Genomic DNA, 57671 nt, shown 5'->3' with positions numbered 1-57671 from the left:
TTAAATATTGAAATATTATGAGCAAGAAAGCCCTTTTAATGATCCTCGACGGCTGGGGACTAGGCGACCAAAAGAAAGACGACGTAATCTTCAACACTCCCACTCCTTACTGGGATTATCTAGTGAATAATTATCCTCATTCTCAACTTCAGGCAAGCGGTGAAAATGTAGGTCTGCCCGACGGACAGATGGGTAACTCCGAAGTAGGTCACTTAAATATTGGTGCCGGACGTGTCGTTTACCAGGATTTGGTAAAAATCAATCGTGCCTGTGCTGATAATAGTATCTTGAAGAATCCGGAGATTGTTTCTGCTTTCTCTTATGCAAAAGAAAACGGAAAGAACGTTCACTTCATGGGATTAACTTCCAATGGTGGCGTGCACAGTTCCATGATTCACTTGTTTAAGCTTTGTGATATCGCTAAGGAATATAATATCGAAAACACTTTCATCCACTGCTTTATGGATGGTCGTGATACTGACCCGAAGAGTGGTAAAGGTTTTATTGAAGAACTTTCTGCATATTGCGAAAAGTCAGCAGGTAAGATTGCTTCAATCATTGGTCGTTACTATGCTATGGATCGTGATAAACGTTGGGAACGTGTGAAAGAAGCATATGACTTGTTGGTAAACGGTGAGGGCAAGAAAGCGACTGATATGGTTCAAGCTATGCAGGAATCTTATGATGAAGGTGTTACGGACGAATTCATCAAGCCGATTGTAAATGCTAATGTTGATGGGACAATTAAAGAAGGTGATGTAGTAATCTTCTTCAATTACCGTAATGACCGTGCAAAAGAATTGACAGTTGTATTGACTCAGCAGGATATGCCGGAAGTAGGTATGCATACTATTCCGGGTCTGCAATATTATTGTATGACTCCGTATGATGCCTCTTTCAAAGGTGTTCATATCTTGTTTGATAAGGAGAATGTAGCTAATACCTTGGGCGAATATCTTGCTTCTAAAGGATTGAGTCAGTTACATATTGCCGAAACAGAAAAGTATGCTCATGTAACATTTTTCTTCAACGGAGGACGTGAAACTCCATTCGATAAAGAAGACCGTATCCTCGTTCCGTCTCCAAAAGTTGCTACTTATGACTTGAAACCGGAAATGAGTGCTTACGAAGTGAAAGATAAATTGGTCGCTGCTATCAATGAAAACAAATATGATTTTATCGTAGTGAACTTTGCTAATGGCGACATGGTAGGGCATACCGGAATCTACGAAGCTATTGAAAAGGCAGTGGTTGCAGTAGACGCTTGCGTAAAAGATGTAATTGAAGCTGCTAAGGCTCAGGATTATGAAGCGATTATCATTGCTGACCATGGTAATGCAGACCGTGCTTTGAACGAAGATGGTACTCCGAACACTGCTCACTCTCTGAATCCTGTTCCTTGTGTTTATATAACAGAAAACAAAGCTGCGAAAGTAGAGGACGGTCGTTTAGCAGATGTTGCTCCGACTATCTTGAAGATTATGGGTCTGGAGAATCCGGCTGATATGGACGGAAATATCTTGATTAAGTAACTTGCTGATACATAGCGAGACTATTGTCTCGTTTCACAGACTTTATCCCTGCTACAATTTTGTAACAGGGATAATTTGTTTTTAGAGGCTTTTAAATTAGCACCGTTTAATGGTGGTCTATTCCGTCAAAATAGATTTCAGTAATAGCTGTGTCATCGTATTTTTCTCCCGGATATACTTCTACTATTTCAAATTTCAGCACTATATCTGACATTTTGCTTAGATTTTCATCTGTACGATTGCTATGGCCTATTGGCTCTACAGCGAAAATTTGTTGGTCTTTGCTATCTTGTAGATTCAGTATAGCGTATGGCTTCCCATCTACGTACATTTTTAGTCTTTTAACCCGTGAATTTTCCCGCCATGCTTTGTCCGATTTGACATATCCATTAATGATAATGACATCTGTAATGCGTGGATTTTCAGGAGGGAAGCGATATACAAGATATTCTCCGGCACCATATCCCGGAACTCCTTCAATCCAGGCTGTCCGGTAACTGAGATCATGAGCATTCTGAGCGCGGTAAGACAGGCCGTGTTGAGGTTTTAATTCAGAAGAGGCTGAAAGTTCGCCTAAACCACAGGCACAATAGAAGCTGCAACTTACTCCGATAATATCCCAGTAGTTTTCTTTGCCATCAATAAGTTCTGAGCTTTTGAGTGCCTGGAGAAATTTCTTTTCTCCTTCATTGCTTAGATTGATTGTTTCTCCTATTTTGGGAAATAATTCTTTCAAATTTTGTCCCCAACAATTACAGGAAGTAATCAGGAAAATGAATAGTAATACTCTCATAGATATAAGTTTTTGAGGTTTGATAAATACAAATATAAGTTTTTAAAAATCTCTTTTATTACTTTTTCGTATTTTTGTAAACTCAAACTAAAAAAGATATGATTCAGATAGGTGATGTAGTAGTGAGCTTGGATGTAATTCGCGAAAAGTTTCTTTGCAATTTGGATGCTTGCAAGGGGGAATGTTGTATTGAAGGGGATGCCGGTGCACCAGTAACACTTGAAGAAGTAGAAAAATTAGAGGAAGTGTTACCCATCATTTGGGATAAACTTGCTCCGGAGGCTTGTGCGATGATTGAAAAACAAGGAGTTGCTTATATAGATGAGGAGGGAGATCTGGTAACTTCTATTGTTAATGGCAAAGACTGTGTTTTCACTTGCTATGACGAAAAAGGATGTTGCTACTGTGCTATCGAGAAAGCTTTTCGTGAAGGAAAGACAGACTTCTATAAACCGGTTTCTTGTCATCTTTATCCCATTCGGATTGGTGATTATGGCCCATATAAAGCTGTTAATTACAACCGTTGGGATGTTTGTAAAGCTGCCGTTTTGTTAGGAAAGAAGGAAAATGTTGCTATCTATCAGTTCCTGAAGGAACCCTTGATCCGTAAGTTTGGGACAGAGTGGTATCAGGAACTTGAAGTAGTTGTAGAAGAATTGAAGAAGCAACATCTCATTTAACCGTCAGATCGTTTCTTAGGGGTTGTTTTCACATACATATCCTTCAGATTTATTGTGATGCTTCCATACGAATAGAATAAATCCATTCCGAACCAACCGTCTTCATTGGTAATAAAAAAAGGTAAATCACTATCAATGTATGCGTAAATTTCCGGAATACAACCCTCGACAGGACCAACAGATATGCAGAAACCCGGTAGCTTGTATATGTCTTTTCGCATGATACCACCAAAACCTGCAACTCTTATCGTATCTTGTTTGCCTGTTTGCTGTATCATTTCTTTGTGATTATTAAAATACTTCCCTGTTAAAGAACTACCGCCAGCTCCACAATCGAAATGCATCGATAAATTTTCAGTTCCACTTGTTACCTCTATCGTCCATAAGTATTCATTATTGAACCTCAAATTGGAATATTTGAGTGGGTTGGGAGTAGCTCTTTGAGGGATTTTGATTTGTAGTGAATCAAAATTAATTTCGACTTCCTCCAACCTGGCTAACAGATCTGCTCCTATGAGACTTCTCAAACTGTTCATGAAAGAGTCTGCTGCTGCATTATTAGTCTTCATATTCAGTACGAGGAAAGGTACTTTGTGAAATGTCATTTCGCCAATACTAAAAGTGTCGGCTATTGCCAGTTGTCCATAGCCCGTTTTTAGACCGCTTACTTTTATGCTATCTCTGATGATTCTCATCTTACATCTTTTTGCCATTTCCGGGCTGACTACACTATGTCCGGCTCCTGTATCCAATTGGAACTGCTGTGGATTTCCGTTTATACAACCATTGAGGTGAATCGCTTTTTGTCCATATTTCCCCACACTATCCACTGTGATGGGGATTATAATATCTTTTTCCGGGCGTTGTACTTGTAGTATATCTCCTTCATTTGCTAAAGTTTGGTATGACTTTAGCATATCAGTATATTCCAATTGTGTTTTTTCGTCTAAATGACCTTCCAACTGTTTCATGATACTAGAAAGTACAGCCGCCGCCGAGCCATTTTGCCCCATTCGGGCATAGCTGGTATGTATAAAATAGCCACAACTTAATTGGCTATGGTAATCTAGCATTTGTCCATGTTTATTCATCATATTACCCAGTTTCTCGGGAGCATCAGGCTCATTGAAATAATAGCTGAGAAGGCTGCTTGCGAAATCATGAATAAAGGGGGATAGGGAATCTTTATAAATGGCATACTCTCGCTGCAGTTCGAACCATTTAGCTTGGCTGATAAGGTTTCCTATTCTTTCATCGGGCTGTTGGGCACATAGGAATATTGTTGTATTTATTAGTAATACAATGACAAATAATCTTTTTTTCATTTTCGTGATTGATTACGTTTGGCTTTGTTTATAACCACTAGTAAAAATATCATAGCTATGATTAGACATATCGGTATTATCCAAACTCTCGGATGGATAATAATCAGAAAAATGCAGGTTGTTATGATACAAGATGCTAATACTGTCAGGAATAATCTCACCTTTGCAATTAAGGGATTAATATTTTTCATAGGCGTTCTTCGTTTGTTCGTGCCCAATATAGTGAATCAGATTCGGAAAGTGTTTAAATATTAGATTTTATTAAGGGAAAGTGGAGAAAAAATAAAAGAAAAACGCCGGCACAAAGGATTTTCCTTTGTTTGCCGGCGTTTCTTCGTTGTAAGATGTGAGGTTGGTTTATAAAAACGTGTTATTTAAATTATGCATCAATATTTGCATACGTTGCATTCTCTTCAATAAATTCGCGACGAGGTCCTACATCTTCTCCCATTAACATAGAGAATACATAGTCAGCTTCTGCGGCATTATCTATATTTACCTGTTTCAACATACGGTTTTCAGGGTCCATGGTTGTTTCCCATAATTGCTGAGCATTCATCTCACCCAAACCTTTGTATCGTTGTGTATGAACCGCATTTTCCAAACCGTTTCCGTAAGTGTCGATGAACTTCTGGCGTTGTGCATCTGTCCAACAATACTCTTCCACTTTACCTTTCTTGCAAAGATAGAGCGGGGGAGTGGCAATATAAAGATAACCATTCTGAATGATTTGTGGCATATAACGGAAGAAGAACGTCATGATCAGTGTGTCGATGTGAGAACCATCGACATCGGCATCGGTCATGATGATAATCTTGTGGTAGCGTAACTTTCCAATATTGGCTTCTTTGCTATCTTCTTCTGTTCCGATAGTAACACCTAATGCTGTATATATATTGCGAATTTCTTCACTTTCCAATGCTTTATGGTACATCGCTTTTTCTACATTCAGGATTTTACCACGTAACGGAAGGATAGCCTGAAACATACGGTTACGTCCTTGCTTGGCAGTACCACCTGCCGAGTCACCCTCGACAAGGAATAGCTCGCATTTAGTAGCATCTTTATCCGAACAATCGGCAAGCTTACCGGGTAGGCCACCTCCGGACATCGGAGATTTGCGTTGTACCATTTCGCGTGCTTTCCTTGCGGCATGACGTGCAGTAGCAGCCAGAATCACTTTATCTACAATCGTTTTTGCTTCCTTCGGGTGTTCTTCGAGGTAATAAGCCAGAACTTCACCTACCGCCTGGTCTACTGCTCCCATTACTTCGTTGTTTCCCAACTTAGTCTTGGTCTGCCCCTCAAACTGTGGTTCGGCAACTTTCACAGAAATAACAGCTGTTAAGCCTTCACGGAAGTCATCTCCTGCGATTTCAATTTTTACTTTTTCCAGCATTTTGCTGTCTTCTGCATATTTTTTCAGTGTACGAGTCAGTGCACGACGGAAACCTGCAAGGTGTGTACCACCTTCAATGGTATTGATATTATTGACATAGGAGTGTACATTTTCAGAGAATCCGGTGTTGTACATGATCGCTATTTCAATAGGAACTCCTTGCTTTTCTGTATTCAGGTAGATCACGTCGTTGATCAAATGTTCGCGTGAAGATTCAATAAAACGAACGAATTCTCTTAATCCTTCTTCCGAATGGAACTTTTCACTTTTGAAGCTTCCATCTTCATTTAATACCCGGCGGTCGGTCAAGGAAATGCGAAGACCTGCATTTAGATATGCTAACTCGCGTAGGCGCGATGCAAGAATCTTATAGTCGTATACTATTTCAGTAAAGATAGTATCGTCCGGCCAGAACTGCTGACGAGTACCTGTAATGTCGGAAATACCGACTTCTTTTACGGAATAAAGTGGTTTACCTATCTCGTATTCTTGCTGATAGATTTTTCCATTACGGAATACTTGCGTTGTCATGTGAGTAGACAGCGCATTTACACAAGACATACCGACACCGTGTAAACCTCCGGAAACTTTGTACGAACCTTTATCGAATTTACCTCCGGCGTGCAACACAGTCATGGCTACTTCCAATGCCGACTTTTTCTCTTTCTCATGATAATCGACTGGGATACCACGTCCGTTGTCCTGAACTGTGATTGAATTATCTTCGTTGATGATCACTTCGATATGGTCGCAATATCCGGCCAGTGCCTCGTCAATAGAGTTATCAACGATTTCGTATACCAAATGATGAAGTCCCTTGACGCTGATGTCACCGATGTACATCGCAGGGCGTTTTCTTACTGCTTCGAGACCTTCCAATACCTGGATGCTATCCGCAGAATATGATCCGTTATTGGGAGTGATTTGTTCTTCGCTCATAATTGCCTTTCTAAGTTATAATAACAGAGCAAATATAGTGAAAAATGTCGATTTAGCGAAGAATGAAAGGTGAAAAATAAAGAATAAGCGTGTATTCTTTTTTTGTGAGATAAACTTAATAGTCAGAGGCTTAAATCACAAAAGGCCGAACTTAATAGTTCAGCCTGGATGCTATATAGAATTATTTAATTTCTATTTATTAAGCGAGCTTATTGATGTAAAGAGCCAGCTTAGATTTCAGATTATTAGCTTTATTCTTGTGAATAACATTTGTCTTAGCTAATTTATCCAACATCTTTGTAATGCCCGGATACATTGCAACTGCTTCTGTTTTATCTGTAGTTGCACGAAGCTTTCTAACAGCATTTCTCATGGTTTTACCATAATATCTGTTGTGAAGTCTTCTTGTCTCTTCTTGTCTGATTCTTTTCAGTGATGATTTGTGATTTGCCATCTCGACTAATCTATTTTTTAGTTCTTTATTTTTTTTATTTGTAGCCCGTGGGGGAGTCGAACCCCCCTTTCAAGAATGAAAATCTTGCGTCCTAACCGATAGACGAACGGGCCATCCTGTTGTTGCATTTCTGCAGGTTGCTTTCTCGAAGCAGAGATTGTTTCTCGATTGCGGATGCAAAGGTATGAACTTTTTTGAAACTGACAAATTATTGATGTATTTTTTTTCGATAAAATGTCGTTGTTTTGTTTGGTATATAACTATATCTGTTGAAAATCAGTAAGATATCGGTCCTTGCTTTTATATAAAATATTTCTCTCAGTCGGAAATATGTATAATATTGGACTATATCCTTACCTTAATTATTATATTATAGCTCATTTAATTTAGAAATCTTCTATCCATTTTTCTGCTTTATCTATATAAAACAGTTTGTTGTTTTGATAAACTAGTGCCCTCCTGTTGTAAAATGAGGTAGCATCATCTTTCTCGATTCCTTTTGTACATTCATAATCATCGAAAAGATATTTATAGAATTGTGAAGCATAACATAAATCATTGTTGGTTTGATTGGGAAAATGATATGCATACTCTTTCAAATGCCTATATGTTAGTTCAAATAACTTTTCCTCGAGATCAAAGCTTTTTGTGGTGAGTTGATGATCTTCATGCCAATGTATTAGGCGAATAAAAGGTATTTTTCTTGTTCATGCTCTAAACTAGACAAAACTCATAGGAGAATAGGGATAACAAAGATTTTAATATTAACTTTGCTCACACAGTTTTATTTATAACAATGAACGGTTATGCTGCAAAAAACAAGAGGTATAGTTCTGCACACACTAAAATACAATGATACGTCTATTATTGTAGATATATATACGGAGTTATCCGGAAGAGCTTCTTTTTTAGTAGCAGTACCACGCTCCCGAAAGGCAGCGGTTAAGTCCGTACTATTCCAGCCCCTGTCTTTTATCGAATTCGAGGCAGATTATCGTCCGAATGCCACACTTTATCGTATTAAAGAAGCGAAATCTTTCTATCCTTTTTCCTCTATTCCATATGATCCGTATAAATCGTCGATGGCTCTTTTTTTGGCTGAATTTCTTTATCGGGCAATGCGGGAAGAAACCGAGAATCGGCCATTGTTTGCCTATCTGGAACATTCGGTTATCTGGTTAGATGAGTGTAGAGATAGTTTTGCCAATTTCCATTTGGTTTTTTTGATGCGACTTTCCCGTTTTCTGGGGCTTTACCCGAATCTCGAAGATTATCATATTGGCGATTACTTTGATATGTTGAATGCTAGTTTTATTTCTACGCGTCCTCAGTTACATTCTTCTTATATTAATCCGGAAGAGGCGGGACGCCTTCGCCAGTTGATGCGTATGAACTATGACACGATGCATCTTTTCGCCATGAATCGTACAGAGCGTATCCGTTGCCTGACAATCATCAATGATTATTACCGCTTGCATCTATCGGATTTCCCGGTATTGAAATCTTTGGAAGTATTGAAGGAGCTTTTTGATTAATTATGAGTGGAAAGGGGCGCTTTGCTGATAGATAGTGTAATATTGAGAAGCATAGCGGAGTGAAAATAGATGTTCATTTTTAGAAGATAGAATGGTAAATTGGATAGACTGAAGTTTATTGGGCAAATTTAACCGGTTGATTGTAGATAAAGAACCGGTCGATATCTTCTCATTGACCAGTCATTTTAACTACTTCAGTCGTTGAAGTCTTATATATCTTCCGTGCATCTCTTATACATCTTTTGATATTTTGTTATATGAGATTTCAGGATAATCAAGTCAGAACTAAATTTTGCAGAAATAAAAGAGGGCAGTCCGTATTATTTCGGACCGCCCCATATGTTGAATAAAGAAATACGTTTGGAGAAATCTTATCCCAACAGTTCTTTTACCTTTGCAGAGATAGCACGACCTTCAGCGAGTCCGGCTAGTTTCTTGGAAGCAACGCCCATTACTTTACCCATATCCTTTCCACCGGTAGCACCTACTTCTGCTATAATTTCCTTCAATGCAGCTTCCAGTTCTTCGGCAGACATTTGTTTAGGTAAATAAGTTTCCATAACTGCCACTTGTGCCAATTCTGCATCAGCTAAATCCTGACGTCCTTGTCCAATGTAGATATCAGCAGCATCTTTTCCCTGCTTTACCAGTTTCTGGATAATCTTCAAAGCAGCATCATCTGTCAAAGTATCATTAGCTCCCGGAGCGGTTTTTGCTTCTAAGAAGTACTTCTTTATATTTCTTAGAGTTTCCAAGGCTACTTTATCTTTCGCCTTCATTGCGCTTTTAATGTCTTCGCTGACTTTTTCAAATAAATCCATATCTTTATATAATCTAAGTTACTAAAAAGTAATAATTCCGTCACTGTCAGTAGCTTCTTCTGTTGCTACTTCCTCTTCGAGAGCGGCTTTTGTTTTAATCTTGGTAAGCGTCGTCTTATCGCGTTGGTAAGTAGGAGAGTCCTCCACCATAGCAATGATATCGTCATTATCCAGATCTTCGATGTTGAAAAGATAAATATGGCGACGTTTACGGAGACTTTTTGTGCCAATGCCATTGGCACTTTCTCCATATGCTTTGCGGATACGTTCCTTGTTTTTCTCTTTCTCTTCTTCCAAAATCAATTGACGTTCCTCTTCTTCCTGACTCCGAGCTTCGTGCAAGCTATCCATACCAGGAACATCTTCTACACCAAATCCGGTTGCCAATACGGTAATTTTCACTTTGCTTTCCAGCGAGTTGTCCATAGCCACACCCCAGATTACTTCTACACCTTCGCGGAATTTGCTCATGAACTCATGAATCTCGTTCATTTCTTCCATCATCAATTCCGATGTCGGGCAGAAAGAAACATTCAGCATCACCTTTTTAGCATTGAAGATATCATTGTTGTTCAGCAGTGGAGAGTGAAGTGCGTCGTCGATAGCTTTCGTTACGCGATTTTCTCCTTCTCCGAATCCTGTACTCATGATAGCTACTCCACCATCTTTCAGGATAGTCTTTACATCGGCAAAGTCCAGATTGACTGTACCGCGCATTGTGATAATTTCGGCAATGCTCTTTGCTGCGATAGACAAAGTATCATCAGCCTTACCAAATGCGTTCATAAAGGTAAGGTCTGCATATATTTCACGTAAGCGTTCGTTATTGATGACTAGTAGGGCATCTACGTGCTGAGCAATACGTTCTACGCCATCCAATGCTTGAATGATCTTCTTTTCTCCTTCGAAGATGAATGGAATGGTAACAATACCTACGGTCAGAATATCCATTTCTTTAGCGATACGGGCAATCACCGGAGCAGCTCCGGTTCCGGTACCGCCTCCCATTCCGGCTGTGATAAATACCATTTTGGTACCATCGTTCAACAGATCTTTTAAATCGTCAATACTTTCTTCTGCTGCATCACGTGCCCGTTCGGGACGGTTTCCTGCTCCAAGTCCCTGGGTGATGCTACGGCCCAGTTGCAATTTTACCGGAACAGGTGATTCCGCCAATGCCTGATTGTCCGTGTTGCAAAGAACGAAAGTTACGTCATGTATACCTTCCCGGTACATATGGTTTACAGCGTTACCGCCACCGCCACCTACACCGATCACTTTAATGATTTTCGGTGAGTCGGTCGGGAAATCGAATTGTACTATCTCGTCCATATCTTATTGAATTTTGAATTATTTCATATCGTCATCGGAGAAGATTTCCTTGGTCAGTGAATCAATCTTTCGCTGAATCCAACTTGGTCCGGCTTCCCGTTTCCGTTTTTCTTTTTCCTCTTTCTCCTTTAGTTTACGAAGTCTCTCTTTTTCTTTGGCGCCATCTCTGGCAGCCTGTCTGGCTTCTCTTTCTTCTTCGTCCTTCTTTATCTTTGCCAACCGGGCTTGTTCTTGCAGTTCTTTGTCATCTTCGAACATATCCACTGTTTGGTGCACTTCCGGTTCTGCTTTAAGAGTAACTGGAGCTTCGTAGCTTTTTTCCATTAGGCAACAGTTCTGGTTGCCTTCGAACAGTAGCCCGAAAAGCGTATTCTGAGAACCATCTTTTTTCAAAACATTGCTAGATGCGTGAATTGTATTGCGAGGCAATTTTGCTATTCGAATTTTTTCTATCTTACTGCGTCTGCGCAATATCTCATCCAGATTCTTCAGGTTGGCTGCTCCACCGGTTATGATGATACCAGCTAGCAACTTGTCTTCATAGCTGGATATCTGGATTTGATTCCATACATTGGTGATGATTTCTTCGGCACGTGCCTCAATAATACTATTAAGCTTGCTTAACTCCAATGTCCGGCTTTCGTCATCTAGTTTGCAGGTAACGGGCTCTTCGTTTTCCTCTTCTTCATATAGAGCATCTCCGTATGTTCTTTTCAGACGCTCTGCTTCTTCTTCCTCCATTTGCAAGGTACAGATATCACGCGTGATGCTGTTGCCTCCCAATGGCAGTACGGTCAGGAAACGGAGAATATTGTTTTTGTAAACTGAAATAGTCGTTGTATCCGCTCCAAAGTCAATCAAGGCACATCCCGAACGTCGTTCGCTTTCCGTCAGTATGGCGTTAGCTGTTACTAAGGGTGTAATCAGTTGGTCGGCAATCTCGATTTTGGCTTGTTGGAAACAATGTTCCAGGTTTTTGCGTACGGAAGAACGGGCAATGATATTGAGGAAACGTCCTTCAATATGAGTCCCTACCAAGCCAATCGGATTGGCTTGCAAGTTGTTTCCTACTTTATATTCTTGCGGTGCTACGTCTAATATATCCATATCAACTACCGGAATAGCGATATTTTCGTCTCCGATAGCATTAACAAGTTCTTCCGATATGATGGCCTCCTCTTCCAGATCGCGACTCACTACATTACGGACTGTGCGGAGCGATTGACCACCGATACCTACATATACCTTGGCGATTGAGTTATTCAATTCACCTTCCAGTCTGTTTATAATAGAAGTCAGGCTTTGTGCGGTTTTGTCAAGGTTGAAGATGACTCCCTTACGGATAAACGTTGAAGAGTCTTCCTGAGCATATGCCAAAATCTGCATACTTCCGTCACTGTTCTTTTTTCCGGCCACACCGGTTATCTTCGATGAACCGAGTTCGATCGCGGCGATAAATTCTGTTGTTGCCATATCTCTTTATTTATTATTATTCTTGTTTTGTACAAATAATCTGGTTGCTAAACTCCAGACTGATGCGTGAATACTTGTTCCAGCCTACTTGATTGAGTCCTTTCTCATAAAATATCTTCAGGCGTGAAAGTTTATTTTCAAAATCATCCAGTTTGCCAAGATAGACAAGGTGGTCGCCTACACGTGGCACCAGTTCGACGGTACGGTCGGACAACACATTGATTTGCTCTATCTGGGCATCCCAGAACTTATTATTTTGCAAAAATACACCAAACTTATATAAATCCTTCATTGCGAACGACTTTTCTACGCTTCCTGTTACAATTGCGCGGTGAGCGACACATTTAGCTTCCCGTGGCATGATGGTCCCTTTATTGTCGATATAGTAATTTTCACCGTTGCTGCTCATGATCCGAAGGATAGGGATACGTTGTGCAACTTCCACACAGACTTTACCACTGGGGGTCTTGTAGCATTCTGCTTCTGCAATGAGCGGATGTTTACCAAGTTCGCGTTCCAATGATTTGGTGGAGATACGTTCCAATTTCTTTCCGATAGGGTAAATACCCTTGTTTTGAAGTACACCTTTCAGTTCGTCTTTGGTGATAAAGCCGGCATAAGCGGTATCCTTGATCACTAATTCTACGTCCCGGCAAGTTTGATCGGCAGGCTTGCGGTTGAAGGCGGTTGTAGCTATCCCAAGGTAGGCTATAAGCACCAGCATGACAATGAACAGAAGGATTCTCTTTACCATAATTTTATTAATTAAGAATGAAGTATTTTCATTTCTAATAGTTTTTTTATTTCGGGAACATAGTTATCAATGTCTCCGGCGCCTAAGGTGATCAATACTTCAATGTTTTTATCTTTCAGAATGTTCAGTATTTCTTCCTTTTTGCACATACTTTTTTCAATACCCGGACGGAGATTGTCATAAATCAGCTTGCTCGTTACACCGGGAATCGGTTCTTCCCGAGCCGGATAGATATCTATCAGGATAACTTCATCCACTAATGAAAGGCTATCTGCAAAGTCTTTGTAAAAGTCCCGGGTACGAGTATAAAGGTGTGGCTGGAAGATTGCTGTGATCTTCTTGTCTTTATAAAGTTCGTGAATAGACTGTACGCTTTGTTTGATTTCAGCGGGATGATGAGCATAGTCGCTTAGAAATGCAACCTTGTCATTCTTTATTTTGAAATCGAAACGACGGTCTACACCACAGAAACTTGCCATTCCTTGTTTGATCTCTGCATCAGTCACTCCGTTCAAGTGGGCAAGAGCCATTGCCGCTACTCCATTTTCGATGTTGATACTGACGGGAACTCCAAGTTGGATATCGTTGATTCGTGTATCAGGAGCAACAAAATCGATGAAAATTTCTCCGTTTCCAATACGAATATTTTCGGCATGGAAGTCTCCTTCATCCCGTGAATAGGTATAGACACGTACACCTGATTGTACTTTCGGTTGCAGTGAGATTCCTTTGCGGATAATCAGTGCGCCTCCCGGTTGAATCAGGGTGGTATAATGTTCGAAGCTTTCCAGATAGGCTTTTTCTGTTCCGTAGATATCCAGATGGTCAGGATCGGTTGCTGTAATGACTGACATATAAGGAGATAACCAATGGAAGGAACGATCGAACTCGTCTGCCTCGATTACAGTGTAAGGGCTCTTCTGGGAAAGCAACAGATTAGTTCCGTAATTCTTTGATATACCTCCGAGAAAAGCGGTGCATTCAATATGTGATTGATGTAGTAAGTGGGCAGTCATGGTAGAAGTGGTTGTTTTGCCATGTGTGCCTGCTACGCATAGTCCTTTGCTCGAGTGGGTGATAGTGCCTAATACTTGAGCACGTTTCTGTATTTCAAATCCATTGTCCCTGAAATATACCAATTCCTCGTGTTCGTTGGGAACGGCAGGAGTTAATACAACTAGTGTTGTGTTTTTGTCTTTGCATGCTTCCGGAATGAGGTTGATGTTGTCTTCGTAATGTATTTGTGCGCCTTCGGCAATTAGGCTTTCAGTCAGTGGAGTAGGAGTACGGTCATATCCTGCTACAATCTTACCTTTAGAAAGAAAGTATCGTACAAGTGCACTCATGCCAATGCCGCCGGCACCTACGAAATAGACTGATTTTATAGTTTCAATATTCATTTTGTTATTCCTTATTTTTATCCTGTTTTTTGATATAACTCAAAGAGTTTATCTTTACTATTTTTAGACGCGGATGACGCGGATTTAATTGAAAACAGAAAGATCCGCGTTATCCGCGTCTAAAAATCTTATTTTCTTTTTTAAGTATTGCTTTCAGCCAGTTTTATTACTTCCTGAGCGATGATCCTTGCAGAATCAGGCAAAGCGAGTTTTGCAATGTTTTCACTCAATTTTTTCAGCTTCCCATCATCTGTCACAGTTGCTAAAGCTATATCGAGCAATGTATTTTTAGCTTCACTGTCTTTCACATAGATAGCAGCCTGTTTGTCTACCAGTGCTAAGGCATTCTTGGTTTGATGATCCTCTGCAACGTTGGGCGAAGGAACTAAAATGACAGGCTTGTTCAACAAGCAAAATTCGGAGATAGAGCCCGCTCCTGCACGAGATATAACCAGATCGGCAGCGGTATAAGCGGCTGCCATATCTTTGATAAAGTCAGTGACGAACAAATTTGGAAGTTCTCCTATGGCCTTTACAGCTTCTATTACTTGTGGGTGATAATACTTTCCGGTTTGCCAGATGAATTGTACATCACTATTTGCTTTAATAACTGATAATCCGGCTATCAATGTATCATTAATGGTACGTGCTCCTAAACTACCGCCCACAATCAGGATCGTTTTTTTACCCGGTTGCAGATGAAATGAGTGAAGAGCTTCTTCTTTCGAAGGCATATTTTTTGTCAGATTCTGGCGGACAGGATTTCCTGTCATAATGATTTTATCCGCAGGAAAGAATTTTTCCATTCCTTCATAAGCTACGCAAATCTTTCTGGCTTTTTGTGCCAGTAATTTATTGGTTACTCCTGCATATGAGTTTTGTTCTTGAATTAACGTAGGAACTCCCATCATACCTGCTGTCTTTAGTGTGGGACCACTTGCATAGCCTCCTACACCTACCGCTACTTGTGGGCGGAAGTTTTTGATAATGCTGCGTGCTTTCCATTGGCTGCGAGCCAATTTTATAAGTACGGCTACATTCTTCCACAGATGTTTACGATCGAATCCGGCGATTGGAAGTCCGATAATCTCATAACCGGCATCGGGGACCCGTTGCATTTCCATACGTCCCTCGGCACCTACAAAAAGTATTTTTGCATCCGGACGTAATTCTATTATAGCGTTGGCAATGGACACAGCCGGGAAAATATGTCCTCCTGTTCCTCCACCACTAATGATAATTCTAAGTTCTTTTTCCATAACAATCCTTTCTTCTTTCCTGCTCACCGTTCATCCTTTTTATTCATTACTCATTCACCGTCTTTTCTGACTGTCTTGCTCATCTTCAAACTTGGCATCACTATTCAGAATTTGTGCAGTTGGTTCTGTTGCACTCTGTGCCTCTGAATCTGCTGTCCCGGCCGCTATCTGCATCTGAATCTGTGCATCGTGCTCTTTCTGTTCTTCCAGATGAGCGGTATATCGACTGACGCTCAATATCATTCCGATATAAGCGCAGTTAATTAATGTACTTGTTCCTCCCTTACTTATTAGAGGCAAAGGCTGTCCGGTTACAGGAAACAAACCGACGGCAACCATCATGTTTAATATGGCTTGCGATACCAGCAATAAGGCAATTCCCATTACAAGGAAGGCTGGAAAGGTACGTTCGCATTTTTGTGCAATTTTTCCTGCACGCATTAGTAAACAGAGATATAAGAACACAACAAATGCTCCCCCTATCAATCCCATCTCTTCGACAACAATAGCAAAGATAAAGTCGGAGAATGCCTGGCTGAGGAAGTCCCGTTGAATAGAATTTCCCGGTCCTTTGCCTACTACATTGCTCGTAGCGATGGCAATCCGTGCATGTGCTACTTGTGCGTCTTTGTCAATATCGAATTTTGCGGCAGGCACTTCATTCTTATCGAAGAAACCTTTGATACGGTTTTGCCAGGTTTCCAGACGGTGAAGTCCGGGAGTGTCGTGCAAGGTCTTTGCAGGAATGGCAATAACTGTACCTACGCCTAGTCCGGCAACCAGTATAAGACCACCTGCCAACATTAATAATTTTTTTGAAGCAACCCTTCCGATGAACATCATCATGAATACGACACCAAACAATAGCATAGCTGTTGAAAGGTTTTCCGGAGCAATGAATACGAGTACCAGTCCGGTAAGAATCATGATATATTTAAAGGCTTTTGGATTGGCTCCTTCCTCATCTTGTTTTTTGGACAGAATGAATGAGACAGCAATGATGACTGCCATTTTTGCCAGTTCTGAGGGCTGGAATTGCATTCCCATAAAACTCATCCAACGAGCAGCTCCATTGATACGGTCTCCTGTTATGATACCCATCAGTGTGACAAATGCCAATAACACGAGGGAGACCGGATATAGGAAAACTGGAAATACCTGAAACCATTTGTAGGGAACGTTGTGAAGAAATACCACTACTACAGCGCCTACCATCAAAATGATAGAGTGTTGTGTAATCGGTCCCCAATGGTCACCGCTTTTATAGGTAAGCGTTGATGCTGCCGAAAACACCTCGATAATCGAGATGAGGCAGAGACAGAGGAAGATAATCCAGATTACCTTGTCGCCTTTGAATATGTTCCTTAATAAATCCATTTTTTTAATTGGGAATTAAAAATTAAAGGGCAAGGACGTACTCCTTAAATTGGTCGCCACGATCTTCGTAACTCTTGAAGAGGTCGAATGATGCACAACAGGGGCTCAATAATACGGTTTCGCCTTTTTGAGCCAATTTATAGGCAGCTTCTACAGCATCTTTCATTCCTGTCTGTACGTCAGCAACCGGAAGACCGAAACGGTCGAAGAAGTCATGCAGTTTTTCGTTGTGAAGTCCCAGATATACCAGTGCCGAGCATTTTTCGTGTACCAAATCTTCTATTTCTGTATAATCATTGCCTTTGTCTTTTCCTCCGAGAATGAGAACTACTTTGGTAGTCATGCTTTGTAAAGCATACCAGCAAGAATTGACATTTGTTGCTTTAGAGTCATTGATGAAATCGATACCACGTACGCGTGCTACTTTCTCCAAACGATGTTCCACTCCCTTGAAATCGGAAAGTGCCTTCCGAATACTCTCTTTAGTGATACCAGCTAAGTTTGCAGAGATTCCTGCTGCTAAAGAGTTGTATAAGTTATGTTGTCCGGTCAGAGCCAATTCTTCTTGTTCCATGTTGAAGGTGATTGGTTCTGTTATCTTTACTTTATTATCTTCTACATATGCGATAGCTCCTTCTTCTTTCACTGCTGCAAAAGGATATAAGTGAGCTTTCAAACCATGTTTGGCAAGTTCCCGTTTGATGATCGGGTCGTCATTCCAAAAGATGAAAGCATCGTCCGGTGTCTGATTCTGTGTGATACGGAATTTAGCGTCAATGTAATTCTGCATACAGTGGTCATAACGATCCAGATGATCCGGGGTAATATTCATCAATACGGCGATGTTTGCACGGAAATTATACATATTATCTAATTGGAATGAACTCAATTCGATGATGTAATAATCGTGATGATCTTCGGCTACTTGCAAAGCAAGGCTTTTTCCTATATTACCGGCTAAACCTACATTCATTCCTGCACTTTTAAAAATATGGTAAATCAGGGAAGTGGTTGTAGTCTTTCCATTGGATCCGGTAATACAAATCATCTTTGCATTTGTATAGCGTCCGGCAAATTCTATTTCGGAGATAACGGGTGTACCTTGAGCTTTCAACTTCAGAATCATGGGCGCGTCATTCGGTATGCCCGGGCTTTTAATCACCTCGTCAGCATTCAGAATAAGTTTTTCTGTGTGATGTCCTTCTTCCCAGGCAATTTGATGACTATCCAGAAGTTCCTTATAATTGTCCTTAATACTGGACATATCCGAAACAAATGTGTCGAATCCTTTGACCTTGGCAAGTACGGCTGCACCGGCACCGCTTTCACCAGCTCCTAAAATTACAATTCTTGCCTTTTTCTCAGCCTTTTCCGAAGAAGAGGGAGCAAAATTTCCTTTGCTACTGTTTTCTGTATTCATATATATTGAATAAAAGAGTATTAGTTAGTAACTGAATACTCAGTTTTGCTGCAAGTTCTGGTTTGTATTAGTGACAGGCATAAGTACTTGCGGCTTTTACCTCATACTTGTCACTTTTATATGTCTTTTTATTATCTTATCTTCAATGTAATAATTGTGATTGCTGCCAATACGATGGTTACAATCCAGAACCTGACGGTAATCTTTGATTCATGAAAGAGTTGTTCCGGCTTGGTAAATTTCACTGTACAGCCAGGTTCTATCAGGCTCATGGAAGTGCGGAAGTGATCATGAATCGGTGTCCGTTTGAACAATCGTTGTTTCACACCTTTCCGTTTTCCTATTTTGTAGTAGAAACGTTGCAGGATAACCGAAAGATTCTCTACAAGGAATACACCACAAAGAATTGGGATCAGCAGTTCTTTATGGATGATGATAGCGAATACGGCAATGATACCGCCGATGGTCAAACTACCTGTGTCTCCCATAAAAACTTGTGCCGGATAGGCATTGTACCATAGGAAACCAATTAAAGCACCGATGAAGGCACAGATAAAGATTACCAATTCTTCCGATCCGGGAATGTACATGATATTTAAATAACCGGCAAACTCAATATGGGAGGATACGTAGGCTAATATTCCTAATGTGACGCCAATAATTGCCGAATTTCCTGCTGCCATTCCGTCCATTCCATCATTCAGATTGGCTCCGTTGGATACAGCGGTAACGACGAGGATTGTGATGATGACAAACAATACCCATCCGGCAGCTTGTGCATGGTCGCCCATGAATGCAACCAGATCGGCATAGTCGAGGTTGTTGCTCTTGAAGAAAGGAATCGTGGTTTGAGTGGATTTCAGATCATTAGTCCCATGTATCACTTCCATTTCTTGTCCCGGCTTATGTACCTCGATGTTTTCGCGGATCACTACATTCGGGCTCAGGTATAATGTGAGCCCTACAATTAGTCCCAGACCTACCTGGCCGATTATTTTGAATTTACCGTGTAGTCCTTCCTTGTCTTTCTTGAATATCTTGATATAGTCGTCTGCAAAACCGAGTGATCCTAACCATACGGTAGTGATCAACATTAATATCATATATATATTTTGTAGTTTTCCTAATAGCAGACATGGGATAAGAATAGCTATAATAATGATGACTCCTCCCATGCTCGGTACACCTACCTTATTGACTCCGAACGGATCAATTTTAGCATCGCGTTGAGTCTCCGTAATCTGCTTTTTCTTGAGTAGATTAATGAATCTGTCTCCCCATATACTTGAAATAAGTAATGCAAGGATGACTGCCATCAAAGCACGGAATGAAGTGTATCCAAACATTCCTGCTCCGGGGAAATTGAGCTTATGTAGCCATTCAAACAGATAGTATAACATAATATTTGTCAGTTTATCAATGTATCGTTATGCCTGTTCTTGCGAACTATCGACATAATGGTCCATTATTAAAAAATTTCTTTCAGTACCTCCTTATCATCGAAGTGATGTTTCACTCCTTTAATTTCCTGATAATTCTCGTGACCTTTTCCGGCAACGAGGATGACATCTCCTTTCTCTGCAAACATACAAGCTGTACGAATTGCTTCTTTACGATCTGCAATACTAATCGTTTTCTTCATATCGTCAGCATCCAGTCCGGCGAGCATATCATTGATAATATCTTGCGGCTCTTCAAAACGTGGGTTATCTGATGTGATGATAACGCGGTCGCTGGCTTTCGCAGCTTCTTTTGCCATGATTGGTCGTTTTCCTTTATCACGATTACCACCGGCTCCTACTACAGTAATCACTTTCCCTTTGCCTTCAAGAACCCCATGGATTGCATTTAATACATTAACAAGAGCGTCCGGCGTATGTGCATAATCTACAATTGCAGTAAATCCTTTCGTAGAGCGGACAGCATCAAAACGTCCCGCTACAGGGTGCAAAGTGCTGAGGGCTAACAATACATCTTCTTCTTTCTTCCCTAATAATACCGCAGCACCAAATACAGCTAACAGATTGGAAGCATTGAATTTACCTATGAATTGGACTGCTAACTCGTGGTTATTGAAATCAAGGAGCATTCCTTCAAAATGTGATTCGAGTACCCGTCCTTTGAAGTCGCTGAGGCTTCTCAATGAATAGGTATATACTTTAGAACGTGTATTCTGTGTCATTACTAATCCGTTTTTATCGTCCAAATTAGTTAGACTAAATGCTTTTTTGGGAAGATCATCAAAGAACTTTTTCTTGGCTCTCAGGTAATTCTCTACAGTTTTATGATAATCGAGGTGGTCACGAGTCAAATTTGTGAAAATGCCTCCTGCAAATCTTAATCCGCTAATGCGTTTTTGTGCAATGGAATGTGAACTAACTTCCATAAAAGCATATTTGCATCCTTCATCTGCCATCCGTCCCAATAAACGATTTAATGTAATAGGATCAGGAGTTGTATGTTCGGTTGAGATTGGCTTGTCGTCAATATAATTGCAAACCGTAGAGATAAGTCCGACTTTATATCCGAAGTAACGGAATGTATTATATAATAAGGTAGCAATCGTTGTTTTTCCGTTGGTTCCGGTAACGCCTACCAATTCCAGTTTAGAAGTCGGATCTCCATAGAAAGTCGTAGCAATCTTTCCTACTGCATCTTCGCTATCATTTACCTGAATATATGTAATTCCTGTTTTAAGCTGTTCCGGCATATCTTCACAAAGGATTGCTACAGCTCCTTTTTCGATAGCAGTAGGTATGTAGGTATGACCATCGGCTTGTGTACCACGCATAGCCATGAATAAGTGCCCTTTCTCCACTAAACGGGAATCAATATTGATCCCGGTGATTTCAATTTCTGAATCTCCGGTTACTTGTACCGGCTGGATTGCTTTGAGTAATTCCTTTAATAACATAACTCTATTTGGCTTTTCATTTTTAATTCCTCATTTCCAACGTAATTGTCTGCCCCTTTTTAGCAATAGTTCCGTTAGCTATTGACTGGCTTCTCACTTTACCAACACCAATTAGACGGACTTTCAATCCTTTACTTTCAAGTAGATAGACGGCATCTTTCGCTCCCATACCAATAACGCTAGGCACAAAGTTCTGCATATTACTCCGACTTTCCAGAACCACAGCTTGAGGGGCTGGATGAGCACTTCCCCATACTTCCTTACCTGATGTGGTAATTTCACCCTGTGTTTTGATATTCAATTCGTTCAAAACATATTTTGCCGACCGCATTTCTCCTGCTTTAACATCTGGGATTACTACACTATTTGTATCGATGGCATTCGTAAGCGGCAGTCGCAAGTCTTTTGCATAGACTCTTTCTGCTATTTTGCTGAATACACTACCTGCCATTAAACCTCCGGATGCCGGTAATCCGGGTTTCTGTATCGAAACAATCATACTATATTTCGGTGTTTCAGAAGGAAAATATCCGCAAAAACTAACCAGATAATTTGTTGTTCCGGTTTTGTATCCTGCTGTTCCTTGCGAAATTTGAGCTGTTCCTGTCTTTCCAGATACGTGGAACTGCTTGCTTCCTGCCGGTTTAGCAAGTCCTTCACTTACTACTTTCCGCAAAATCACTTGGATTTGTGTTAATGTTTTATCCGAACAAATTCTTGGATTAATAACTTCTGTCGGGAACTCTTGTATCACTTCTCCATCTTTTATGGCTGCTCTTACAAATTTTGGGCGTATTAATACACCATTATTGGCTATAGCATTATAGAATGTCAGGATATTTATGGGCGGTACCTGTGTTTCATAACCGATACTCATCCATGGCAAAGTGGTTTTTGAAAAATAACGTTCTTTCGGTCCGCGAATATTTGGCTTTCCTTCTCCGGAAATTTGTAAATGAAGAGTCTGGTCGATGCTCATTCGTTTCAATCCATCAACAAATTTTTGTGGGTTTTTGTTATAAAAATTGTCGATAATGCTAGATGTTCCGACATTAGAAGACACTCCTAAAATTTCTGTGACAGTTAGCTTCCCGTATCCTCCCCGGTGCCAATTATGGTCTTTCATAACACGTCCGTGCATGGGCTTTTGTCCATTACCGGTATCGACAATGTAGTCAGGAGTGATATAACCGTCTTCTAATGCTACCATGATAGAAGCTGTCTTGAAGGTAGATCCCGGCTCTAACATATCACTAATAGCGTTGTTACGCATTTCGTAATATTCACCATCTTTACCTTGCATCATATTGACGATAGCTTTTACTTCTCCGGTAGTAACCTCCATCAATGCAACTACACCTACACTGGCATTTAGTTCTTTAAGTTTGTCTACTAACGCTTTTTCACAAATGTCCTGCATACCCACATCAATGGTGGTAATCAAGTCACAGCCATCTACCGGAGGTATATCAATAATATTAAGGTATTTATTCATCACCTTCTGGCGATGAGTTCGTCCGTCGCTTCCCCTTAATATTGTGTCGAAAGCGAGTTCAATTCCATTTTTAGCTCCTTGGGCAGTATCGGCAAAGACATCTCCCAAAGTACGGGCTGCCAATGAACCGAATGGCTTCTTGCGTTGGTTAAATGCCAACCCTTTAAACCCTCCTTTGTAAGGGTTCAGACGAAAAACAGGCAGACGTTTTACCTCTTTATATTGTATATATGAGATGCGTTTTGGATAAATCTGATAATTACGGCTTTTTGTCTGACGTCCTTTTTTTAAATGAGCTTTAAATTCAGCCGCACTTTTATCGGGAAATATTCGGTGGAGTCCGTTACAAATAGAATCCAGGCTTGCTTTGAAGATAGAATCACGGCATGCCTGATCTTTCATTTTCTTTTTTTCGTCCTTTTCACCGGACATAAAGTCTATATATATTTTGTATTCAGGCAAAGAACTCGCCATTAGTTTGCCGTCGGAAGAAATAATATTTCCGCGGTTAGGCTTCACTGTCACGTTCTCTTTTACAAAACGGTCGGCTACATCCTGCCAGTATTGCCGGTCGGCAAACATGGTGATGCCTGCCTTGACGACAATTGCTACTCCTATCAATATCATTATCAGGATGACAAAGAAGTAACGGGTCATTATGTTCTTTTTATTAACTGCCACAGTGCTTGTCTTTAAAAAACTTCTTATATTCTATTCTTGTTCATTTAATAAGGTAAGGCGGATTAGTGGAAGTCTGCAATTCACTTTCCTTACTTGATATATAATTCTCAATACGCGATTGCCGGCTCTTCTCCATTAATTCGGAACTGCGAGTCAGCGCATCGTATTTGATATCTATCAGTTCCTTTTTCAACCTGTCTATTTCAATCTGTTGCTGTTGGCTGGCATAGCGGTTGTGAATATAGAAGATAACGAATACCATAATAAGTACCAGTAACTTTGTTTGGCGACGAAAAAAGTTTGTAGCTAAAATGTCTCCACCCAGTATACTTTTAAACGAGGTATGTTTTTTCTTTTTTCCCTCTTCTGTTTTTTTATTTACAGCTTCTTCCATATTGTTTATTTTTTCTCAGCAATACGTAATTTCGCACTTCTTGAACGGGGATTTCTTTCTATTTCCATTTCATCGGGAACAATTACTTTGTTATTGATAAGCCGGAATGGGGTTTGCAAGTTTCCAAAGAAATCAGTTTCTGTTTTTCCTTCTACATTTCCTGTCTTCATTATGTTTTTCACCATACGGTCTTCCAATGAATGATAGGTGATAACAACTAGTCTTCCTCCGGATTTAAGCGCTTCAGTTGCTGCCAATAACATCTCTTTTAACGCTTCCATTTCCTGATTCACTTCAATGCGAAGTGCCTGGAAAACTTTTGCTAGTTCTTTCTTTCCCCGTTCGCGTCCGAAAAGTGGTTTAATAATTTCCAGAAATTCAGCAATTGTTCGGATAGATTTTCCATTTCTTTCTTTGACAATGACGGATGCTAGCTTACGACTATTCTTCAGTTCTCCATATAAATAAAAAAGATTGGCCAAACGCTCTTCTTCGTAAGTATTGACTACGTCAGAAGCCGTAAATCCGTCACGCTTATTCATACGCATATCCAATGCTCCATCAAAACGGAAGGAAAATCCGCGTTCGCTGTCATCAAAATGGTGGGAAGATACGCCAAGGTCCGCTAAAATTGCGTCTACCTGTTCGATATTATGGTAACGGAGGAAGTTATGCAAATAACGAAAGTTGCTACGCACAAAAGTAAAATGTGTGTCATTGACGATATTGCGTTCCGCATCTTCATCTTGATCAAACCCTAATAACTGTCCTCCTTCCCCAAGTCGTGATAGGATTTCACGAGAATGTCCGCCACCACCAAATGTAACGTCTACATACGTTCCATCCGGACGGATATTCATTCCATTAACGCTCTCCTTCAGCAATACAGGTACGTGGTATGTCAGTTCATCTTTCTCCATCTTCTATTTTGTCAATGTTCATAATCTCTTCCAGTGCTGCTCCGAAATCTTCGGGCGACATAAAAGGTTGTTCTGTACGTTCTTTAGCCCAAATTTCTATTTTGTTATCAATGCCTATAAAACGTATGTCTCCACGGATATCACAGATTTGCAAATATCGTTTGGGAATAAGTATTCGTCCGTTGTTATCCGGAGTAACTACTTCGACATCGCTAACAAATTGTCTGAAAATTAATTGGTGTTTACTATTCCATTTGTTTAGTCTGCTTCGAAGCTCGTTCAGTTCCTCGTTCCATACACTTTCGGGATATAAAGCCAAACAGTCCTGGAATACGTCTTTACGCATAATAAGCCTCTCTTCAGAAGTAGCTTGTAGCTGTTTTCTGAAAGTAGCGGGTATAAATACTCTTCCTTTGGCATCCGCCCTGGCTTCAATATTCCCTAAAAAACGTATCATTCACCTTATTATAATAAGCGACTGTAAAAGTATGAATTTCCCCACAATTCCCCACATCTTTCCACGAAAATCTTTTTGAGAAGTTTTCAACAGATTGTTAAATGCTTATTTGACTAAAAACAACGAAGCTTCTGAAGTGCTTTGTTGGTAGGAGTTGAAGGATTTTTTGTAGCAGATGGATATTTTAAATGTAAGTAGAAAAACTTTTTTTTTAATGCAGAGGAGGTTTGCCGGACACCCGGGTGTTGAGCATACCGACACCCGGGTGTCGGACATATCAACACCCGGGTGTCAGTATGTATAACACCCGGGTGTCGTACAAGTAATGAATGCAGTCCAATAAAAAAAGGAGAGTAGCCAATAAAAAGGAGGCAAGAAGGAAAATATTATCCTTTTGCCTCCGGAGGTCATTAACACAACTAAAAATCTGTACTACAAAATCTAAGATCTGAAATTGACAAGTTATAGTTAAGGTTTAGCGAAAGTCTTTTAGTTCATCCTGCAATTTCTGGCGTGTAAAGAAGATACGACTTTTTACAGTGCCTAGTGGGAGGTTTAGCTTTTCTGCAATTTCACGATACTTGAATCCAGAAACATGCATGGCAAATGGTACTCTATATTCTTTGGGTAGTGAGTTTACTACTCTGTGCATCTCTTTCAAATCGTAGGCTCTCTCTGTACTTTCGAAGCCGGCACCTTGTGGCAGGCTTAAATGGTAAAGATTATCGGTCTGGTCAATGAAGGTTTGGTCGCGGACCACTTTACGATAGTTATTGATAAAGATATTACGCATTATAGTATACATCCATCCTTTAAAGTTGGTGTCGGGCATATATTTATCCTCATTATCTAATGCTTTTAGTGAGGTTTCCTGCAACAAATCGTTTGCTTCTTCACGGTCGGTTGTTAATTTGTATGCGAAGCGGAGTAATTCATCTTGTACTCCAATTAAATCTTTTCTGAAGCTTAAACTTTTCATATGCGTTGCTTTTTAAAAGTGAGTATTTTTTCGTTTTTTCGATGTTGCAAGTTTATGGGATTCCAATAAAACTTACAGGGGTAAATTCAACATTCTTAGGGGGTGAATCTATCATCTGATAGATTTTAGGTTATATTTGATAGTTTTTGGGTGGTCTTTTTTTAGCTTCTGAAGCTGAATTCTACATTTTCTATCAAATTATTGCGATTAATAAAAAAGAACCGTTAATTTTGTGCCATCATTTTTATTTGAAAAGAATGACTGATGACTCTTTGTTTTTAATTGATGTCGATAAGATACTCCGGACGAAAGCTCCGAAGCAGTATAAGTACATTCCTAAGTTCGTAATCTCCTATTTAAAGAGAATCGTTCATCAGGAGGAATTAAATGTATTCCTTAATGAGTCGAAGGATAAATTAGGAGTAGATTTTCTCGAGGCATCTCTTGATTTTCTCGATGCTAAGGTGGAGGTAAAAGGTGCTGAAAACCTTCCTGAAGAAGGTTTATATACTTTTGTGTGTAATCACCCATTGGGAGGGCAGGATGGTGTAGCACTTGGCTACGTATTAGGAAGTCATTACAATGGAAAGGTGAAATATCTGGTCAATGATTTATTGATGAACTTGCGTGGTTTGGCACCGCTTTGTATACCTATAAATAAGACAGGAAAGCAGGCTAAAGACTTTCCAAAGATGGTTGAAGCCGGGTTTCAATCAGATGATCAGCTTATCATGTTTCCTGCCGGACTTTGTTCACGTCGTCAGAATGGTGTTATTCGTGATTTGGAGTGGAAAAAAACGTTTGTTGTAAAGAGTGTACAAGCAAAACGTGATGTGGTGCCTGTTCATTTTGAAGGTCGGAATTCTGATTTTTTTTACAATCTGGCAAATGCTTGTAAAATATTGGGAATTAAGTTTAATATCGCTATGCTGTATTTGGCGGATGAGATGTTTAAGAATCGTCATAAAACCTTCACGATAACAATTGGTAAGCCGATTCCTTGGCAAACATTTGATAAATCGAAGACCCCTGCGCAATGGGCTGAGTATGTGAAGGACATCGTATATAAATTGTAACTTATAGAATAACTATAGCAAAGAATATGGAAGAGATTATAAAACCGGTAAGCAAAGAACTACTAAAAGCGGAGCTCACAGAAGAAAGACGCTTGCGCATGACCAATAAAAGTAATAATCAAATTTATATTATTACTTATCAGGATGCACCAAATGTGATGAAGGAAATCGGACGCTTGCGCGAGATTGCTTTTCGTGCAGCAGGTGGAGGTACCGGTATGTCGATGGATATTGACGAATATGATACGATGGAACATCCATATAAGCAGTTGATTGTATGGAACCCTGAAGCAGAAGAGATTCTGGGAGGATATCGGTATCTGCTTGGAACTGATGTTCGCTTTGATGAAAAGGGTGCTCCGATTCTGGCTACTTCTCATATGTTCCATTTCTCTGATGCATTTATAAAAGATTATCTACCCCAGACAATTGAACTGGGTCGCTCTTTCGTAACATTAGAATACCAGTCTACCCGTGCAGGAAGTAAAGGCTTGTTTGCATTAGATAATTTGTGGGATGGATTGGGAGCTTTAACGGTGGTAATGCCCAATGTGAAATATTTCTTTGGTAAAGTGACTATGTATCCTAGCTACCACCGTCGTGGGCGTGATATGATTCTTCATTTTCTTCAGAAGCATTTTGGAGATAAGAATCATCTGGTTTTTCCGATGGAACCGTTGAAAATGGAAACTTCGGAAGAAGAATTGAGAGCATTATTCTGCAAGAAAATGTTCAAAGAAGATTATAAAATTCTGAATTGTGAAATTCGTAAATTAGGATATAATATTCCGCCGTTGGTGAATGCTTATATGAGCTTGAGTCCGACGATGCGTATGTTTGGCACAGCAGTTAATTATGAATTTGGTGATGTGGAAGAAACTGGTATTCTGATTGCTGTTGATGAAATATTAGAAGAAAAACGAATCCGACACATCCAGACCTTTATTGAAAGTAATCCAGATGCGTTGAAGGCTCCTTCTGAAACTGAAGAGGTGTTTACGCCCAAGGTCGTTACACCGCAGGCAGGCTGTTGCCGTTAATCTTGCGGTAAAGGTCGAGAGCAAAGACATCGGTCATTCCGGAAATATAATCAAGTACTGCCTGTACTCTTTCGTAGAGTCCAGGCGCTTTTATATTGTATTGACCGGAAACTCGGTTAATCAGTAATTGTGAATATGCTTTTTCCGGTGAAGTCACTGCATCTATCATAAGTTCGAGTAAGGTACTGATAACGCGAAAACCTGCCAACTCGATATCCAGTACATCTTTTGAACGATAAATTTTCTTTAAAGAAACATCTGAGCAATGCTTGTAGGCTATTGCCGGGCATTCGGAAATGTGTTTGATAAGTGTTCCTTCGAATTTACCTTCCAGAATTTCATTTTCGTGATCAAGGAATGCACGAGTACACTCGCGTATTAATAATCCGATAACCGAAGAACGCAAATAAGCAATTTGCTCATTGGTATCACTGACGATATGAAACGTTTTTCGGATATGTTCTTTACGGTTTTCACTAAAATAAGACATTAAGAGGTCTTTAGTCTCTTCAGTAGTCAGGATTTTTAATTTATGGGCGTCTTCTATATCCATCATTTGGTAACAAATGTCGTCGGCTGCTTCTACCAAATAAACTAAAGGATGGCGTGCGTACTTCAATGGATGATCGTTGAGCTGGGTAAGACCTAACTCCATGGCTATCTTTTGAAAACTCATCTCTTCGCTTACGAAAAAACCAAACTTAGATTTTTTACCTGCAAGGCTCGATGAAAAGGGGTATTTTACAATAGAAGCAAGTGTTGTATAGGTCATTGCAAAGCCTCCTTTCCGACGTCCTTCAAATTGGTGAGTCAGCAGACGGAACGCATTGGCATTTCCTTCGAAATGTGTTAAATCTTCCCATTCCATCGAAGAAAGTAGCTCTCCATTTGATTGTATGTTTTGTAATGCTTGGCCTTTACCTTCTGAGAAAAAAGTTGAAATAGCTCGCTCACCGGAATGACCGAATGGAGGATTGCCGAGGTCGTGTGCAAGACAGGCTGCAGATACAATAGACCCAATTTCGGGAAGATAAGAATTCTGGAGTTCCGGTTGGCGTACAAGAATGGCTTTAGCTACATCGTTGCCTAAAGAACGCCCTACGCAAGATACCTCCAGGCTATGTGTAAGCCGGTTATGTACGAAAATACTCCCAGGTAATGGAAAAACTTGTGTCTTATTTTGTAATCGGCGGAAGGGAGCGGAAAAAATCAGGCGATCATAATCTCGTTGGAATTCCGATCGATTTTCCTGCCGTTCAGAGTGAAATTCTTCCATGCCGAAGCGTTTTGCTGATATTAACTGATTCCAATTCATCATAAATAAATGTTTAACCTGCCAACGTACTAAATCATCTGCCAATTTTTGTGTGAATTTATAGTGTAACCCATTAAAGGATTGGCGTATTTGCACTTTGGCACAATATTTAACTGCAAACTTAACTCTTTTTCAGTACAAAATGTGTATTTTCGCCTATTAAATAGTAAATGTGATTTTATGAACGTTCAAATTATTAATAAATCGAAGCATTCGCTTCCTACCTATGCCACTGAGTTATCCGCAGGAATGGATATTCGCGCTAATCTTTCTGAACCTATGACTTTGGCGCCATTACAGCGGTGTTTAATACCTACCGGTTTGTATGTCGCTCTACCACAGGGGTTTGAGGCGCAAATTCGTCCACGTAGCGGTTTGGCTATTAAGAAGGGAATTACAGTTCTCAATTCTCCGGGTACAATTGATGCTGACTATCGGGGAGAAATTTGTATAATTTTGGTCAATCTTTCTTCGGAATCTTTTGTCATTGAGGATGGAGAACGTATTGCCCAGATGGTGATTGCAAAGCACGAACAAGCCGAATGGCAAGAAGTGGAGGTGTTGGATGAAACAGAACGTGGAGCCGGAGGCTTCGGACATACAGGGAAAAAATGAGATGAAAACAAAGTTAATAATATTTTTATTGTTTAGTACTTTATTGCCTACCTTTTGCATGGCTTCTCAAGTAGCAGGTGTTATAGCAGGAAGTACTGCTTTAGTATCAGAGGCTGCTATTGGTACAAATGCGCTTGTGAAGAAGGTGAAGAAAAATAAAAAGAAACAAGTAAAAGTAAAGGATGCTTCAGCATTGCAACTGTCGGAAGAGGAACAGCGGAAATATGATTATTTCTTTCTTGAGGCTGTCCGGTTGAAAGAGAAAAAAGACTATGCGGCAGCTTTTGGATTGTTACAGCATTGCTTGGATATTAATCCGAATTCGGCTTCTGCACTTTATGAAATTTCTCAATATTATATGTTTCTCCGTCAGTTGCCTCAAGGACAGGCTGCTTTGGAGAAAGCAGTAGCCAATGCACCTGATAATTTCTGGTATAGTCAGGGACTGGTCTCTTTGTATCAGCAACAGGATCAATTGGATAAAGCAGTTGTGTTGCTTGAACAGATGGTAACTCGCTTTCCCGGGAAGCAGGACCCATTGTTTAATCTTCTGGATATTTATGGACGGCAGGAGAAGTATGACGACGTAATTGCTACTTTGAATCGTCTGGAAAAGCGGTTGGGAAAGAGCGAACAACTGTCCATGGAGAAATTTCGTATTTATCTTCAGATGAAGGATGATAAGAAAGCTTTTCAGGAGATTGAAAGTTTGGTACAGGAGTATCCGATGGATACACGTTATCAAGTGATATTGGGAGATGTGTATCTCCAAAATGGTAAGAAACAGGAAGCTTATGATGCTTACCAGAAAGTTTTGGCAGTAGAGCCGGATAATCCAATGGCTCTTTTTTCGATGGCTTCTTATTATCAACAGAATGATCAGAAGGAGCTTTACCAACAGCAGTTGGATACCTTGTTATTGAATAAGAAGGTATCTTCTGATATCAAATTGAACGTAATGCGTCAGGTGATTGTAACAAATGAACAAGCTGGCAAAGATAGTACTCAAGTGATTAATTTGTTTGAAAGAGTGATGAGGCAGGATGTGGATGATCCTCAGATTCCAATGCTTTATGCTCAATATCTGTTATCTAAAAATATGGAAGATGCTTCTGTGCCGGTATTGGAGCAGGTAGTTGATCTGGATCCTATGAATAAGGCTGCCCGTCTGATGTTAATTAGCTCGGCTGTAAAAAAAGAGGATTATAAACAAATTATCAAAATATGTGAGCCCGGTATTGAGACTACTCCGGATGCATTGGAATTTTATTATTATCTTGCTATCGCTTATAATCAAGCTGAACAGACAGACAGTGTGGTGAGTATTTGTAAGAAAGCACTGGATCATATAACTCCTGATACTAAGAAGGAGGTTGTATCTGATTTCTATTCGATTATGGGAGATATGTATCACACTAAGAAGCAAATGGCAGAGGCTTATGCCGCTTATGATTCAGCATTGGTTTACAATCCTTCGAATATAGGTGCTTTGAATAATTATGCATACTATTTATCATTGGAACGCCGTGATCTTGACAAGGCGGAAGAAATGAGCTACAAGACAGTGAAGGCTGAACCGAACAATGCTACTTATCTAGATACATATGCATGGATTTTATTTGAAAAGGGGAATTACGCTGAGGCTCGTATCTATATAGATAATGCGATGAAGAGTGATGGAGAAAAGAGTAGCGAAGTGGTGGAGCATTGCGGGGATATTTATTACATGACTGGTGATGTAGAAGGCGCATTGAAGTATTGGAAGAAATCACTGGAAATGGGGAATGACTCGAAAACGCTGAAACAAAAAATAGAAAAGAAAAAGTATATTGCTGAATGAGAAGACTTGCTTATCTGTTGTTGATAGTTGTCATGTTTGCAGGCTGTAAGAGTAGCAAACATATGGTGGTTGTAGAGAAAGAAAAGGTAGTAGCTGTTCCGTCTTTTAGCTATTTGGCATCCAAGCTCCAACTGACTATACCGGGAAAAGATGGTAGTATGTCTGTGGGAGGTCTCATGAAGATGAAAAGTAGCGAACGGGTGCAGATTTCTTTGCTAATGCCTATTTTGCGCACAGAGATAGCACGTATTGAGATTACTCCCGGTGAAGTGTTGCTGGTGGATAGGATGAATAAGCGATATGTGCGTGTAACCAAAGATGAATTGAAGGATATATTGCCTAAGGGTGCAGATTTTTCGCGTCTAGAGAAAGTTTTGACTGATGCATCTTTGCCTGGTGGAAAGACAGAACTGACCGGGAAAGAGTTAGGAATTCCTTCATTGGAAAAGGCTAAAATCCAGTTATATGAATTTTCTACTAAGGAATTTTCGATAATTCCAACGGAACTTACTTCTAAATATACGCAGGTTCCTTTGGAAGAATTAGTAAAAATGTTGATAGTTCTGTTATGATGAAACGTATCTTTATGGTTCTGATAAATTGCCTTTGGCTGGCAATTCCTCTTTCCGCTCAGTCGAATAAATTGATCCGTGAGTTGGAAGAAAAGCGCGGTGCTCTGCAGAGGCAGATAGCCGATACGGAATCTTTATTGAAGGATACAAAAAAAGATGTAGGAAGCCAGTTAAATGTTTTGGCTGCCCTTACCGGGCAAATTGAAGAGAGGAAGCGTTATATTCTTGCTATTAATAATGATATGGAAGCTATTGAACGCGAACTGTCTTCTTTGGGGCGTCAGTTAAATACTCTTCAAAGGGATTTGAAAGATAAGAAGAAAAAATATGAAGCTTCCGTGCAGTATTTGTATAAGAATAAGTCAGTAGAAGAGAAACTGATGTTTATTTTCTCTGCAAAGAATCTGAGCCAAACGTATCGTCGTATGCGTTATGTTCGTGAGTATGCGACTTATCAGCGTTTGCAGGGAAAGGAAATATTAAAGAAGCAAGAACAGATACGAAAAAAGAAAATAGAGCGGCAACGGGTGAAAACTGCAAAAGAGAGTTTGTTGAAGGATCGTGAAGACGAAAAGGCAAAACTGCAAGATCAGGAAAAAGAAAAACGTACGCTGGTTGCTAGTTTGCAGAAAAAACAGAGAGGGTTGCAGAATGAGATTGGTAAGAAAAGAAAAGAAGCTAATCAGTTGAATGCGCGTATTGATCGATTGATTAATGAAGAAATAGAGCGGGCACGTAAAAGAGCCGAAGAAGAGGCACGTCGTGATGTTACCATTCGCAAAAAAAGTGATACTAATGACAAAGAAGATGCAGGAACGGTAGCTGCTACAAAATCAAAACCAGTGGATGCTTATAAAATGAGTAAAGAAGACCGTGAGTTATCCAGTAATTTTGCTGCTAATCGAGGGAAACTTCCAATGCCGGTTACCGGTCCTTATATCATTGCCAGTCATTATGGACAATATGCAGTAGAAGGACTTCGTAATGTTCAATTGGATAATAAAGGAATTGATATTCAAGGTAAACCGGGGGCACAGGCGCGTGCTATCTTTGATGGTAAGGTAGCTGCTGTGTTTCAATTGAACGGATTATTTAATGTGCTCATTCGTCACGGAAATTATATTTCTGTTTATTGTAATCTTTCTTCTGCTTCTGTAAAATCGGGTGATACGGTTAAAACCAAGCAAGAGATTGGACAGATATTCTCTGATGCAACTAATAACGGGCGTGCAGTATTGCATTTCCAGTTACGTAGAGAGAAAGAGAAGTTGAACCCGGAGCCTTGGTTAAACCGATAACTTAATTAATAAAACACATATGTAAAATGAAATTAACTAGAATCCTAATAATTCTCTTGGCTTTCGCGCTGGAACCATTATCGGCAACTCCTTACTTTTCATTTAAGAAGTATCAGGTTGAGGATGGTTTGTCTCATAATACGGTATGGTGTGCTATTCAAGATAGTTATGGTTTTATCTGGTTAGGTACCAGCGATGGTCTGAATCGTTATGACGGTCTGGGAAATAAAGTGTATCGGAATGCACTGAATGAAGATTATTCTTTAGAAAGCAACTTTGTGGAAACTCTTTTTGAAGATGGGCAGAGAATTTGGGTTGGTACTAATTCCGGACTTTATATCTATGACCGCGAGACAGATCGTTTCTCGAGATTTAATAGTGCTACTAGCTACGGGGTATGCGTAAGCAGTGAAGTCAAGAAAGTAGTAAAGGCTAAGGATGGGAAGATTTGGATTGGTACTTTGGGTCAGGGAATTTTTATCTATGATCCTGAAAAAGAAGTGTTGATTCAGAATAGTTCTCAAACATCTTTTCTTTGGGACATTTGTGTAGGAAACGACGGATTGATTTATACGGCTTCTTTACAGGAGGGATTACTTTGCTTCGATGAAGGAGGTAAGTTTTTGCAGGCTTATGAGGTTTCGCCTTTAATGGATGCACCGGATAGTCATAAAATTAATTGTGTGCAGAATGTGGATGGAGAAATCTGGGTTGGTGCGGATGTTAATCTTCTATATCATTTGAATAAGCAAACCGGACTCTTGGAACATTATACAACTTCTTTAAACTTTGGGGCGATTCGTTGCCTATTGAAATATTCGGAACAAGAATTATTGGTGGGGACGGATAATGGATTATATCTTTTCAATCGTATAACGAAAACATTCTGCAGAGGGGATAACCCGTTTGATGCCCGAAGTTTAAGCGACCAGACAATCAATGCGATGATGTGGGACGCGGAGGGTGCTCTTTGGATCATGACTAATTTAGGCGGAGTGAACTATATGCCTAAAGAGACTAAACGTTTTGATTATTATTCGCCCGCTACATTGCCGGATGTATTGAGTGCTGGGAAAGTGGTAGGCCCTTTTTGTGAGAATAAAGAGGGAAATATCTGGATCGGAACTCGGAATGGCTTATGTTTTTTCGATGCTGTGACAGGTGAATTATCTGAATATCTCATTGGAGGGGATAAAAACCTGAAATTAGATATTCGTTCTCTGTTGCTGGATGATAATAAGTTATGGGTGGGTACTTATGCGGGAGGTTTGTATGTTATTGATTTGCGTACGGGAGCAGTGAGAAATTATATCCATTCCCGTGGAGTGCCTAATACAATCTGTAGCAATGATGTTTTATGTGTATATAAAGACAGGCGAGGGGGGATATTTGTAGGGACGAGCTGGGGACTATGTCGTTATTCTCCGGAAAGTGATGATTTTTTGACTATTACAACCATTGGCTCGATGATATCTGTTGTTGATATATATGAAGATATGTATAATAACCTTTGGATCGCGACTTCCAATAATGGTGTATTTCTAAATAATACGATCAAAAATAGTTGGAGACATTTCCAGCATAAGCGTGAAGATCCGACTACAATTTCCAGTAACTCTGTCATCTGCTTGTTTGAAGACTTAAGAGGTACGATGTGGTTTGGAACGAATGGAGGAGGACTTTGTTCTTTCAACTCGAAAGGAGAAAGCTTTACTAATTTCGATCCTCAAAATAAAATATTGCCCAATAATGTAATTTATTCCATTGAACAGGATCAGTCGGGTAATTTTTGGATATCTTCTAATGTTGGGCTGATTAAGATTAATCCTGTCATTAAAGATAGTTACCGGCAATTTACTGTTAATGATGGTTTGCAAGGTAATCAGTTTACAGCCCAATCATCTTTGAAAACATCTAATGGTAAAATATATTTTGGAGGTATAAATGGCTTTAATGTCTTTGTCCCGGAACAGTTCCAAGATAATTCTTATATTCCTCCCGTATATGTTACGGATATACGTTTACCTTATCAGACTGATGAGAAGACTGTTAAACAAGTACTTCAGCTTGATAAACCAATGTACATGGCCCGCAAAATAGAATTACCTTTTAAGTATAATAGCTTTACGATCCGTTTTGTAGCTTTGAGTTATGAAGACCCGCATAAGAATCGTTATTCTTATATATTAAAAGGTGTTGATAAGGAGTGGATCATGAATTCGGAAAGCCATGTGGCATCTTATACAAATTTGCCTCCCGGAGAATATGAATTTTTGGTTCGTGGTTCTAACAACGATTACAAATGGAGTGATAAAACGACGACTTTGTGGATTGTAATTACTCCGCCTTGGTGGCGAAGTACAGTAGCTTATATTGTGTATATCCTTCTGTTGCTCGGACTAACTTATCTGATTGCCTGGCGTTGGAACTGGTATGTAAAACGCAAGTATAAACGCCGTATGGAAGATTATCAGGTTAAACAAGAGAAAGAGGTTTATAAATCGAAGATTAACTTCTTTATTAATCTGGTACATGAGATACGTACTCCGCTTAGTTTAATTCGGCTTCCTTTGGAGAAGTTACAGGAAACTAAGAGAGAAGGGAAAGACGTTAAGTATCTTTCGGTGATTGATAAAAATGTAAATTATTTATTGGGCATTACTAATCAATTGCTCGATTTCCAGAAAATGGAAAGTGGAGTTTTACAATTGAATCAGAAACGATGTACGATAAATGAATTGGTAGAAGATATATATAGTCAGTTTACCAGTCCGGCAGAACTGAAAGGGATTGAATTAAAGTTGGTATTACCGAATGAAAAATTAGTATTATTGATTGACCAGGAAAAAATCAGTAAGATTCTGGTCAATTTAATGGGAAATGCTTTGAAATATGCCCGGAAAAATGTAGAACTAAAATTATTAGTCACAGATACCAATATAGAAGTTGCTGTGAGTGATGATGGACCGGGAGTTCCGGACGAACAAAAAATAAAGGTTTTTGAAGCATTTTATCAATTGCCGGGAGATAAAGTTGCTTCTTCTATAGGAACAGGTATTGGATTAGCTTTTGCAAAATCTTTAGCGGAGGCTCATCATGGTAATTTATGGGTGGAAGATATTGTTGGTGGAGGCTCCTCTTTTGTATTGTCTCTTCCATTGGAAAAAGTAAACGCAGAACCTGAAACTGAGATAATAGAGCCTCAACCTGAAGAGAATGATGATGCGACTGCTTTGGAATTCTCAGGAAAGAACTTCACAGTTTTGCTGGTAGAGGATAATATGGACCTGCTGAATATGACTCGTGAGTCATTGAACGCTTGGTTCCGTGTGCTGAAAGCTGCTAATGGACTTGAGGCACTGGAAGTGCTTTCACGAGAAAGTGTAGATGTGATTGTAAGTGACGTGATGATGCCGGAAATGGATGGATTGGAGTTGTGCAGCAGGGTAAAAAATGATATTGAATATTCGCATATTCCAGTTCTTTTATTAACAGCGAAAACGACTCTCGAGTCTAAAGTTGAAGGTCTTGAATCTGGAGCGGATGTATATATTGAGAAGCCTTTTTCTATTAAACAGCTTCATATGCAGATTGAAAACCTTCTTAAGTTAAGACAGTCTTTCTATAAGCTTATGAATAGTTTATCAGGTGGAGGTACGGAGTCTATTGTTATGACAGATCTTGCGATGTCTCAGAAAGATTGTGAGTTTATAGCTAAGATACAAGGAGTGATTGCGGAACAATTAGCAGATGAAAATTTTTCTATAGATACTCTTGCAGAGCAGATGCATATGAGTCGTTCTAATTTCTATAGAAAAATAAAAGCATTGTCTGGCGTATCTCCTAACGATTATTTGAAGACTCTCCGTATGAATCGGGCTGCTGAATTAATAAAAAATGGTACGCGGATTTCTGAAGTCGCTTCACAAGTGGGATTCGCTTCTTCTTCATACTTTGCTAAATGTTTTAAAGCCCAATATGGTGTTTTACCTAAAGAATATGTAGGTCAGCCTCCGATTTCGGAGGAATCATAATTTTTATATTTTTCTGAACAAAGAGAATCTTTATTCACACCAGCCTGAAGTACTTTCTAATGTTTTCTGACTTTAGAAGTACTTCAATGAATAAGCATTAAATAGGGGATTTATTTTTTGTTTTAATATAGAAGAGCCTCTGTCATTCTTCAATGCGTTCTGGATGACAGAGGCTCTTCTATAATATAAATTAATTTGCAAATTATGCTTATTCTTATTTTAGTTTATACCTATGGGTATCTGTATTATATCCTTTTAGAACCAATACAGCTCCTTCCGTCAGTTTCTCTTTGCCCGTCTCAATGGTAACCAACTTCTTTTCTCCGGGCAGTAAAGTGAAGAAATTATCTGTATAGAATGACGGCCGTATCGGGCTCATCTTCGAATTTAAGAACTGCAACTGGTTGAAAAAGGCAATCCGGTTGGAACTGTTTTTCAGTGTCACCTCCACCAAGTAACGGTCTGCCTCTTCTCTCAACTTATAGGACAGTTTTACTTGAGCGGGCTTGAGATCGCTCAATTCCTTGAAGCCGGAGGTAGCAGGTCCCGTCAGGGTCGTCTTTCCTTTATATTTGTCTTTAGAACGCCAATAGAAGTTCGAAGAAACCTCTTTCCCTTTTTCATCGTTTAATATCAGCTTGATAAAGTGGACTTGGGATATGTCTTCCGGGAAACGAATGCTCAGAACGTCATTCGCTACCCCGTCATCGGGAAGATTAACAACAGCGGTTTCTTCTGATACTTTCCGGCTCTCAATATCATAGACCTGTGCCATTACCTTATAGTTATGGAAGGGCTGATAATAGTCATTCACTACCGATACGGTATTTTTCAGGTAATCGAACTGAGCGTGCAAGGGCTCCAGAGAGTTGGCCGTATGATAGAGCGATGCTGTCGGTTCCAAAGACCAGTCCCACATACGGGAAGCTACCTGCCGCATGGAACAGTTGTGATACCAGAACAGCAGACCCGAACAAAAACGGTCGCCATTATCCAGCTTATTATAGTTCCATACTTCCCAGATGCTCTTGGAGTTGATGGCACCCACCAGTTGCCCTTTGCGTGCAAATTCATCAATAGACGACGATTCTCCATATTGGTTCACCAGATCTGTGTACAAGGTAGTCATCAAATGGAAGCCGTTGCCATCCAGATAATCCCATACTTCCTTATTGACAGGCCAAAGATCTTTTTCATCCATCATTTCACGAAGTATCTCTACGGTGGGAAGTGTCGGAGCCCCATACTCGGGATTGAAGCCGTCTACACGGCTTCCCCGGGTGGAGGCTGTATTTTCGTAATGTTGCATCGGGTTCACCTGTTTGTAAGGACTTCCGTCATGGATTCCCGCACATTCGGATTGCATCTGGTACCCTCTGGTTCCATCGAGTTCCATCAGTAGTTCGGGAGTTCCGGTGACTTCCGAACTTTCATTGGAAGCCACGTAATAGGCCAACGAAGGGTGGTTGCGGATGCGCTTCACCGTGGAAGCTATATTGTTTAAGTAAGAGCCTTTGTCCTGGGGGTGTTTCGTATCACCTGTCATCCAGAATTCCTGCCAGACCAACAAGCCAAGTTCGTCGCACAACTGGAAGAAATAATCGGATTCGGCGATACCGCCTCCCCACATCCTCAATAGATTGACACCGGACTGGCGGGTGTATCGCAGTTCGGCATAGGTACGTTCGTCGGAGGTTCGGAGCATGGCTTCTGGAATCCAGTTGGTTCCACGGATAAACAGGCGTTTGCCATTCACGTAGAATACACGGGATTTATCGGGGGTATTGGTGTCTGAAGTAATTTCACGAATACCAAATTTGGTTTGGACAGAGTCGCAGGCGACTCCATCCACGGATACGGTTATTTTCAGGTTGTACAGGTTCTGGGGACCTTTATTGACGGGCCACCACAGCCGGGGAGAGTTGATCACGAGTTGGGGGAATTCTTCCGGGGAGAAGGTGAGTGTTTTTTCTTCTCCACGCAGCAGGCGGAGTGATTTCTCGAAAGTGATGTTTTCACCTGGTATTTCACCCTTTATCGTACAGTTGATTCCGCTGTTGCTGTTCGAGGGATTGACCACTTCCACAGATATTGATTCACGGGCTTGGTCATACCTGGGTTTCTGCAGTTCGGATTTGACGAAGGGGTGACGGAGGGCTATTTTTCCTGTTGCATAGAGGGATATATTTTTCCATATGCCGGTATTACGGTCGCGTATGCCGTCCATAAAGGTGAAATCCCAGCCTACGGTCATGAGCATGGTTGTGTTCAGACCTATATTGCCATTTCCTCCATTTTGGAATTCGCCTGCGGCTCCCCATGTTTTGGGTTTGGCACTGCCCGGAACATCCACCGGATATACTTTAATGGCAAGGGCATTTTCCCTGCCTGTCTTTGCAAATTCTGTTATGTTGATATAATCCCGGATGAACATACCGTGAATGGTGCTGAGCAAGTTGCCGTTTACCCATACTTCTGCCCGGTTATTGATTCCGTCCAACTGGAGCCAGATGTTCTTTCCTTTGAAGGATTCTGGTACGGTGAATTCTGTACGGAACCAATAGGTGTAGAAGTCGCGTCCTGCTTCCGAGAGGTCGGGGATCAGATTGGATTCCAGTTTGTTGTTGATTCCATAATAGGGTTCGGGGTATTTCCGGTTATACACCAGGGAGTTCAGCACTGTTCCGGGAACAATTGCGGGTAACCACTGTGAGGTCTGAAAATCGGGTTGGGAGATGTTTTCACCAGCTTCGTTCGTGTCGCCAGCTTTGATCATTTTCCATTGGTAGTCTCCTCCGTGGCTTATCTCTGAGTCGAGCCAGAGGTGGTGGGGAGATCTTGCATCGTTATTCCGGCTTTGCCCGAGGACCAAGGTGGAGTGGAAGAAAAATAAGAATAAAGGGAATAAAAGATTGATTATATTGTACATATTTGATTTATAACGTAATTAAGTGTGAGGTCTAAATAGCTATATATTATATAAGATCTTTTTTCTGTCATTCGGACGATCGTAAGAAGGAAGAATCTCTATCTCTCAGGTATATTTAAGAAGGAGATTCTTCGCTATACTTTGGATGACATACTGATGATTCCTTTGACAAATAATAGATTCTAATTATGAATAAGTATTTATATCACAATCAGTTTATATTATGTTTGTTCAATCAATGAAACTTTAAGTATAAAGTATGTTTCTGTCACCTGGTTGTTTTGTTATTTAGTCAGGTCTATTATTTCTCTAGAAGTGCAACAACGCACCAAAGATAGGGAGCCTGTCCATGATAGTCACCGATGTTACGTGGACGGTCATAGTAGTACTGTTTGTCATTCTTCTTGTTCGTTCCGACACAAACCTCACTGACCTGACTTTTAACATTAATATATGAGACTAAAGCTATCCAGGCCTTTCGAGCTGCAGGAGCATATTTTTTTGCATCCAACCAACCATGTTTTACCCCATTAATGAATGCAAAAGTGAACATGGCTGAGCCGGAAGTTTCGGCCCAACAGTCCGGCTGATCGATTAACTGATTCCATATTCCATTTGGCGTCTGGTAACGAAGTAAACTTTCCATCATTGTTTGGAAACCTTGAAGAATACGTGGTCGGTCTTTATGATCTTTAGGCATATACCGGAGTAATTCCGCCATACCTGCAGCCATCCAGCCATTACCGCGTCCCCAGTAGAACGGAACATCAGGAGCATGGTAGAACAGACCATTCGGGCGTTGTAACTCATCCAGATAAAGCACCATTTCTTTGGCAGCCCGATCCAGATATTTCTGATCTTTGGTCACTTTATAGGCTTGTGTTTGTACGATAGTTATCATATACATATCATCAATCCACAGACGTGTCTGCCAGGAATAGCCTTTGCCATCCCATTCCTTTTCTTTTGGTTTTGCATTTTCGGGGACTTCCCATTGAGTATCTGCATATGGTAATCCCAGCTCCAGATAACGATTGTCCTTGGTTACCCAATAGAATTCCAAAGGCAAACTTCCGAACATATTCAAATCTACGTGATTCATGATGGGCAATAGTGCCTTTTCTTTTGTAAATAGAAGATCAAACTTGTTTTGCAACAGTTTAATAAGGCCTTTGTCTTTAGTGAGAGCTGCATATTTGAGAGCTCCGGTCCAATAAAATGTCTCTGGATAGCTAATCCATTTTCCTACATGAAGAGCATGATTCTCACCTATAAAGCGGTAAGCCAACCGTTTGCCAACTTCTTCAGGGGTACAACCTTCGGGAAAACTAGTTAATAACTTAGTCTGTGCACACAGAAACTGGAAAGAGAAAAGTGAAAATAGTAATAATATTTTAGTACGCATAATGTTTTATTTTTTATTTTTCCAAAAGAGCAACCGCACACCATAGGTAGGGAGCTTGTCCATGATAATCACCGGTATGGCGCGGACGGTCATAGTAGTATTGTTTGTCATTTTTCTTGTTAGTTCCGACACAGACTTCCTTTACATCGCCTTTCTCGTCAATATACGAAACTAAAGCTATCCAAGCTTTTCTGGCCGCAGGTGCATATTCTTTAGCATCCAGCCAACCATGTTTTACCCCGTTAATGAATGCGTAAGCAAACATCGCCGATCCGGATGTCTCAGCCCAACAGTCCGATTGGTCAATCAATTGATTCCACATACCGTTTGGTGTCTGATAACAAAGCAGACTCTTCATCATTGTCTGGTAACCTTTTAGAATGCGTGGACGATCCTTATGTTTCTTAGGCAAGCAACGAAGTAATTCAGTCATTCCTGCGGCCATCCATCCGTTTCCGCGTCCCCAATAGAAAGGGACATCCGGGGCATGATAAAACAAACCGTTCGGACGTTGCAACTCATCCAAGTAAAGTACCATTTCTTTAGCGGCACGATCGATATATTTCTTGTCCTTCGTAACTTTATAGGCTTGTGTTTGTATAATGGTGATCATATACATATCATCAATCCACAGGCGTGTTTGCCATGAATAACCCTTGTCGTCCCATTCCTTTTCCTTTGGTTTCGCATTTTCAGGAGCTTCCCATTGTGTATCTGCAAAAGGTAATCCCAACTCCAAATATCGTTTATCTTTCGTTATTTGATAAAATTCCAGAGGTAGACTTCCGAACATATTCCAATCTACATGCTTCATAACCGGAAGAAGTTTTTTTTGGGTGGAAAATAACGGTTCAAAGTTCTGCTGCAAAAGTTTAAGAAGTTCTTTGTCTTTTGCTATAGCTGCAAATTTAACAGAACCGTTCCAGGAAAACGTATCTGCATAACCAATCCATTTTCTATCCTGTATTTTATAGGTATCAATAAAACGATAGGCTAATTGTGTTCCGATTTCCTCTGGAGTATATCCTTCTGGAAAATTTTTCAATTGACTGGTCTGGGCCGGCAGTAGTTGAAAAGAAAAAGCCAATAGTAATACGAATACTATTTTCTTGAACATAATGATGAATTTTATTAGATAATATTAAATTTTTACTCTCCATCTTGCATCATGCGGGCAACTCCTTCCATAAGAGATGCACCACTTGCTTGGGCACCCATAGACGCAATACCACCGGAGAACATATCTCCCCAATAATAATCACAGTACATAGCCGGGTATTTTTTTATATCCAAATGATCCTTTAATACTTTAGCGTTATTTTCAAGGAAGGTTTTGAGATGTGTTCTGACAGATTCCAAAGCTTTATCATCCAGAGAAAGATTAACAGCGTAAGGTACAAATACTGCTTTAAAAATGCTTTGGTCCATGCTTGTTCCTTCACTTCTTAAAATTCCATTCGAGAGACACCGGTTGCTTGTTGTGGTATATTTTATAACATCTTCCGCCATTCTCATGTAACTTTCTTCCTGAGTGATGTGATATAACTGTCTGCATGCTTCACCAAAAGTTCCTTGTGTATAGGTTAATGGTGGTTCTTCCACTCTGTAGTCACTTTTCAGCAGATTCTTTTTAATTTAATTGTACAATGTCTTTGCATCTTTAATATAGTTTTCTGTTCTGAACTTTTTGTACAATTTGGCTGCAACTAAACAACCGGGAGCATTTGTACAGGCATTTCTATCATTACTATCAGTTTTCCATGGCAACCCTGTACCTTCATCATCTGTCCATACTCTGGTTATGATATGTTGATCATAGATTTTCTTTGCCATATTGATATATGTATCATCACCTGTAGCTTCAGACAAATGTATCATTGTTAAACATATCCAGCACATATCATCGGTAAAGGGGTTGAGAAAACCAGTCTCATCGTTGGAGTCATGATGATAATTATTGGCTTTATTCTTAAACCAAAGTTCAAAATATTTTTTATAAGTATTAGCCAGGTCGGGATTTTTCTCTTTAATCCGTTCATAGGAATAGATCACTACATCCATAGCATGTGCCTGTTGCCAATAAATATTAAAGGAACCGCCACTTATATCTTTAGGAGATTTCCAAAATGTCCCCTTTCCTTTATCCATAAACTGTTCTATCAGGACGGATGTGCACTTATCGGCAAGAGTGTTCCAATCAAGTATAAGCCCAGTCTCAGAAGGTGTAGCAGTAATTGTCGTCTCTTCGGAACGTCTGCCATAATTATCAATAGCAACTGCGGATATTTCATAGGTTCCATATACAGGTAGTTTCAGTAATAATGAGCCTTTTGATCCCGGAGTGGCTTTTACTTGCTGGGAATATTCCTTATTATCAGTCTCTTCATTTTTCAACTGATAAATTAATTCCACTCTTATTAACTTCTGATCTTTAGGGTTTGTCCAAGTAACTTGCAGTTCATTGGCTATTTCTGTTTCTTTCGCTTCCAAATTCGTCACCGGATTCACTACGACGACAGGTGTTCCTCCCTGATTATCATCATTGCCTGTATCTTCCTTATCGGAAATTGGTTCACTATCTCCGCATGAGATAGAGAATATGGAAGAAAATATAATCCATTTTGTAAAGAAAAGAATATGTCTAAAGTTTCTCATGTTTTTAAAGATATAAAGTTTTTAATTTTATTGTTTTTCAATCACTCGTTTTACTGCTACGGGTCCTATAAGTTCTTCGCTGATACTTATAACTTCGTCATCAGAAAAACGGAGGTCATTTATGTAGATTTACGTGGTTTCACACTGCTTGTGCTGGTATGGCCATGAAAAATGTATTATAGCTTCCATCTGCACAAACAAATGGAGCTCCGTGTCCGGTTCCAACCAATCCGTCTGCGTCACCTTTAATTCATTAACTTTCTGTGTCTTTTTTACTTTTTTTAAATCCGTAGCGGGATTCACCACTATTGTATGAGTTTCTATCTTTTATCTCCCCTATCATCTTTTTGAGGTGAAAGAGAGTTATCACCACTGCCACATACAAAGAATGTTAGTGGCAGGGTAATAATTATTAAAAGATATAATTTTGTAAATTTAATGTTCTCTTTGATTCGAAGACTTATAATTTATAGAACTCATCCCATCCTTTTCTTGGTGGTAATCCGGCGAGCATTGAATTGGCAAACTCATTATTGGTAATCTGCTTTGTGCGACTGTCGAAGAACAATTGTGTATTCAGACGCTGCGCCATAACTCCCAGCGAGAACACTTGACTCAACACTCCGTTAATCTCAAAGGGTGAACGCGTCTTCTCAACACCCAGGCAAGCCAGCAGGAAGTTTTCGAAGTGGTTGGAAGGACTCTTTGGCACTTCAGGCAACTTACCGGCCATCTCCTTAGCCTTTTCCTCAGGAATAATTGACAGGGTGCTTCCATGACTGCCTCCCTTGAAGATTAAATCTTTCGTATAAATAATCTTTCCGGGGTTTAATTTAGCAGCGGGAGCATCTCCCTGGTTCGTTGAAGGAATGTTGGGATCCAGACCGGAAACTCCGTAGCCTGCCGGAATGGGAGGAAGATTATCCAGACCGTCATACCAGGTGATATCTACCTGAGGCATATTCTTACGTGCCGGGAAGCGGAAAAGTATTGTTGAGGAATAAGGGAAGAAATAATCGTTGTGTCCCTTCTGATGAGTCAGGGTTACTTCATAAGGCAGTCCCAGTTCCAGGAACTCGTGGCAGGTATCCAGAATATGTGCTCCCCAGTCACCCAGTGCACCCATTCCGAAGTCATACCAACATCTCCACTCACCCTGATGGTACTTTTCGTTGTATTCATGGTAAGGAACTGCTCCCAGCCATGTGTTCCAGTCCATATCTTTGGGTAATTGTTGGCCGGAAGGTAGCCTGTCTATGTTGGTATCCCATTTGTGCCATCGGCGTACGTTGTTCATGTGTGCGGACACGGCGGTGACGTCTTTAATAATTCCTGCGTCTAGCCACGCCTTAAATTGGAAGTAGTTTGCTTCTGAATGTCCCTGGTTTCCTACTTGAGTAACTTGGTTGGGGCGTTTCAGTGCAGCCTGCATCAATAGTTCGGCTTCATAGAAAGTGCGTGCCAGCGGTTTTTCTACATATACGTGTTTGCCCGATGCCAGAGCCAGCATACTGATTGGAAAATGGGAGTGGTCGGGTACGGCGATTGCTACGGCGTCAAACTCGTTTCCCGCCTTGTCGAACATCTGCCGGAAATCTCTGAACTGTTTGGCTTTGGGATACATACCGATCACTTTCTGTGTATGTTTGGCACCCATGTCCACATCGCACAGGGCTACTACTTCTACCATTCCGGTGCGTTCGAAATCCCCGATGATCTGTTCGCCGCGGTTTCCGATACCGATATAGGCGATCTTCACTTTACCGTTTTTGCCTCTTTTGGACGCGATATTTTGTGCGTTCAATAATTCACCGCTTCCCATTGCCAGTCCGGCGGAAGCCATTGTCATTGTTTTGAGAAAGTCTCTTCGTGTTACCATAATTGATTCATTGATATTGATTAAGTATTTTCTTTTGACCAACCATATACGGAAAGGTTTATTCCATTATCCTGCTTTTTTTAAAAACAGTGTTTTGATTCCATACAGGAATATACGTATCACCGTCCAGAAGGTATAGAGTACAAAAGTAAATATAATAATATAAAATATAGCAGTAATCATCTCGGAAAAATGAGTATGATAGGCTATTATTGCATAAAGGTTTGCCAAATTAGCTATAATAAAGCAGATCAGTAGCGTAACTAGTTCTATTTTTTTCCGCCGTGCGGTTAGTGTAGTATCTTTCATACGGCTTTAAGGCTTTTTGATTGATGGTTCAGGTAATTGATTTTATATTCGTCGGGGAAACTGAGCGTACGCTCTTCTTCCATCGCTTGGTGCCCCAGTAGACAGAGCATACTTGCATAGTATCCTTCCTCAGCAATTCGAGGCGGTTGCTTACCGGTAATGACTGCTTCGATGAATGCTTCCAGAAGTAAGGAGGTACCGTCTGTTTTGGGACGTTCTCCCAGAATAAGTTCTCCCTTGTAGTCATTTGCTGTTTCAGGTGCCCAGCTGGTGCCTGCAAAGGGAAGGGAATCAAACAGTTTGTTTTCCCATTCATTGACCATTTGCAGGAATCCCGGAGCCGGGGGGACACTCTCGAAGTAGTATCTCCCTTTTTCGGGTTCGACTGTACCCAGATTGCCCATTATCTGTTCCTCAAGACCGTAGAACTTGTTGGATATGACGGAATCGAATGTCATTTTCACGCCGTCATCGAAGACGTATATGCAGCTGACATTGTCGTAAACTTCTCGGCCGTCTTTCCAATATGTAATGGCACCGTGGCCCATTACCCGTTCGGGAAGTTTGCGTAATGCCCAACTCCCAATCTGGAGCTGATGGCAAGCGAGTTCGGTCATTAATCCTTTTGAAAAGTCTCGGTAAAGGCGCCAGTTGATCAGGCGTTCCAGGTGAGGGGAGGGGACAGGACGTCTCCAGTCACCATTTCGGTTCCAGAAAGTATGGATGGCACTGATCTCTCCGAATGTACCCGCATGGATCATTTCCATAGCTTTTATATATCGTGGATCGAACAGGCGTTGCTGTCCGGTAAAAAAAATCTTTCCGCTACTGATATGTTTGTTGTACATACGGAAGCATTCCTCCATGGTAAATCCGATACATTTTTCACAGAATACATGTTTTCCTGCATCAAATGCGTCGAGTACGATTTGACTATGGGAACTTAAAGGTGTTGCTACGAGTACAGCATCCACGTTTCTGTCTTCCAGTATTTCGTGGTAATCTCCGTATACTTTTGCATTAGGGACTAGTTTGAGGGCTTCTTCCATGGATGCCCGGTAAATGTCGCATAAGGCTACAATATCTACTTTCGGATTCTGGACGAGGAAGCTCATAAGGAAACGCCCGCGGGAACCGGGGCCGATGACGGCCAGACGGCATTTTTCACCGTCGGTATGGGGTACCTCGGAGAAGGCGGAGAGCCACGGGCTGTTAGCCAGAAGGACACCGCTGCCGGCAATGCCTAGATTTCTTAGAAATTCACGACGACTGATGGGTTGATTTTTCATATTTGAATTAAAATGTTAAGAAAAGAATGCCCCTTCGGAAGAGCCATTCTTTTCATTAATTTCAAACTATGGACAATTTACCATTGAATCTGCTGATCTTCATCAGGAATCAACGTATTCAAGTCACGTTGCATAGACAAGGTACCTTCTACGAGATATTTGATTCTTTTTTGATCTGAGATCGTATTGTAATCTTCAAATTCGTATGACAGGCCAAGAGTTATATAAATATGTTTCAAATAAGGCTTTTGCGGGTCCATTTCTTCTTCTATGGTATAATATGGTTCTCCTATTGACTTAAATTTATTATTCTCTTCATTATCACTATAAATCTTCAGCTTTTTCTTTTGGATATCTATCTTTTCGTCAGTGAACTCGATAAATACTTTGTAGAGTTTGCGGTCCAAAAAATCAGCATCTCTAAGTCCGGCATATATGAAAATGGTCTTGTCATCATGCACATAGGCTCTATGTTCATTCAGAGTCAATGGCTCTGTTTTGTCTTTGTCCATATATATCATATATTTGGTGCCTCCGTAGATGCCCGAATAATCGTTGAACGGAGTCACATTCAGCAATGCTTTTCGGTAGTGTTTACGTGGATTGGCCTGATAGTCGTATGACGGATCATCTATGATAGTCAGTGGTAGTATCCATTTATCGCTCAAATCCAGTGGATTGTTTCCTCCTTCTCCTCCCATAGTAAAGTTGATGGGCAATAAGGATTGACATTCTCCGGCGGGGATTTCTACAGTTTCAGGGAAATTGTAGTATTCAGGAGTCAGTTGCTGATAGAAAATTTCTCTTCGTTCACCATAACGTTCTCTGTTCAGGCTTTTTAGGGTATCCACATCCACAGCGAAGTGTACAACACGGTCGTGAGTATTCATAGTTGATCCACTGAGAAGTACCGGAAGATCGTAGCGTTTGGTGCCACCAATATCATAACGTACATAGACGGGAGTAACTCCTGCACTATTTGGCTCTGCCTTTATAGATGGCATTTGCAGGAACTGTTCATCTTCCCATTCATTGTTGCACGATGTGCAGCAGATTCCTGCTGCCATCGCTAAAATAAGATAATATATATTTTTCATGTTCATACTTAATTTATAAAATTATTCAGGATCTCTCCAACCAGGATTCTGAGTTAATTCTTTATTACGCTTCAACTCGTCATGATGAATAGGCCAGAACCACATTTTTAGAGTAAAAATGGAAGGTAACGATGGAGTTGCTGTCGGAGTATGGAAAACATCGCTCATATCTTTTGTGCAATATGCATTACATCCATACACTTGAGCAGCTTCTTCATTCGGAGCGTCACACCAGCGGCGTAAGTCAAAGTAACGATGTCCTTCCGCAAACAGCTCGATTTGGCGTTCACGTTTCAATTTGATGCGGAATTTGTTTTGGTCTTCGTAGATGTCAGAAGTGTAGTCCGGGATACCGGCGCGGATACGGATTGGCTGGATACCTTTCTTCATTTCTTCAATGTCACGCTTGATATTGTAAGTGCGACTACCATCCCACGAAGGAATTTCATGAGATCCGGTCAGTTCATTCAACGCTTCAGCATAGATCAATAGCACTTCCGCATAACGGATGGCGGGATCTACTTTTGATTGATTCATACGACCTTGATCGTAATTATTCTGCTGAGTATTACTCATGTCGTCCGGATGAATGTATTTTTTGATGCCGATTCCGGTACGAAGCCAGTAAGTTGTGTTTTTGTATCCGTTAGGGTCGCCACGATAATAGAATACTTGTACATTCTTTACTTCATCATTGGCTTCACTTGCATTCAGAAGATTCCAGGTAGCACCGTTGTAGGCCACAGAAGCGTAGAAACGGGGTTCACGGTGTGTATATTGTTTGCAGACGCCTACTCCTTTCGGACCTAGTTCGGGATAATCAGCGAGTTCCTTTTCTTTCACGAGGTCTGTCGGACGCGGATTGATGTTGTAGCGAAGCGGATTCTCATATCCAGGTCGGTTGGCATACATATCGTTCATACCCTGACAATCCGAACCATCATTCATGTAATATGCGTCACATTGTTTTTGAGTCATACCATGTGAATTATATCCTTTCCCTTCACGGCGTGGTAGCTGATGGATAGCCATAACGTTAATTCTTTCACCTCCTTGATTTTCTTTATGACCTCGGGTAAAGATCAGTTCCGGGTTTTCGTAAGCTCCGATCGCTCCATTGAATACAGAACGGTATGACTCAAATGGGTCAATATCCATGTATCCTTCAGGCCAGGGTTTTTCATCGAAATGATTGTCTGGATCTTTTTGAGGCTTTAATGTAGTGGGGTAGGCTATATCTCCATTTTCTTTGATACCGGTTACATATAGTTTGTAATGATTCATGTCCATTACATCCTTGGCTGCTGCAGCAGCTCTCGCCCATTTACTTTCGTCTTTGGTGGTCGAAAGTAGTGGATTGCCTTTCCGATCTACCATAGCTGCTTGCACTTCTGCAGGGGCACCACCGTTAGATAATGGGCTGGCTGCATAGAGTAGGGCACGAGCGCGTAGAGCCAAAGCTGCACCACGGGTAGGACGGGAAATGTTTTGTATGTCACGTGTCAGTGGAAGCATACTTGCCGCCTTTATCATTTCGTTGGCGATGTAATTGGCACATTCTTCATAAGTGCTGCGTGGAGTTGCTATGTCGTCATATTCCAAATTATAATCGATACCTTCATCTGGCATGATAGGAATTGGACCGTAGGTACGGAGCAAAATCCAATAAAAATAAGCTCTCAGAAAGTGTGCTTGACCTTTTATGTCATTCAATTCAGTTTCGGTGAATTCCTTATTAATATCGATGTTGTTAAGGAGAATTGTTACCTGGCGGATTCCCTTATAGGCATTCTGCCATATATTTAAACTGTTATTTCCTAAACCGCTTTCACTATATTCACCATTTTTCCATTTCTTATATCCGTCATTCTCGTCACCATAGTACATGTCATCGGCGAAATTAAAAGGGATCGTCTTTTTACTGCATACGTCTTGCAAATTATTGTCCGCAAGAAAAAAGTATCCACGAGCCAACCATTTGTTGGTATAGTCTTTATCTTTGAAAACATCCTCTGTGGACATACGTTCGTCAAATAGATAGTCTGAATCCAAATAGTCGGAGCATCCACTGAACGAGAGGCCCAAACTGGCCACAAGAGATAAAATTAATATTCTTTTTTTCATGTTTTTTGCTGTTTATAGATTAACAGATACACCTAAAGTGAAAGTTTTGCTAAGCGGATATTCTTTTCCGTTCGTACTTCCCATTTCTGGATCCCAAAGTTTAAACTTAGAGAAAGTCAGCAAGTTAGTTGCTATAAAATAGAAACGTACTTTGTTCATATGAATCTTATTCACCAAAGCGGTAGGAAGTGAGTAACCGATATCTAGATTTTTCAGACGTAAATACGCTCCGTTTCTTAGCCAGTAAGTGGACTTCTGCTGGTTGTTGTTATTACCACCATAGGTCAGACGTGGATACTCTGCGTTCGGATCTTCGTTTTCACCAAGTATCCAACGGTTACTATTAGCCATTTCAGTCAGGATATTACCCCATCCTGGCATTTGAAACATAAATACTGTTGAACCATCAATGAAATAAGTTGATTTTCCTACTCCTTGGAAGAGAACATTTACATCTAATTGTTTCCATTGTACACTAGCTCCAAATCCATAAGTCAAGTTCGGTCTTTTAGTTGCTCCAATAGCTACAATATCACCAGAATTTATGACACCGTCCCCATTGATATCCTTATATTTGATATCGCCCGGCATTACATCACCCCATGTTTGTCTTGGGTTGTTTCGAATATCATCATAGTCTTTGAACAATCCCAAAGCTACTAATCCCTTCGCTTGATCAATGCGATGACCTTGATTTAATTTATACGTATAAACTGTATTTTCCTCATCTTGTTCAATGATTTCATTTTTACTGTAGGTCATGTTACCTCGGAGAGTTACATTCACTTTCCTAAATTTTTGTTTATATGCGAAGTGTCCGTCGAATCCTTTGGTTTTTACTTCACCGATGTTGGCCTTGAATGTTTGTTCCAATCCTACTATATATGGCAAGTAGTTACGATTCCAGTAAATATCGGAACGGTTTTCGTAGAAATAATCAATTTCTCCCGTAAACTTATCGTTAAAAAGTGAAAAGTCAATACCTAAGTCTTGTTTGGTGGCTATTTCCCATGAGGTATCGAGTGACGCTATGGAAGAATAACGCATACCTCCATAATATCTTCTAACGTCGGCATTGATGTCCGAGAAGTAATAACCTCCGCTATCTTCAACTTTACCATCACTATTTGTAGTTGTCATTGTTTCGATGTCAAATAAATATGGGAAACGGTCACCATTTAAGTTGTCGTTACCAGTCTTACCATACGAATAACGCATCTTGAGCATATTCATCCATTTTCCCGCATATTTCTTGATGAAAGGTTCTTCAGCAATGTTCCATGCACCTGAGATTGCTGGGAAGAAGCCGAAACGATGATCTTTATGGAAATTTTCTGATCCGGTATATCCAAAGTTGAAATTAATGAAGTAACGATAATTCCAGTTATAGGTAGCTTGTCCAGCTAATCCCTGATTACGGCGAGCAATACCGTTCTTGATATCCGATCCAATTCCTTGAGTAAATACCTTGGAAGATTGGGTATATTTTAATACTCCTCCTACGTGATGTTCTTTAAATCCACGGTTATAATGAAATTCCCATTCGAGGAATTCGCGTTTATCTCCATCGGAACCGGATGATTGAGACAGTTTCTTTTCATTTACAATTCTCTCAAAAACAAGATCGCCTTCACTACTACGATAACGTTTCACTTCCCAAAGTTCGGGATTTTTGTATCGTTTAATCCAGTTGGAATTATATGTATCATATCCGAAACGTCCTACAAATTTAAGACCTTTGGTTATGAAATCGAAATTTTGTTCCAAAGTTATACTTGTCTGGATATTATTCTTCCAACTTTCATTATAACCCGTCTGTGTAGCCTGTACCCATGGGTTGAAACGGTCACCGTTGTTATTGTTTGCGTCGTCTCTGATAGCCGGGAGCCTTCCATTAGAAAAAGTGATAGGTGCTGAGATGGCGTTATATCCCATCAATGCAGTCCAAATCGAGGTAGTACCTTGTCCCGGATCATTTTGTTTACGCAATGAACCCGAAACGTCGAATTTTAGTAAAGTTGATTTTGTGATATCAATATCCACATTCATACGATAAGTCCATTTCTGAAAATTTGTGTTGGTATTGTAGTCCTTTTTCATTTCCTTGTCTACTTTATACATACCTTGTTGATCCTGATAACTTCCCGAAACAAAATAACGAGCTGTTTTACCACCACCACTCATATCTAAGGCAACACGTGAGCTAAAAGCTCCGTCACGCATCATGACATCCATCCAGTCTACGTTCGGAAATAAATCCGGATCCAGTCCCAAACGGAACATTTCCAGTTCTTCGTGGGAAAATAAAGGTTCTTGATTTCGTGCAATCTTAGCTTCATTTGCCATACTGGCATATGTATATCCGTCTACGAAATCATATTTTTGTGTAAACGTGTTGTAAAATCCTTCCACTTTTGCATTGATGTTGATTTTGCCTTCCTTACCGCGTTTGGTGTTGATCAATATTACACCATTTGCACCTTTACTACCATAAATAGCCGTTGCAGCAGCATCTTTCAATACAGTAAAATCTTGAATGTCTTCCATATTGACTTCGTTGATGTCGCGTTCGAAGCCATCGACTAATACTAATGCAGCGCTACTACCTCCAAATGTGGAAATACCACGTATCCAGAATTCGGAAACCGTACCTGGACGACCATTCGATTGCATTGCCATAACACCGGGGACCACACCGGCCAGAGCGTCTACAACAGAAGTTGAAGGACTTGATTTCAATCGCTCCACATCTACAGTAGTGACAGCTCCGGTTACAGCAATTTTTCTCTGTGTACCAGTACCTGTTACTACGACTTCATCGAGTACGCTAGCTGAAGACTCTTTCATGGTAATATTCACCACTCGTTGCTCTTTTACAAGCACTTCTACCTTATCGTAACCGATATAAGTAAATACCAATTTCTTGTAAGGAGGCATTTTAATTGAGTACTTACCGTTCAAATCGGTAATCGCACCCAGTCCGGGCATGTTCTCTATAGATACGTTCACACCGATCATTGGCTCTTTGTTCGTATCAAGTACGGTTCCTGTCACAACGACGTTTTCCTGTGCCAACACATTGATGGAAAGCCCGAGTAACAGCATACATGTTAATAAAAATTTTCTCATTATAAATTGTGTTTATCATTTGTTATTCAGTCTCTTTCGCAATTTTACGGATTATCTTATTCAGTCCGTCTCCTACATAGAAGCAGTTTCTCTTTGGGTCGAAAGTTAATGCGCGTGGTTCGTTAAATCGTGCTTCTGTACGAACTTCTCCGTCCAACAGTCCGGAGGTACCGTTATTTCCACGTCCCGCAAATGTTGTGACTCGTCCATTCGGAGTTAGGATACGAACGCAATGATTGTTTTTGTCGCAGAAATAAAAATCATATTCGTCTTCTTGTCCAGCATAAGCAGGATTTTTTACGAATACTCCCTGAATGGGACGGTTCAATTGTGCATGGGTTCCTATACCGTCAGAATATCCCCAGGAATTCCCAGTTCCACAAATGGCATAAGGAGTAGTAAATGTTTTGCGTATCCAGTCATAATCCGTACGCATAATGAAATAATATTCTTGTTCCAGCATATAAGCATACTTTCCGGAAGGATGGGGCACCAGATAAATGCCCACTCCTGAATATGGATTTTGAAAACACAAGGTACTTTCGCCTGTTTCGAAATCATATTTCCACATATCACCGGCTCTGTATCTAGAGTAATAAAGTTCACCGTTTATCGGGTGTATCATATTTCCATTGACTCCACGGGCATAACCTCCCAAAGTTTCTTTCTGGGTATAATTGGATGCACGTGTAAACAGATAATTTCCCGGTTTGGTGTCACTTGAATGATTGTGAGAAACAATCATATTTCCATCCAAGGTCCAAGTTATCGCAGTTACTCGATCGAAACCGTGGGAGAAAGTACCTATTTCATTTTTTTCAAGGTCAAGATAACGTGTGGTCTTTCCGTCATTGGTAAAATATAATTTATTGTAGTCTGACTCAGGATCCCAGGAAAACCAGAAAACATTACCGAATCCACCACCAGCATCAAGCGGACCATCTTTCATGTCAAAGAATTCATTCCCATTTTCGTAGTATGTTCCGAAAGCGGTACTTACCATCCATTTCTTTTCGTATTCAAAAGTGCTTTCAGCTTCTACACTGCTGATTACTTCTCCGTTGTCGTCACACACACTTACTTGAATGTTTCCATTGTAAGCTTTTGGAGGGATGATACAGTACATACTCTGGTTCTTTACAGTGACGATACGTGTATCCTTTCCACCAATTGTTACTTTTACTTTTGAAGGATCATTGCCGAAGTTGTCTCCATACAAAATCAAGTTACTACCGGCCCCTCCTTTCTTGGGAGAAAAATCGGAAACAACTATTGGCTTGTTGGGATCGAAAGCTTCTTCCAACCCTTCATCGTCGTCTTTGCAACCAGTGAAGCAAAGAGTGGCGAATGCTAACAACATCCATTGGATGTGCCAAACATTACTTTTTGTCTTCTTTTTCATAATACATTTTTTTAAGATAAATAATATTAATTGTTACGTTTGCTTAGCAAATCGTTCTTGTGATTTAGTAGTATGTCATCATTATCATCAAAATCAAAGTCAGTTATATAAGAAACTACATCCATTGTGTTTTCACTAGGAGAATAGCTTAAATTTTTAATCGGTTGATAAAGTCTCATTATTATTATAATATTTGTTTTTTATGGATTCATTTAAGATCTTCGTTTGCGCAAACGGAGATAGGCATTTTTTAATTACTGGCTCTTCTTTCCTAACAATAGAAAGGAATCCCTTTACTTGAATATTGCTTGTTTTATAGTTTATAGTTTCTTTCAAAGTATAACTACTCTGAGGTAGTAATTCATAGTCATTATTATGAAGCTGATTATAGGGTATTAGTTCACCTGTATTTTTCAGAATGCCTAGTTTGCAAGAGAAATTCCATAGGTGCCCAGTGATGTTGTTCTCTTTTTTTAAAGCGTTATTATTACCTTCGGTTCTACAAGATAATAACAGGAATATTCCTCCCATCAGTAAATATCCTAGATGAGTAGTGTAATAAGAAATAAATGTTCTTTTTGTTAAATTCATTTTATGTTATATTAGATGTAAGATATATTGCTTTACACTTCTGCTTTTAATCCCAACCAATCTCATGTATATCTTTATTTTGTCAAATGTTGATTGATTTATCTTTTACTTAAAATGGGTGGTTATTTTGATATTTTATCCATTAGTACCTGCATCCAATACCCCCCAATCACCGATCGAGCCTTAAAACCAACCCATTCACCACTATCCGTATGATGCCAGTCACTGATAGGCACACGAGATTCAGTCTCATTGATATATTTATAAAGAGGATCAATAAACTTCTCAAAAGTACTCCTGTCCGGGGCCATAGCCGCCGTCCAAATAACCCAGTCGGATTTAGTGTATTCTTTACGGGAATCAAGCGGTAGTCCATAAGGGTTTTGCTTGGTCAGATAATACTTGATTTCTTTGTCGATGACATTATTGGGGAATAAGTTCAGGTTCCACATCTTGTCCCAAACCATATTATATTTCTGGCTCCATGTATTCTCACGGTCGAAAGCCAACCGGTAATGGTCACCCTCATTCGCCATGGCTTCCCATTTCACTGCCATGTTTTTAGCGATACCGGCATATTGATCGGCAACATCATTCAGACCGAGTAGGCGAGCCATCTCACTGTAGCCGGCAACACCCATAATCGCTTTTATTGATAAGTTGGCATTATGTGCCCAATGCCCTGCAAAGTCGTCAGTGCAAAGTTGGTTCTCAGGGTCCTGTCCATACCGCAGACAGA

General features: G+C 40.3%; 43 protein-coding genes, 1 tRNA gene and 1 pseudogene. 10 read left to right on the top strand and 35 right to left on the bottom strand.

Features of this window, described 5'->3' with window-relative positions:
• Positions 1-17: 17 nt before the first annotated feature.
• Positions 18-1532: a 2,3-bisphosphoglycerate-independent phosphoglycerate mutase gene (gpmI, locus tag PHO71_RS00230; RefSeq protein WP_300197179.1), complete on the top strand. Its 1515-nt coding sequence runs from the start codon at positions 18-20 to the stop codon at positions 1530-1532.
• A gap of 106 nt (positions 1533-1638) precedes the next feature.
• Here the strand turns inward: gpmI and PHO71_RS00225 are convergent, their stop codons facing one another.
• Positions 1639-2325, bottom strand: coding sequence for a hypothetical protein (locus tag PHO71_RS00225; RefSeq protein WP_300197176.1), 687 nt, complete (start codon positions 2323-2325; stop codon positions 1639-1641).
• A gap of 98 nt (positions 2326-2423) precedes the next feature.
• On the opposite strand from PHO71_RS00225, the gene PHO71_RS00220 reads away from it, so the two are divergent.
• Entirely contained in the window at positions 2424-3005 is a 582-nt protein-coding gene (locus PHO71_RS00220; RefSeq protein WP_300197173.1) for a DUF3109 family protein, read from the top strand.
• Here PHO71_RS00220 and PHO71_RS00215 read toward each other — a convergent pair.
• From PHO71_RS00215 to PHO71_RS00195, 5 genes are all read right to left on the bottom strand, one after another.
• A complete protein-coding gene (locus PHO71_RS00215) occupies positions 3002-4330 on the bottom strand; it encodes a retropepsin-like aspartic protease (protein ID WP_300197170.1) in 1329 nt (442 codons plus the stop codon). The two genes, PHO71_RS00220 and PHO71_RS00215, sit on opposite strands and share 4 nt — an antisense overlap.
• Positions 4331-4709: 379 nt before the next feature.
• Positions 4710-6668, bottom strand: coding sequence for a DNA topoisomerase (ATP-hydrolyzing) subunit B (gyrB, locus tag PHO71_RS00210; RefSeq protein WP_300197168.1), 1959 nt, complete (start codon positions 6666-6668; stop codon positions 4710-4712).
• A 199-nt stretch (positions 6669-6867) separates the two neighbouring features.
• Positions 6868-7122 carry a 30S ribosomal protein S20 gene (gene rpsT, locus PHO71_RS00205; RefSeq protein WP_008763686.1) on the bottom strand — a complete coding sequence of 85 codons (255 nt, stop codon included), beginning with the start codon at positions 7120-7122 and terminating at the stop codon, positions 6868-6870.
• A gap of 41 nt (positions 7123-7163) precedes the next feature.
• A tRNA-Glu gene (locus PHO71_RS00200) sits at positions 7164-7235 on the bottom strand.
• 273 nt (positions 7236-7508) lie between these two features.
• On the bottom strand, positions 7509-7721 hold the full coding sequence (locus tag PHO71_RS00195) for a hypothetical protein (protein WP_300197159.1): 213 nt from the start codon (positions 7719-7721) through the stop codon (positions 7509-7511).
• Between the two features lie 207 nt (positions 7722-7928).
• On the opposite strand from PHO71_RS00195, the gene recO reads away from it, so the two are divergent.
• Positions 7929-8657: a DNA repair protein RecO gene (gene recO, locus PHO71_RS00190; RefSeq protein WP_300197156.1), complete on the top strand. Its 729-nt coding sequence runs from the start codon at positions 7929-7931 to the stop codon at positions 8655-8657.
• A 371-nt stretch (positions 8658-9028) separates the two neighbouring features.
• Here the strand turns inward: recO and PHO71_RS00185 are convergent, their stop codons facing one another.
• The 15 genes from PHO71_RS00185 to PHO71_RS00115 form a co-directional block, all read right to left on the bottom strand.
• On the bottom strand, positions 9029-9478 hold the full coding sequence (locus PHO71_RS00185; protein WP_300197153.1) for a GatB/YqeY domain-containing protein: 450 nt from the start codon (positions 9476-9478) through the stop codon (positions 9029-9031).
• Between the two features lie 21 nt (positions 9479-9499).
• Positions 9500-10810 (bottom strand): cell division protein FtsZ, encoded by a 1311-nt coding sequence (gene ftsZ, locus PHO71_RS00180; protein ID WP_300197150.1) that lies wholly within the window; start codon positions 10808-10810, stop codon positions 9500-9502.
• An 18-nt stretch (positions 10811-10828) separates the two neighbouring features.
• Positions 10829-12283, bottom strand: a complete 1455-nt coding sequence (gene ftsA, locus PHO71_RS00175) for a cell division protein FtsA (RefSeq protein WP_300197147.1) — start codon at positions 12281-12283, stop codon at positions 10829-10831.
• A gap of 16 nt (positions 12284-12299) precedes the next feature.
• Positions 12300-13037 carry a cell division protein FtsQ gene (locus PHO71_RS00170; protein ID WP_300197144.1) on the bottom strand — a complete coding sequence of 246 codons (738 nt, stop codon included), beginning with the start codon at positions 13035-13037 and terminating at the stop codon, positions 12300-12302.
• An 11-nt stretch (positions 13038-13048) separates the two neighbouring features.
• On the bottom strand, positions 13049-14437 hold the full coding sequence (murC, locus tag PHO71_RS00165; RefSeq protein ID WP_300197142.1) for a UDP-N-acetylmuramate--L-alanine ligase: 1389 nt from the start codon (positions 14435-14437) through the stop codon (positions 13049-13051).
• 140 nt (positions 14438-14577) lie between these two features.
• Complete coding sequence (murG, locus tag PHO71_RS00160; RefSeq protein ID WP_300197139.1) at positions 14578-15696, bottom strand: undecaprenyldiphospho-muramoylpentapeptide beta-N-acetylglucosaminyltransferase; 1119 nt, start codon at positions 15694-15696, stop codon at positions 14578-14580.
• A gap of 54 nt (positions 15697-15750) precedes the next feature.
• Entirely contained in the window at positions 15751-17073 is a 1323-nt protein-coding gene (locus PHO71_RS00155; protein ID WP_300197136.1) for an FtsW/RodA/SpoVE family cell cycle protein, read from the bottom strand.
• 22 nt (positions 17074-17095) lie between these two features.
• Positions 17096-18493 (bottom strand): UDP-N-acetylmuramoyl-L-alanine--D-glutamate ligase, encoded by a 1398-nt coding sequence (gene murD / locus PHO71_RS00150; RefSeq protein WP_300197133.1) that lies wholly within the window; start codon positions 18491-18493, stop codon positions 17096-17098.
• A 131-nt stretch (positions 18494-18624) separates the two neighbouring features.
• On the bottom strand, positions 18625-19893 hold the full coding sequence (gene mraY, locus PHO71_RS00145; RefSeq protein ID WP_300197130.1) for a phospho-N-acetylmuramoyl-pentapeptide-transferase: 1269 nt from the start codon (positions 19891-19893) through the stop codon (positions 18625-18627).
• Between the two features lie 68 nt (positions 19894-19961).
• Complete coding sequence (locus PHO71_RS00140; protein ID WP_300197127.1) at positions 19962-21407, bottom strand: UDP-N-acetylmuramoyl-L-alanyl-D-glutamate--2,6-diaminopimelate ligase; 1446 nt, start codon at positions 21405-21407, stop codon at positions 19962-19964.
• Between the two features lie 22 nt (positions 21408-21429).
• A complete protein-coding gene (locus tag PHO71_RS00135) occupies positions 21430-23559 on the bottom strand; it encodes a penicillin-binding transpeptidase domain-containing protein (protein WP_300197932.1) in 2130 nt (709 codons plus the stop codon).
• Positions 23560-23623: 64 nt separating this feature from the next.
• Positions 23624-23977, bottom strand: a complete 354-nt coding sequence (locus PHO71_RS00130) for an FtsL-like putative cell division protein (RefSeq protein WP_300197124.1) — start codon at positions 23975-23977, stop codon at positions 23624-23626.
• Between the two features lie 5 nt (positions 23978-23982).
• A complete protein-coding gene (gene rsmH, locus PHO71_RS00125; RefSeq protein WP_300197121.1) occupies positions 23983-24897 on the bottom strand; it encodes a 16S rRNA (cytosine(1402)-N(4))-methyltransferase RsmH in 915 nt (304 codons plus the stop codon).
• Positions 24884-25354, bottom strand: a complete 471-nt coding sequence (mraZ, locus tag PHO71_RS00120) for a division/cell wall cluster transcriptional repressor MraZ (RefSeq protein WP_300197118.1) — start codon at positions 25352-25354, stop codon at positions 24884-24886. Before mraZ ends, rsmH begins: the two co-directional genes overlap by 14 nt.
• A gap of 475 nt (positions 25355-25829) precedes the next feature.
• Entirely contained in the window at positions 25830-26333 is a 504-nt protein-coding gene (locus PHO71_RS00115; protein ID WP_300197115.1) for an RNA polymerase sigma factor, read from the bottom strand.
• A 257-nt stretch (positions 26334-26590) separates the two neighbouring features.
• Between PHO71_RS00115 and PHO71_RS00110 the strand changes: the two genes are divergently transcribed.
• Entirely contained in the window at positions 26591-27409 is an 819-nt protein-coding gene (locus PHO71_RS00110) for a 1-acyl-sn-glycerol-3-phosphate acyltransferase (RefSeq protein ID WP_300197112.1), read from the top strand.
• A 26-nt stretch (positions 27410-27435) separates the two neighbouring features.
• Positions 27436-28449 carry a GNAT family N-acetyltransferase gene (locus PHO71_RS00105; protein ID WP_300197109.1) on the top strand — a complete coding sequence of 338 codons (1014 nt, stop codon included), beginning with the start codon at positions 27436-27438 and terminating at the stop codon, positions 28447-28449.
• On the opposite strand, the gene PHO71_RS00100 is transcribed toward PHO71_RS00105, so the two are convergent.
• Complete coding sequence (locus PHO71_RS00100) at positions 28421-29767, bottom strand: deoxyguanosinetriphosphate triphosphohydrolase (protein ID WP_300197106.1); 1347 nt, start codon at positions 29765-29767, stop codon at positions 28421-28423. The two genes, PHO71_RS00105 and PHO71_RS00100, sit on opposite strands and share 29 nt — an antisense overlap.
• A 177-nt stretch (positions 29768-29944) precedes the next feature.
• Here PHO71_RS00100 and dut point away from each other — a divergent pair, with 177 nt between their 5' ends.
• Genes dut through PHO71_RS00075 form a run of 5 tightly spaced genes read left to right on the top strand, consistent with a single transcriptional unit; the run spans position 29945 to position 38123 of the window.
• Positions 29945-30379 (top strand): dUTP diphosphatase, encoded by a 435-nt coding sequence (dut, locus tag PHO71_RS00095; RefSeq protein WP_300197103.1) that lies wholly within the window; start codon positions 29945-29947, stop codon positions 30377-30379.
• A gap of 58 nt (positions 30380-30437) precedes the next feature.
• Entirely contained in the window at positions 30438-32219 is a 1782-nt protein-coding gene (locus tag PHO71_RS00090; protein WP_300197929.1) for a tetratricopeptide repeat protein, read from the top strand.
• Positions 32216-32791, top strand: coding sequence for a DUF4292 domain-containing protein (locus PHO71_RS00085; protein WP_300197100.1), 576 nt, complete (start codon positions 32216-32218; stop codon positions 32789-32791). The genes PHO71_RS00090 and PHO71_RS00085 overlap by 4 nt, the downstream gene beginning before the upstream one ends.
• A complete protein-coding gene (locus PHO71_RS00080) occupies positions 32788-34089 on the top strand; it encodes a peptidoglycan DD-metalloendopeptidase family protein (protein WP_300197097.1) in 1302 nt (433 codons plus the stop codon). Before PHO71_RS00085 ends, PHO71_RS00080 begins: the two co-directional genes overlap by 4 nt.
• Before the next feature lie 26 nt (positions 34090-34115).
• Positions 34116-38123 carry a two-component regulator propeller domain-containing protein gene (locus PHO71_RS00075; RefSeq protein ID WP_300197094.1) on the top strand — a complete coding sequence of 1336 codons (4008 nt, stop codon included), beginning with the start codon at positions 34116-34118 and terminating at the stop codon, positions 38121-38123.
• A gap of 214 nt (positions 38124-38337) precedes the next feature.
• Here the strand turns inward: PHO71_RS00075 and PHO71_RS00070 are convergent, their stop codons facing one another.
• From PHO71_RS00070 to PHO71_RS00005, 13 genes and pseudogenes are all read right to left on the bottom strand, one after another.
• Positions 38338-41052 (bottom strand): sugar-binding domain-containing protein, encoded by a 2715-nt coding sequence (locus PHO71_RS00070; RefSeq protein WP_300197091.1) that lies wholly within the window; start codon positions 41050-41052, stop codon positions 38338-38340.
• A gap of 301 nt (positions 41053-41353) precedes the next feature.
• A complete protein-coding gene (locus PHO71_RS00065; RefSeq protein WP_300197088.1) occupies positions 41354-42457 on the bottom strand; it encodes a glycoside hydrolase family 88 protein in 1104 nt (367 codons plus the stop codon).
• A 13-nt stretch (positions 42458-42470) separates the two neighbouring features.
• Positions 42471-43574 (bottom strand): glycoside hydrolase family 88 protein, encoded by a 1104-nt coding sequence (locus tag PHO71_RS00060; RefSeq protein WP_300197085.1) that lies wholly within the window; start codon positions 43572-43574, stop codon positions 42471-42473.
• A gap of 32 nt (positions 43575-43606) precedes the next feature.
• Positions 43607-45112, bottom strand: a pseudogene (locus tag PHO71_RS00055) (glycoside hydrolase family 76 protein).
• Between the two features lie 460 nt (positions 45113-45572).
• The gene (locus tag PHO71_RS00045; RefSeq protein WP_300197082.1) at positions 45573-46991 is read right to left on the bottom strand and encodes a Gfo/Idh/MocA family oxidoreductase; all 1419 of its coding nucleotides are present in this window, start codon (positions 46989-46991) and stop codon (positions 45573-45575) included.
• Between the two features lie 66 nt (positions 46992-47057).
• On the bottom strand, positions 47058-47300 hold the full coding sequence (locus PHO71_RS00040) for a hypothetical protein (RefSeq protein WP_300197079.1): 243 nt from the start codon (positions 47298-47300) through the stop codon (positions 47058-47060).
• The gene (locus PHO71_RS00035) at positions 47297-48589 is read right to left on the bottom strand and encodes a Gfo/Idh/MocA family oxidoreductase (protein ID WP_300197076.1); all 1293 of its coding nucleotides are present in this window, start codon (positions 48587-48589) and stop codon (positions 47297-47299) included. Before PHO71_RS00035 ends, PHO71_RS00040 begins: the two co-directional genes overlap by 4 nt.
• 77 nt (positions 48590-48666) lie before the next feature.
• Positions 48667-49686: a DUF4973 domain-containing protein gene (locus PHO71_RS00030; protein WP_300197073.1), complete on the bottom strand. Its 1020-nt coding sequence runs from the start codon at positions 49684-49686 to the stop codon at positions 48667-48669.
• Between the two features lie 21 nt (positions 49687-49707).
• The gene (locus PHO71_RS00025; RefSeq protein WP_300197070.1) at positions 49708-51810 is read right to left on the bottom strand and encodes a RagB/SusD family nutrient uptake outer membrane protein; all 2103 of its coding nucleotides are present in this window, start codon (positions 51808-51810) and stop codon (positions 49708-49710) included.
• Positions 51811-51822: 12 nt separating this feature from the next.
• Positions 51823-54939 (bottom strand): TonB-dependent receptor, encoded by a 3117-nt coding sequence (locus PHO71_RS00020; protein WP_300197067.1) that lies wholly within the window; start codon positions 54937-54939, stop codon positions 51823-51825.
• A gap of 22 nt (positions 54940-54961) precedes the next feature.
• Complete coding sequence (locus PHO71_RS00015; RefSeq protein WP_300197064.1) at positions 54962-56341, bottom strand: IPT/TIG domain-containing protein; 1380 nt, start codon at positions 56339-56341, stop codon at positions 54962-54964.
• A 156-nt stretch (positions 56342-56497) separates the two neighbouring features.
• On the bottom strand, positions 56498-56932 hold the full coding sequence (locus PHO71_RS00010) for a hypothetical protein (protein ID WP_300197061.1): 435 nt from the start codon (positions 56930-56932) through the stop codon (positions 56498-56500).
• A 122-nt stretch (positions 56933-57054) separates the two neighbouring features.
• The coding region (locus PHO71_RS00005) for a DUF1793 domain-containing protein (protein WP_300197059.1) at positions 57055-57671 on the bottom strand (617 nt) is incomplete at its 5' end.

Origin of the sequence: Bacteroides sp., assembly GCF_028690125.1 — a bacterium.
Taxonomy (GTDB): Bacteria; Bacteroidota; Bacteroidia; order Bacteroidales; family Bacteroidaceae; genus Bacteroides.
This window is presented reverse-complemented; position numbering and strand designations above follow the sequence as displayed.

Coding starts and splice junctions, on each gene's coding strand:
- gpmI (WP_300197179.1), top strand. CDS start 18: ATGAGCAAGAAAGCCCTTTTAATGATCCTCGACGGCTGGGGACTAGGC.
- PHO71_RS00225 (WP_300197176.1), bottom strand. CDS start 2,325: ATGAGAGTATTACTATTCATTTTCCTGATTACTTCCTGTAATTGTTGG.
- PHO71_RS00220 (WP_300197173.1), top strand. CDS start 2,424: ATGATTCAGATAGGTGATGTAGTAGTGAGCTTGGATGTAATTCGCGAA.
- PHO71_RS00215 (WP_300197170.1), bottom strand. CDS start 4,330: ATGAAAAAAAGATTATTTGTCATTGTATTACTAATAAATACAACAATA.
- gyrB (WP_300197168.1), bottom strand. CDS start 6,668: ATGAGCGAAGAACAAATCACTCCCAATAACGGATCATATTCTGCGGAT.
- rpsT (WP_008763686.1), bottom strand. CDS start 7,122: ATGGCAAATCACAAATCATCACTGAAAAGAATCAGACAAGAAGAGACA.
- recO (WP_300197156.1), top strand. CDS start 7,929: ATGCTGCAAAAAACAAGAGGTATAGTTCTGCACACACTAAAATACAAT.
- PHO71_RS00185 (WP_300197153.1), bottom strand. CDS start 9,478: ATGGATTTATTTGAAAAAGTCAGCGAAGACATTAAAAGCGCAATGAAG.
- ftsZ (WP_300197150.1), bottom strand. CDS start 10,810: ATGGACGAGATAGTACAATTCGATTTCCCGACCGACTCACCGAAAATC.
- ftsA (WP_300197147.1), bottom strand. CDS start 12,283: ATGGCAACAACAGAATTTATCGCCGCGATCGAACTCGGTTCATCGAAG.
- PHO71_RS00170 (WP_300197144.1), bottom strand. CDS start 13,037: ATGGTAAAGAGAATCCTTCTGTTCATTGTCATGCTGGTGCTTATAGCC.
- murC (WP_300197142.1), bottom strand. CDS start 14,437: ATGAATATTGAAACTATAAAATCAGTCTATTTCGTAGGTGCCGGCGGC.
- murG (WP_300197139.1), bottom strand. CDS start 15,696: ATGGAAAAAGAACTTAGAATTATCATTAGTGGTGGAGGAACAGGAGGA.
- PHO71_RS00155 (WP_300197136.1), bottom strand. CDS start 17,073: ATGGATTTATTAAGGAACATATTCAAAGGCGACAAGGTAATCTGGATT.
- murD (WP_300197133.1), bottom strand. CDS start 18,493: ATGAATACAGAAAACAGTAGCAAAGGAAATTTTGCTCCCTCTTCTTCG.
- mraY (WP_300197130.1), bottom strand. CDS start 19,893: ATGTTATACTATCTGTTTGAATGGCTACATAAGCTCAATTTCCCCGGA.
- PHO71_RS00140 (WP_300197127.1), bottom strand. CDS start 21,407: ATGTTATTAAAGGAATTACTCAAAGCAATCCAGCCGGTACAAGTAACC.
- PHO71_RS00135 (WP_300197932.1), bottom strand. CDS start 23,559: ATGACCCGTTACTTCTTTGTCATCCTGATAATGATATTGATAGGAGTA.
- PHO71_RS00130 (WP_300197124.1), bottom strand. CDS start 23,977: ATGGAAGAAGCTGTAAATAAAAAAACAGAAGAGGGAAAAAAGAAAAAA.
- rsmH (WP_300197121.1), bottom strand. CDS start 24,897: ATGGAGAAAGATGAACTGACATACCACGTACCTGTATTGCTGAAGGAG.
- mraZ (WP_300197118.1), bottom strand. CDS start 25,354: ATGATACGTTTTTTAGGGAATATTGAAGCCAGGGCGGATGCCAAAGGA.
- PHO71_RS00115 (WP_300197115.1), bottom strand. CDS start 26,333: ATGAAAAGTTTAAGCTTCAGAAAAGATTTAATTGGAGTACAAGATGAA.
- PHO71_RS00110 (WP_300197112.1), top strand. CDS start 26,591: ATGACTGATGACTCTTTGTTTTTAATTGATGTCGATAAGATACTCCGG.
- PHO71_RS00105 (WP_300197109.1), top strand. CDS start 27,436: ATGGAAGAGATTATAAAACCGGTAAGCAAAGAACTACTAAAAGCGGAG.
- PHO71_RS00100 (WP_300197106.1), bottom strand. CDS start 29,767: ATGATGAATTGGAATCAGTTAATATCAGCAAAACGCTTCGGCATGGAA.
- dut (WP_300197103.1), top strand. CDS start 29,945: ATGAACGTTCAAATTATTAATAAATCGAAGCATTCGCTTCCTACCTAT.
- PHO71_RS00090 (WP_300197929.1), top strand. CDS start 30,438: ATGGCTTCTCAAGTAGCAGGTGTTATAGCAGGAAGTACTGCTTTAGTA.
- PHO71_RS00085 (WP_300197100.1), top strand. CDS start 32,216: ATGAGAAGACTTGCTTATCTGTTGTTGATAGTTGTCATGTTTGCAGGC.
- PHO71_RS00080 (WP_300197097.1), top strand. CDS start 32,788: ATGATGAAACGTATCTTTATGGTTCTGATAAATTGCCTTTGGCTGGCA.
- PHO71_RS00075 (WP_300197094.1), top strand. CDS start 34,116: ATGAAATTAACTAGAATCCTAATAATTCTCTTGGCTTTCGCGCTGGAA.
- PHO71_RS00070 (WP_300197091.1), bottom strand. CDS start 41,052: ATGTACAATATAATCAATCTTTTATTCCCTTTATTCTTATTTTTCTTC.
- PHO71_RS00065 (WP_300197088.1), bottom strand. CDS start 42,457: ATGCGTACTAAAATATTATTACTATTTTCACTTTTCTCTTTCCAGTTT.
- PHO71_RS00060 (WP_300197085.1), bottom strand. CDS start 43,574: ATGTTCAAGAAAATAGTATTCGTATTACTATTGGCTTTTTCTTTTCAA.
- PHO71_RS00045 (WP_300197082.1), bottom strand. CDS start 46,991: ATGGTAACACGAAGAGACTTTCTCAAAACAATGACAATGGCTTCCGCC.
- PHO71_RS00040 (WP_300197079.1), bottom strand. CDS start 47,300: ATGAAAGATACTACACTAACCGCACGGCGGAAAAAAATAGAACTAGTT.
- PHO71_RS00035 (WP_300197076.1), bottom strand. CDS start 48,589: ATGAAAAATCAACCCATCAGTCGTCGTGAATTTCTAAGAAATCTAGGC.
- PHO71_RS00030 (WP_300197073.1), bottom strand. CDS start 49,686: ATGAAAAATATATATTATCTTATTTTAGCGATGGCAGCAGGAATCTGC.
- PHO71_RS00025 (WP_300197070.1), bottom strand. CDS start 51,810: ATGAAAAAAAGAATATTAATTTTATCTCTTGTGGCCAGTTTGGGCCTC.
- PHO71_RS00020 (WP_300197067.1), bottom strand. CDS start 54,939: ATGAGAAAATTTTTATTAACATGTATGCTGTTACTCGGGCTTTCCATC.
- PHO71_RS00015 (WP_300197064.1), bottom strand. CDS start 56,341: ATGAAAAAGAAGACAAAAAGTAATGTTTGGCACATCCAATGGATGTTG.
- PHO71_RS00010 (WP_300197061.1), bottom strand. CDS start 56,932: ATGAATTTAACAAAAAGAACATTTATTTCTTATTACACTACTCATCTA.